Genomic DNA, 52,796 nt, shown 5'->3' on the forward strand with positions numbered 1-52,796 from the left:
GGCGCGGAACCTGGACGACGTCGCTCGACTGGACGACCTCTGGAGCGAGCGCTGGGCCGTCGACGCCGACGCGGATCCGGACGGCCAGTACGTCCTGTTCTTCAGGCCGCCCGCGATCGACGACCGCATCGCGAACCAGTCGGCCGTCTTCTCGTTCCAATCCGATCCGCGGCTGGCGCTCGACGCGTGGCTCGCGGATCGTCCCGACTGCTACCGAAAGATCGTCGTGCCGGGCGATCGCAAGCTCGAGTACCGCGACAAACTGGACCAGATGGGCGTCAACCACCGGACGCTGTTCCCCGATCTCGAGGGGTTGACGACGTGGTTGAAGCAGTACTACCGGCCGGCGCCCGACTGATTACCGACGCAGCGCGGCGACGGCCAGTTCGAGGTACTCCAGAAACGAGGCGGTCGGCGTTCCGGGCATGTAGATCGGGGGCTCGGGCCGCTCGAGCCGAACGCCGGTGATCGGATCTTCGAATTCGGGTGCGTCCATGGACTCGCTTTGGACCGGAGGTATTTACGAATTCGCAGTTATCGTTTGCAGATCCTCAATCAATAATAGACATAGGAAAAACCGCGCACGGAACTGTGAGTCGCGACCGGCGACGCTCGAGGAGTGCAGCGCGGAAGGAAGGTGACGTTCGGGGTAGTGAAGCGGGCTGTCCCGAGTGCGGCGACGGTCAGTCCCGGCCGTGCCGGGTCAGACACTTCGAGAGCCCGATCAACTCGACGGGTTCGGAGTTGTCCGGCGAGTAGACGACCATCTGGCCCTTCTCCATGTAGGGCACCTTGGACTCGAGGTTGCTCGGGATGTTCACGCTCTTGATAGCGTCCTCGTCGCCCAGATTCAGCACGACGGTCGTGTTGATCTGCTTGAAGACCGCGTCGTCGATGTCCTGCGGGTCCTGCGTGATGAGGAAGAGGCCGAGCCGTTCCTTGCGGCCCTGCTTGGCGGCTTCGGTGAACTTCGTGATGACCTTGCCTGCCTGCACCGAGTCCGCGTCGGTCAGGAAGTTGTGGGCCTCGTCCATCCCGAGCACGAGCGGCGTCTCCTTGATCCGGTCGTAGGTCGGATCGTTCGAGAGCTTCTGGTCGATCAGCAGCGAGGAGAGCGCGAGGACGACGGTTTCGGCGGCCCGCGTATCGTTGATGTGGTAGGTCGGGACGACCGAGAGCCCGCCGGGGCGGACGAACTCGTGGACGAGGTCGGTGATCGGCCGCGCGTCCTGGTCGAAGACGTGGTCGAACCCCAGCACCCGGCGGCGAACGGCGTCGAACGTCGCCTCGTGGACGCGCCCGGACTCGTCGAGTTCCTCGCGCAGGGCGGGGTCGTCGAGGAAGGTCGTGAACTCCTCGTAGGTCGCGTCGGCGCCGTACTGCTTGCGGAACCGCGGCAGGAGGACGCTGACCAGCGCCCCGTACTGGTTGTCGTTCAGACCGCTGCCGGCGACCAGCCACGGGTTCTCGTGGACCATCGAAAACGGGATCGTGAACTCGACCTGCTCCGCGCGGTGGTGGCCCGCAGAGTACGAGGCCGACCCCACCTTCGGGACGAACGCCGTCGTGTCGTCGATCCCGCCGTAGGCGACCCCCTCGCGCTCGAGGCGTCGCGCGAACTCGTCGTCCAGATCGGGGTTGTCGTCGTGCATCTGGGCGTACTCGTCCTGCGGGTCGAACTGGACGACCGCGGGCTGGACGGAGCGGCCGTCCTCCATCGGATACGTCCGTTCGTCGGCGAGGTACTGCCGGAGAATGTTCTTCGCGCCGTGGGTCTTCCCCGACCCCGTGCCGCCGGCGATCAGGGTGTGCCGGAAGACGAGCGGATCCCCCGAGTCGTAGTCGTCTTTCAGCCGGTAATCGATGGTGGGCGGCGACGCCGCGGTCTTTACTTTCTCGCCGCCGACCGAGAGGTGGCCGAGGAAGACGCCGTCCTCGGGCATCTTCAGCCCGGTCTTGATCTCCTCGGAGTCGGTCGCCTGCTCGACGACGGTCTGGGGTTTGGGCACGCGGTCGGTCATCCGTCGCTTGAGTTCGCCGTCGTCGTCGTAGAGCACGGCGACCGGCTCGAGTTCGGCGACGAACTTGTAATCGGCCTCCTCGACGCCGTCGGTCCGCATCGCGCGACGGGCGTGGATCTCCGTCGCGTCGTCGGCGTGGTACTGCTGGGCGTACTCGAGTCCCGTGATCCGGCAGAACAGGGTCTCGCCGTCGGGGTAGGGCGCCACGAGGTAGCTCCCGATGCGGATCGAGGAGCGGTTCCCTCGCGTGATGTACGCTCGCAGCGACGTTTCGTCGCCGTCCTCGGCGATGCGCAGTCCCTGGGAGACGCAGATCGCGCCGATGCCGACGTCCTCGCCGCGCGGCTCGACGCTGGTCGGCTCGAACTCGTCGCCGGCGCCGGCGTCGCCGTTCGATTCGGGGCTCGAGGCTGCGGGCGAGGTCGAAGTCGCGTTCGTGGATGCGTCCGTGTGCATTCCATCGGAGTCCGGCGGGGACGCCGATGCGCTCGCGTTCGCACCGGTCGCCTCGTCGGCCGCCTCGGAATCGGCGTCCGAATCGGCGTCGAAATCGCCGAAGTCTCCCAGATCGGTCATATCACTCCCATCCGGCCCATCCCTAAAACGCGTTTCCCTCCCGCTCGGGAGAGTGTCTACCGTTGCGATCGGTTCCGACGGACGGCGAGCCCGCTCAAAACGATGAGTACGGCACCGACACCGGCCGTTCCGACGATCGTAAATCCGGGAATCGACTCGGTTGCGTCGGCCGTCTCGGCTGACCCCGATCCGGCCGACTCGGTTGCGTCATCGCCGTCTGCGCCGTCGCCGGTCGTCGAATTAGTATCGGCCGTCTCCTCGAGGTCGAACTCGTCGGGATCGGGATGATCGAACTCGTCGGGCGCCACTCGCTCGCCGCCGCCGTCGATCTCGATCGTCGTCGGCTCGTCGACGACGGGCGTCGGCCACTCGCTCGTGAGGGAGACGTCGGTCGCGTCGAACGCGATGTCGGTCGTCGCGGCCGGCGCGTCCTCGGCGACTTCGACGGTCACCGTCGCGATCGTCCCGACGCCGCTGACGCCGCCAGCGTCGGGGTCGCGGCGCTGCTCGAGGATGGCCGTCCCGTTCTCGTCGGCGATGGTCTCAGCGGTCTGGACGTCAACGCCGCTGTCGTTGCCGCTGCCGTCACCAGCGAGCCACGGCCCCTGTTCGACGTCGACGACCGAGAGGTAGTCGGGGTGGTACTGTGCGACCAGCCGCACGGCCTCGACGCCGGCGTCGTGGCTGCCGGCGCTCTGGAGGACGACCTCGAGTTCGACCGTCTCGCCGGGGGCGACGGTAACTGTGTCCGGCTCCGACCAGACGATCGCGGTCTGATCGCCGGCGGCGACGGGTCCGATCGCGGTCGTCACACAGAGGGCAATAACGAGCGTCGCGAGGACGACAAGCGAGACGGCGCGCCGCGCTCGAGTTGGGCCGGTCATGGGTAGCTGGCGGGCGAGGCGGTTAGTGGTCGCGGTTTCGGTTGGGGATTCGGGTCCAGATCCGGGTCAGCCTGGGAGTCCGCGTGCTCACTGCGGCGCCGAATCGACTGCATTCGACAGTCCATTCGTTGACGAGCGGCTTAGTCCCTCGGTGCAAAGCGTTCGGACGCGAAAAGGGGTCGGCGACGGATCGGGATCGGAAGCGCTCTGCTCGGCTCGGTCTCGGTCTCGGTCTCGGTGGTTGCTTCCTCGGCGCGGCAGCGATTACGGGATCAGCGAGACGGCGTCGGTCTTCGGGGTAGCATCGACCAGCCCGGCGTCGGGGTCGTACTCGAGGACGTCGACCGCATCGAGGGCGGGCAGGTGGGCGTGGTGGAGTTCGATCTTCGCGGTTTCCGTCTCCGCGGGCGCGATCGAGTCGCGGGCCGCGAGCGCGGTGGCGAGTCGGTCCAGCGACAGCGAGCCGTCGCTCTCGTGGACGAGTCGGGCTACGCGAAGGCGGGTCGGATCGACGACCCGCTGGAGCAGTTCGTCGTCAGCGGGGGTATCGGTCTCATCGCTGTCGGCGTCGGCGTCACCGTCGGCAGTCTCCTCGAGCAGCGATGCGAGCGCCGCCGGGCAAAGCTGCGGTTCGGTGACGAGTTCGACGCCCGTCTCGGCGTCCCACTCGATCAGGCCGCAGTCGGCCAGCCGCGGGAGGTGGTTGTGAAGGAGGCTGAGCCGAACCTCGTGGCGAGCCTGGCCGTTCGGAACGTCGAGGTCCTCTCGCTGGATCAGTTCGGTCGTGAGATCGAACAGCGAGTAGCGGTCGGCACCGCTCTCGCCGTCCGTACCGCTGGTCAGGATTTCCAGCAGGTACACCCGCCGCGGATGGCTGCAGGCCTCGTACTGTTCCGGTGGGACGTCGTAGAGCGGGTCCCGCTCGCTGGTGTCGCCGAGGTGAGCGTCCGAACTCATTACACTATGCAAGCATAGCAAGGGGGATAAGCCCGTTTCCAAAACGATTTGGGTACAGAATGTGATATTACTTCCGTAAGTCGCTCGTAACCGACCCAGGCACGAGAAATACCGCGATAGACGGTTTCTTCAGCATTATCCGACTGTACGATTATCCAAATAGTATCTAATTACGGATAGTTCCGGAAGTCGGCCGATCGATCGTCCGCGGCGCGTAGCAGCGGATTACTCCGACTCGTGGCGCGGGCGAGCGGGGAGCACGGTCGCGGTCGTACGGCGCGTTTCACCGCGCTCGCCAACGAGGACGGTCTTTTTGCGTCTGCGCCCCGTAACAGCGGTATGATCATGGTCCGCGGTCGCGCCGGCGGCACCGAACTCACCGGAACGCTGTACGAACGCGGTGAGCGAGCGCCGTCGTTCCGCGGCGCTCCCGATCAGGACGCCGCGTACGTCTGGGTCTGCGACGAGTTCTACGAGGTCGATACCGGCGGCTCGACCCAGCGCGTCGACGACCGGGAGGTCAACGTCGCCTTCGAGTCCCCGATGCCCCGAGGGTTCGACACCCGCGAGCAGGCCCTCGAGAACGCCAAGGAGCACATCCGAACCCAGTTCGCCCGAATCGGGGTCGACCCGGCCGACGTCGACCTCGAGGTCGAGAAGGCGGAACGGCCGACCGAGTAATCGCTGACTAGCCCGCTACCGATTCGTTTCGTCGCCGGAGACAGAAGCGTTCCTCCCGTCGTTTCAACTGTGCCGCAGCGTCCTGACGAGGCAGAAACCGAGGGTCAATCCGGCGATGATGGCGGTAAAGCCCGGTATCTCGTCGCCAGCGCCGACGGGCTCGTCGGTCGCTCCGTTTTCCGAGCCGCTGTGGGTATCGCTCGAGTTCGAATTCTCGCTCGAGTCTGCGTCGTCGTGGTTCGCATCACCGGTGCTCGCCCCATCATCTGCTGTAGTCTCGAGCGCGTCGGGATCGGGGTCCGGATGGTCGAAGTCCGAGGCCGGAACCGACTCGCCGCCGCCGTCGATTTCGACGGTGACATCCTGCGCGTACAGGGCCAGCGGCCACCCGCGGGCGGGTTCGACGCCGGTTTCGCTGACGTTGATCGTCGTCGTCGCCGGCGGCGCGTCGTCGGCGACGCGAACCGTCATCGTCGCGAGCATCGCGTTCCCGGTCGCGCCGCCGGCGGGCGGATCGCGTCGCTGCTCGAGGACGGCCGTCCCGTCGGCGTGCGCGAGCGTTCGCTCGGCGCGGACGGTGGTCTCCTCGCCCTGCTCGAGCCACGGCCCCCGCTCGAGGTCGGTGATCTCGAGGTAGTCGGGATGGTACCGTGCGACGAAATCGACGGTCCCGACCCCGACGCCGCCGTGGCCGCCGTCGCTCTGGAGTTCGATCTCGACGGAGAACGTCTCGCCCGGATCGGCTTCGACGGTCGACGGCGAGGGTCTGATGACGGCGCTTCGATCACCGGCGCTGACGAGCGCCGGGACGGCGAGCGCGGTCGCCGCGACGAGGAGGAGCGCGAGGGCCACCGCACGACCGGCGACGATAGCTCTCGAGTCGGGATGCGCGGCGGGCAGACCGCCGTCGCTCGAGCTGTCGCGATCTCGCTGGGTTCGTGCTGGGGGACTCATGGTAACCTGGATTCGTGGGTCGAGGGTCGAAATCGGCGCCGTCTCGCGGCGAGGCGATTACTCGTCGGTTGGCGACTTCGATTGTTTGCCCCGACCGTCGGAGTCACTGCTGCGTCCGCGAGCGTAGAGGTACGCGCCGGCACTGCCGCCGGTAACCGCGGCGAGCGGTCCGAAGCCGGGGACGCTATCGCCGTCCGCGTCCTCGGTACCGTCGCTGGAGGACTCGCCGCTATCATCGTCATCACTGCTCGAGTCGTTGTCGCTCTCGTCACCGGACTCGTCCGTCTGCGCCCCCTCGAGCACCGCGGCCGCGTCGACGGGCGCCTTGAACCGGAACCGATCGTAGCCGCTCGAGTTCGGCACCTCGTAGTCGTACGCCCAGTCGTCCTGATCCGGGTCGTAGCCGCCGAACAGCCGCAGCGCGGGGTCGTCGACCCCTTCGACGAGAGCAGTTAGGGACGCCGCGTCGAAGATCACGTCGATAGTGTCTCCCTCGGCGTTCACGGCCGTCGGCTCGAGGTCGTCGCCCGTGCGAATCACGGCCCGATAGTCGGCAGGGTCGGTCCCGACCTCGGCGGCGCCCTCCGGAACGGGGGCGGTGAGCGTGATCTCGTCGCCGTCGCGGGCGACCGAGGCCGCGTCGACGGTCTCGTCGACGCGAATCATGCGGTTCTCCCGCTCGGGTGCGACGGTGTCGCGCTGCTCGAGTTGCTCGAGGACGAACGGCCCCTGGAACTGGCCGGATTCGAGGACGACCTCGGCTTCGGAGAGCACCTCTGAGTTGCCGATCGAGTAGTCGTTGTGCGCGAACGTGTAGGTCGCCTCGGGGTCGATCGGTTCGCCGCCGACGAAGACGTTCTCGACGCCCGCGTCGTCCCCGTGGCCGGTCCACTCGTAGGAGAGGCCCGACACCTGGATCGCCGGCTGCGCGCCGAAGTCCGGCGCCGGGTGGGGTCGGAGCGCCTCCTCGAGGTAGTCGATCACCTGCTGGCCGGTCGCTTCGACGACGAGGATCTCGTTGGGGAACGGGAGGATGTCCATCACGTCCGCGCCGGTGATCTCGCCGGGGCCGTAGGTCGAGTCGCTGCGGATGCCGCCGGCGTTGTTGGCGGCGATGTCGACCTCTATGTCGCCGATCTCGCCCACATTCCGCATCGCGTCGGTCATGAGGTTGCCCCAGTTGGTCTCGATCGCGTAGTTGTTGAACGTCGCGTCGAGTTCGACCTCGCTCTCGAAGGCCGGTTGGCCGAGTCGCTCCTCGAGGTCGGCGAGCCACTCGTCGGCCAGATCGGCGAGGCCCTCGTCGGGTTCGATCTCGTCGGTGTAGCGGACGTTGATCTGGTCGTACTCCTCGACTTCGGGATCGGGATCCGAGTCGGGTAGCAGGAGGTCGGTCCGCCGCCAGTCGACCAGTCCGCCCTCGGCGTCGAGCGTGATCGCGCCGACGTGGTCGAACTCGTCGCCAAACTCGCTGATGACCGTCCCGTCGACGATGTCGGGTTCGTCGAAGACGACGCCGGAGTGGGAGCCGACGATCGCGTCGAGCCCGTCGACCTCCCGGGCGAGGGTCTCGTGGACGCCCGTCGAGACGTGCGAGGCGCAGACGACGACGTCCGCGCCGTCCTCGCGGAGCGACTCGACCGCCTCCTGGGAGGCCTCGACGTAGCCGAGCACCTGCCACTCCGCGGGGTAGTCGGTCAGCGAGTGGAAGTTCTCGGAGACGAGCCCGAAGACGCCGACCGTCAGGCCGCCCGCCTCGAGCGTGGTCCACCGCTCCGTCCCCGGAACGGGGTCGCCCGCGTCGTCGAGCAGGTTCGCGACGACCCACGGGAACTCGCTCTCCTCGAAGCGGGTCGTCGCGACGTCGGCGCCGAAGTCGAACTCGTGGTTGCCGACGCCGTCGACGGCGAGGTCCGTGTGGTTCAGTGCCTCGACCATGTGTTCACCCTCGTACTCGAGACCGAGCATCGACGGCGCGAAGTCGTCGCCGTTGCCGACGAACAGTCCGTTGTCGGCGTCGGCGAGCAGCTCCTCGACGACCGAGTAGTAACGGGCGAGGCTCAGTTCGTCCGCCGAGGCGTCGCGGAAGCGACCGTGAAAGTGTGTGTCGTGGACGAGCGTGACGGTTCCGTCGGTCGTGCTCGCCGCACGCGTTCGGTCCGTGGCGGGGAGCAGCGCGGCCGCCGACGCACCCGCGGCCGCGCCGAGGAAGCGGCGGCGACTCCGGTCGACGTCGTCGTTCGTCCCGTTTCGAGTCCGACTCGCTGACTCTCGAGCCATGGGGAGAGTCCGTCAGAAGAGTAACTAATACGTTTACAATTCAGTAGCATTTGGTAATAGTCGTCACAGTACCGGACCGGATATCGTCGTCCGCGTCAGTAGCCCGCGGCCGCGTCTCCGTCTCCATCCCCGTTCCACCGGTGGTCGTCGTAGGTCCGGTCCTGACTCGTGTCGAAGGCCGTCTCGAAGGACTCGCGGAGCGACCGCTTTTCCGAGCGGCTGATCCGCGCGAGTTCGTCGGCTTTCTCGACGATGGTCGGCGGGCCGTGCGCGACCGCGACGTCCTGCAGCACCTGCATCGTCAGCGCCTCGCGGGTCTCCGGATCCCGCGTGAAGGCGTAGGGCGCCTCGACGCGATAAATCAGGTCGTCCCGGGGGTCGTAGACGACGAAGAAGGTCACCTCGTAGTCCTCGAGCGAGCGGTGGCGCTCGACGCCGAGCGCGTCGCCGTCCGCCGAGAGCGCCTGATCGACGCCGCCGCGCGAGCGGAACCAGTTGGTGTAGGTCAGCGCCGAGGTGTCGCGCTCCCAGCGCTCGCCCTCGACGTCGTCGACGTACTCGCCGCGCTCGAGCAGCCGGGTGAAGAGCGCCGAGTCGTCGGCCCACGGGACGCTCAAGTCGGCGTCGTGTTTCCCCTTCAGCGTCCGCGTGATCACGCGGGTTGCGGGGTTCTTGACGAAGCCGATCAGCGGGACACCGCGGTCGACGAACTCCTCGACCAGCCGGACGTAGTTCTCGAGCACCGTCGTCGGCCGCGGATCCTCGAGCAGGAAGTCGGCGAGGTCGGGGTGTTGGTCGGCCCAGCGGAGCAGGCCGCGCGGGTAGAGGGGGCCGTCGAGGACGAGCAGGTCCTCGACCTCGTCGGCGTGGTCGCGGGCGTGGGTGCTCTCGGCGAGGTAGAGCGCCAGCGCGTGGACGACGCCCTCGGCGAACCGCGGCAGCGGCGGAATCTTCACCGCGCGGGATCGGCTGTAGCCCTCGTCGAACTTCCCCCACGTTTCGTCGACGGTCATCGTCTCGTCATTGGAGTGGACCGTCGCGACGACCGTCCGCGCGCGGTGGAGGTCCAGATCGGAGGGCGTCGCGCTCATGGCCGCCTGCGCGATGTCGATGACGAGCCCGTTCTTGAACGTCGTCGGGTTGATCGTCCCCGCGTCGAGGCCGTGCTCGGTGGGGAACTCCCGGTCCCGCAGCGCGACGTCCTCGCAGTCGACGAGCCGGCGGGCCCGCTCGTCGACCGGTTCGACGATCCGCCGGCCTTCTCGAGAGACGAGCGGATCGAGGAACTCCTCCCAGACCGTCTCGGCGAACGCGCGGCGGTCGTCGGCGTCGGCGCCGTGGTCGATCCGCCCCGCCAGCCGCGCGATGCCGTCGAAGTGGACCGGATCGAGCGTCATGAGAGGTGGCTCCCGCCCCACTGGCAAAAAGCCAGTGGTCGGGACCGTCCGGCCCGTTGACTCCTCGAGATGCTGGTATCGGGAGTCAGTGACCGCGAAACGGGAAGGCAGCTACTCGAGAAAGCGGGAGCGAACGTCGCCGGTCGGCATCATACACTGCTCTTTCTTGCCGAACAGGCGATAGCGGTTGGCGGCGACCAGATCGTACGCCAGATCGCGGATCGGACGCGGCAGGTACCGGAACGGGCCGAGCAGGGCGTACACGCCGCCGAGCAACTGCGCGATGCGGAGGACCGCGGCCGATTTCACGTAGCAGTCGTCGCCTTCGATCAGGACGATCGACTCGAGGTCGTCCGTCGGGAGGTCGTGCTCGGCGAGCAGTTCGGTCGCGACGTCGGACTGCAGCGAGGCGAAGTAGAACTGCTCGTCGGTGTCCCGCGGGACGAGAAACTGGACGAAGCCGTTACAGAGGTTGCAGACGCCGTCGAAGAGGACGATGGGGGCTTCGTCTGGGACGTCGGCGCTCATCGGGTATCGACCGTTGGGAGCGGCGGCAATTCAGGGTTCCGGTCACAACGCGGGTCGTCGTTCACCGCCGAAGGTGAGCGGTTTCGGTCGCCGGCGCAGCGTGAAACGATTCTTTCAGCGTTCAACAAACTTATGCCGGTCTACACGAGAGTCGCCACAGACGACTCTAGTAATGGTCCGCTCCCGTCCTTCCTCCGTTGCGCGATCCACGCTGTCGGCCGTACTGGATCGACTCTCGATCGCGATCCAGCGCCGCGTCGCGATCGACCCGCGTGCGCTCGCCACGTTCCGGATCGCGATCGGCGCGCTGCTCATCCTCGATCTGGCGCTCCGGGCGCGAAACCTCGGGACCTTCTACACGGACGCGGGCGTACTCCCGCTGCGAGCGCTGTTTTCGGATTACTCGCCGGTGTACTCCCTGCACGCGATCTCCGGGGCGGCGTGGGTGCAGGCGACGCTGTTCGCAATCGCGGGCGCGTTCGCCCTCGCGCTCCTGCTCGGCTACCGGACGCGGCTCGCGACGATCGTCTCGTGGCTGCTCCTGCTGTCGCTGCACGCCCGGAATCCGATGGTCCTCAACTCGGGCGATACCCTGCTACGAATGCTGCTGTTCTGGGGGGTATTCCTGCCGCTGGGTCAGCAGTGGTCGATCGACGCGCGGCGACTCGAGCGGGTCCGGGACGGGGAAGACGGAGCCGCCGACCAACCAGAGGACGGCGACGAATCGGGGGTTTCGGTGCCCGGAATCGTGAGCGTGCCGACGATGGCGATTCTGCTGCAGGTCCAGTTGATGTACCTGACCAACGCCGTCCACAAGACGCGAAGCGACAAGTGGATGGGCGGCGACGCGGTCGTCCACATCTTTCAGGCCGACCACCTCACGATTCTGCTCGGCGACGTCCTCGCAACCCAGCATGCGCTGCTGGAACTGTTCACCTACGCCTGGATGGCCGTCATTCTGCTTTCGCCGCTCTTACTCTTGCTCACCGGCGTCTGGCGTGCTGCCTTCGCGTCGGTCGTGATAGGGATGCACCTCGGGATGGCCACGACGCTGCAGATCGGGCTCTTCCCGCTGATCTCCGTCGGCGCCCTCCTACTGTTCTACCCGCCGATCGTCTGGGATACCGCGACCGCGCTCGCGACGCGAATCGGCATCGCGGCACCGCTTCGGCGGGGACTGGACCGTCTGCAGCGGACTGTGCCGCGGATCCCGCTGCCGGATACGCCGGCGGTTCCAGCAGCGACTGACCTGCCGGCGGCGACGCGAACGGCGATCGGAACCGCAGCGAGTCGCGGTCGCGTCCTGTTCTCGACGGTCGTTCCCTGGTTCCTTCTGGTGCTCGTCGTCCTCTCGAACGCCGAGGCGGTCGACTACGCCGAGGTACCGGATCCCGGCGACGAGGTGCTCGAGACGGTCAACGCCGACCAGAGCTGGCGGATGTTCGCGCCGGACCCGACCTCGACGACCAGATGGCTCGTCGCGCCGGCCGACCTCGAGGACGGCTCGCAGGTCGACGCGTTCAGCGGCGGCGAGGTCGACTGGGATCGGCCGCCGAGTGCAGACACGCTCTACGACACCGCCCGCGAGCGCAAGTACGTCTCGAACATGCGCTACGCCGACAACGAGAACCACCGCTCGTACTTCGCGAACTACCTCTGCGAGCGGTGGAACCGCAGCCACGAGACCGATCTCGAGAACGTGACGGTCTACGGGTTGACCGACAACGCAGGCCCGTACGACGACGAGCCGGATATTGCCGAGTACAAGAAAATCGAGTACGACTGTTCCGGGCCGTTCATCCAGAACGAGTGATCGGAGACGTTCCGTTTTCGGTTCGCCGACAACGACAGCTAGTTACGCCGGGCGGGAGACCCGTCGCACATGGACGCTGCACTGATCGTCCTCGACGGCTGGGGACTCGGTGATGACGACGAGTCGACCAGGAACGCGGTCGCTGCGGCCGACACGCCGACGTTCGACCGGCTGGCCGAGTCCGGCGCGTACGGCTCTCTGGAGGTCGCAGGCCGGCGCGTCGGCCTGCCGGACGGCCAGATGGGCAACAGCGAGGTCGGCCACCTCAATATCGGCGCCGGCCGGGTGGTCTACCAGGAGTACACCCGCATCTCGGACTCGATCGCCGACGGCTCCTTCCGGGAGAACGACGCGATCAACACGGCGTTCGACAACGCCCTCGCAAACGACGGCAAGATCCACTTCGTCGGACTGGTCAGCGACGGCGGGGTCCACTCCGATCACGAGCACCTCCACGCGCTGATCGAACTGGCCGGCGACCGCGACGTCGAGGCGGTTACCCACGCTATTACGGACGGCCGCGACACTTCACCGACGGGCGGTCGCGAGTACCTCTCGACGCTCGAGGACGTCGTCGACGAGCACGGGACGGGCCACGTCGCGACGGTCTCGGGCCGCTACTACGCGATGGACCGCGACCAGAACTGGGAGCGGACGAAGCGGGCCTACGACGCGATCGTCGAGCGGGAGGCAGAGCACTCGGCGGAATCGGCCGTTGCCGCCGTCGAACAGTCCTACGAGCGGGACGTGACCGACGAGTTCGTGGAGCCGACGCTCGTTGAGGATGGTCCAGCCCTCGAGGACGGTGACTCGGTCGTCTGGTTCAACTTCCGCTCCGACCGCGCTCGGCAACTCACGCGGATGCTCGCGGATATCCGCCCCGAGGACTGGGCCGACGAGTTCGATACCAGTCCGCCGGACGCGGAAGTCGTGATGATGACCCAGTACGACAAGACGTTCGACCTCCCCGTGGCGTACCCGCCGAACCAGCCCGAGCAGGTGCTGGGCGAGGTGCTGGCCGACGCGGACAAGACGCAACTGCGGATCGCCGAATCCGAGAAGTACGCCCACGTCACGTACTTCCTGAACGGCGGCCGCGAGGTCGAGTTCGACGGCGAAATCCGCCAAATTGTCGAAAGTCCGGACGTGCCGACCTACGACCAGCAGCCCGAGATGAGCGCACCCGAGGTCACGGATACCGCGATCGACGTCATCGAATCCGACGATCCGGACGTGCTCGTGCTCAACTACGCCAACCCCGACATGGTCGGTCACACCGGCGACTACGAGGCCGCCATCGAGGCCGTCGAAGCCGTCGACGAACAACTGGGACGACTCGTCGAAACGCTCGAGGCGTACGGTTCTCACGTTCTCATCACGGCCGATCACGGCAACGCTGACGATATGGGGACCGAAGAGGATCCCCACACGGCGCACACGTACAACGACGTGCCGCTCGTCTATCTGGCCCCCGACGGTTCCGACGGCGGCCGAACGATCCGCAAAGGCGGCACGCTCGCCGACATCGCTCCCACGCTGCTCGGACTCATCGGCGTCGACCAGCCGCCGGAGATGACCGGCGAACCGCTGCTCGAGTGACGGCGGACCGAGATCGATAGAGCTACCGGTTTCTCGGGAGCGAAACGTACGGAACATATCAACCTTCAAGCGGCCGATCGGCGGATGTCGGAGTGATTCACGACAGATGAGTCACTCCGCAACCGGTTCCGAGACCGACGCCGACGGCTCGGTCGTCGAGGAGTACGTCCTCGGCGTTCGCATCGTCGAAACCGACGGCCCCGACGAACGGTACCAGTTCGAAGCGCCCGAACACGCCGAGATCGCGTTCGATTCCCTCGAGGACGCCCGCCGGTACGCCGACGTCTACTTCGTCGTCAACGGCTTCGTCGAGGAGGGAACCGGCGACCGCGGCGTGCCGCCGGAAGTCATTCAGGGCGGCAGGGACACGCTCGCGGTCTACCTGCTCACCCGGCCCTGGGCCGACGTCAACTGGGTGGCCTCCTTTTTCGGCACGACGCCGAGCGAGATCGACCGCTACTGCTCGCGGATCCGGGAGCGGGCCGACCAACTCCGCGACGAGGCGAAGGCGCAGGAACTCGAGTAGCGCGGTAGCGCGGTCGACGCTCCTCAAGCGGTTCCCCTTCTCGAGCGCAGTCCGCTCTCGACGTCGTTCTGCAGCCTGCGTCAGCCGCTCGAGAGCGGCGACCGTCACCGATCGGACCGGTTCAACGTAGGTAGAGTTCGAAGCCAGCATTGACGGGTCGTAGCCGTTGATCCACCCTCCCCGTTACAGGGTGCAGTTTCCACCGGTTGTATATCCGTAAATAGCTATCCGTATGGCCATAAACTATTTATTCTACTATTTCTTTCTCGCGATACTATCTACCAGTACAGACATATATTATAAACCGTCTTTTGTTAATTCAGGAATTCTCCACCTGCATGGTCGACTTTACGAGGCGGAAGCTGATGGCATCGTCAGTCGCGGCGGCGATCGGCACCGGCGTCGTCGGCACGGCGACGGCGACGGACGGACCCGACGAACACGACACGCCGCTCGCACCCTACGTCAAGGGAGACATCAAGCGGCTCTCGACGACCGCGTTCGGCGCGGAGGTCACCGGCCCGTTCGTCTTCGACACGGGCGAACTCGTCTACAGCCTCCAGCACCCGGCCGACGACAACCCCGAGCCGTTCAATCAGGGCGGCGTCGGCGTCATCGACGACTTCCAGTTCACGTTTAACGGACGCAGCGACGAGTTCGACGAACTCCCGGCGCCCCGAACCGAAGCGGAGGAGCGTCGCGTGCAGTCGGCCGTCGGCGAGTACCGACTGCTCGTCCAGACCGGCGACGAGATCAACGGCGGCGAGGAGCGGTTCGGCCACCCGCAGACCCCGGACGGCCGCGATCTCGCCGAGATCACCGAGCCGTCCTTCGAAGGCTTCGGCGATCAGGCCGACATGAACTTCTTCGTCCCGAGCGACGACGGGGAGATCGAGGGCTACCTCTTTACCAACAACGAGACGCGACCGGGTGCGATCTCCCGGACGCCGCTCTACCGCGACGAGAGCGGCTCCCTGCAGGCCGACCTCGAGAACGCGATGGAGCTCGAGAACACCGAGGCGTTCCGCGAGATCGGCGGGACGCGAGTCAACTGTTACGGCGACCTGAGCCCGTGGGGGACGCCGCTGTCGGCCGAGGAGGAGTACGGCCACCCCCGCGTCGGCGGGCTCGCGACGGTCGGCGACATCGTCGAACAGGGCAGCGGCGTCGGGCTCCGCGGGAGCAGCGAGTTCTGGAACCGCCCGAACATCCTCGACCTCGAGGGATCGCTCGAGGAGATCTTCGGCGAGGACAGCTGGTACCCGATGGGCCTGCACAACAACCGGAATCTCGAGAAGCTGGCCTACCACATCGGCGTCGACCCCGCCGATCAGGCCGGCTTCGACGAGGAGGGCGTCGCGATCGAGAACACCCCCGACCCGATCGACGACGAGCAGTTCCCGAACCGCTACCGCTACGGGAAGATCGTCGAGATCACGGAGCCGACCGCCGACGTGCCGACGCCGGTCAAACACCACGTCTTCGGGCGGGCCGCCTGGGAGTGTCCCGAAGTCATGCCCGACGAGCGGACCGTCTATCTGGCCTCCGACGGCGGCGCCAAGGGCGTCTACAAGTTCGTCGCCGAGAAGCCGATTCCGGAGTACGACGACCGGATGGACGTCCGCGGCACGCTGTACGCGATCAAGGCGACCGAAGTCGAGGAGGGGCCGGTCGCGAAGACCGATCTCGAGGTCGAATGGCTCGAGCTCGGCACCGCCAGCAACGCCGAGGTCGAGTCCTGGATCGCCGAGTACGACGACGTCACGCAGGTCGACTACCTCGAGACCCACGCCGAGACCGACTGGGAGGAAGACCTCGAGACGGCGCTGCGCGAGGCCGACGAGGCGGTCGCGATCGACGGCAACCAGGACTACATCACCGACGAGGAGATCGTCGAGTGGGCCACCCAGTACGAAGAGAACGGCCCCGACGGCGTCGACGAAGAACTGCGCCGCGTCCCCTTCCTCGAGACCCGCGCGGCCGCCAAGGAGATCGGCGCCACCATCGAGTTCAACAAGGCCGAAGGGATCGACGCCCACGACGAGGCCGAGCCCGGCGACTACGTCTACTTCGGCATCTCCTCGCTGGGCGGCAACATGACCGACCGAGAGGGCGACCTCCAGTACGACACGGTCGCCACCGGCGTCGTCTACCGCGCCGAACTCGAGCGCGACTACAACGTGTCGACCCTCGAGCCGGTCGTCGTCGGCCCGAACGAGGGCGATTCGCAGGAGCTGCTGAACGCCTCGCTCATCAACGTCGACAACCTGATGGTGCTCGATGACCGCCGCGTGATCCTCTGTGAAGACAAGGGCAACTTCGGCCGGTCGTACAACAACGACACGCTGTGGGTGTACGAGCCCCCGGCGCGGGTCCAAGTCGACTCGCTCGCGGTGAGCCACGACGCGACCGGCGAGGTCGAACTGACCCTCGAGTCGATTCCGGACGGGATCGCCGGCGGCCGGGTCACCGTCACCGTCGAACACAGCGACGTGGCCCGGATCACGGAGGCCAGCTACCACGACGCGCTCGAGCTGACCGCCGAGCCGACCGTCGAGAACGGCGGCTCGACCGTCGAGTTCCGCTTCGCCGACCTCGAGAACGAGATCGAGAGCGACGCCGTCGACGTCACGCTGGCGACCCTCGAACTCGAGGCCGCCGGGACGGGGACGACCGACATCACGGTCGACGTCCACGCGCTGGACGACGACGAGGGGATGCCCGTCGAACCGCAGTCCCGCCCCGGCGTCGTCGTCACCGGCCCGCCGTCGATCGGCGGCGGCGATTCGGATCTCGGCACGCCGACCGACCCCGACGGCGACGGCAAGTTCGAGGACCTCAACGGCAACGGTCGCTTCGACTACGACGACATCGTCGTCCTGTTCGAGCACCTCGAGGACGACGCCGTCCAGCTGAACGACGCGGCCTACGACTTCAACGAGAACGGTCGCATCGACTACGACGACGTCGTCGAACTGTACGAGGAACTGTGAGCGCCCGTCCACCGCACACCGGCTACACATGAGTACACGCTCTCAGCGGTCCGTGACACTCGCTACGCTCGCGATCGTCGCCGCACTCACTGCTGCGGCCGCAGTCCCGTTCACCGCGGGCGCCGTGACCGGTGCCGAATCAGGTGCCGACGCCGCACCCACGCCGACCGTCACCGCGAGCGCGGCGAGCGAGCCGACGCTCGTCGTCGACGATGCGACGGTCGATCCCGACGGAACCGCGGCCCAACGAATCGCGCTGACCGACGCCCCTGACGGGCTCGCCGGGTTCGAGATCACGCTCGAACTCGAGTCCGACGTCGCAACCGTCGCGGGCGCCTCGTACCCCAGCCACTACGGGATGACGACCGATCCGATCGTGAGCGCGGACGGCCGGACGGTCACCGTCGAGGCGGTCGATCTCAACGACGAGATCGCGGCCGGCGCGTCCGACGTGACGCTGGCGACGCTCGAACTCGAGGGCGTCGCCGACGGCGCGACGGAGCTGCGCGTTACGGATATGCAGGTCGACGCCGACGGCGGCGATCCCGTCGATCCGTCGCTCGAGGCGGGGACGGTGACCGTCGGCGATTCAGATTCGGCGGCCGACTCGGGCGAGTCGAACGCTCAGTCCGCGGGGACGGAACCGGCGTCGAGCGGCAACGCAGACGTCGACGATGATTCCAGCGACGACGGCGGTTCGAGTCCCGCCTCCATCGCGGAATCGGTGCCCGGCTTCACGGGCGGCCTCGCGATCGCAGCGGTCGCCGTGCTCGCGGCCGCACTGATCGCGCGTCGAACCTGAGACGGGTCTCGTTCCCAGTCCCGTCCTCCCAGCGATTTTTAGGTCGTATATCGACTCGAGGACCCGGTACGCCCGGATTTCGACCGGTAATCGGACACTTCGGCGCCGAACGTGATCGGCAGGTATGTTTACACTACTGGAGCGAAACGGACGGTGATATGGGAGACGATACCGACGATCACGAGTTCGCTACCGACAGCGTCCACGCCGGTCAGGAGCCGGATCCGACGACCGGCGCTCGAGCGCCGCCGTTGTACCAGACGACCTCCTACGAGTTCGAGGACACCGAGCACGCCGCCGCGCTGTTCGGCCTCGAGGAGACGGGGAACATCTACTCGCGGATCATGAATCCGACGAACGCGATGTTAGAGGAACGCATCGCGACGCTCGAGGGCGGCGTCGGGGCGCTCGCGACGTCCTCGGGGATGGCCGCCTTCGATCTGGCGACGTTCATCCTCGCGGACGTCGGTGACAACATCGTCTCCTCATCGTCGCTGTACGGCGGGACCTACACCTACCTCACCCACACCGTTGCGAAACGCGGTGTCGAGACGAAATTCGTCGACACCCTCGACTACGAGGCCTACGAGGAGGCCATCGACGACGACACCGCCTTCGTCCACCTCGAGACGATCGGCAACCCCGCGCTGGTGACGCCCGACATCGAGCGGATCGCGGACATCGCCCACGACCACGACGTGCCGCTGTTCGTCGACAACACCTTCGCGACACCGTACCTGTGCCAGCCGCTCGAGCACGGCGCGGACCTGGTCTGGAACTCGACGACGAAGTGGCTCCACGGCGCCGGCTCGACGGTCGGCGGTATCTTGGTCGACGGCGGTTCGTTCCCCTGGCCGGAGGGCGACTACCCCGAGATCACGGAACCGAATCCGGCCTACCACGGCGTCAACTTCTACGAGACGTTCGGCGACATGGCGTTCTCGGTCGTCGCCCGTACCCGCGGCCTGCGCGACCTGGGCAACCAGCAGTCGCCGTTCGACGCCTGGGTCACCCTGCAGAAACTCGAGTCGCTGCCGCTGCGGATGGAGAAACACTGCGAGAACGCGATGGCCGTCGCGGAGTACCTCGAGGACCACCCCGACGTCGAGTGGGTAAACTATCCCGGACTGGAGAGCCACGAGACGCACGAGAACGCACAGAAATACCTCGAGGGCGGCTACGGCGGGATGATTACCTTCGGCCTCGAGGGAGGGTACGACGCCGCCGAAACCGTCTGCAACGAGGTCGACCTCGCGAGCCTGCTGGCGAACGTCGGCGACGCGAAGACGCTGATCATCCACCCCGCGAGCACGACGCACCAGCAACTCACCGAGGAGGAGAAACTGGCCAGCGGCGTCACCGACGACCTCGTGCGCCTCTCGGTCGGTATCGAGGACGTCGACGACGTGATCGCCGACCTCGACCAGGCGATTTCGCAGACGTAGGTGCGGTCGATCGTGTGCCGTTCGCAGCGCACTACGGGCGGCCCCCGTCGTTAAGACGCGGGCCGTTGTGACCCCCCGTATGGCTACGGGCTTGCTGACGCCGGCGGCGGCGGATCGAATCGTCACCACGTGTCGGACGGCTATCGGGGACAGCCTCCGCTCGGTGACCTACTTCACCCGAGACGACTACGAGCAGGTGTACCTCCGCGAGGACTTAGAACGGGACGCGGACCTCTCGACGTTTATCGGCCACGAGTGGCGGGGGTTCAAGACCGCGCAGACGGCCTACGAGGGGTCGGAACTCGGCGATTATAACTACACGATCCGGGTGTTCGATAACGGCTTTTTGGTTCGGGTGACCAGCGACAGGAACGGCGTGTTCGTCACGACGGACGGGCTCACGATGAAGGACTTCGAAGAAGTCGCGACGGCGGTCAACACCTTCCTCGACGACCGCGACGGCTGAAGTGACCAGTGTCGGCTTGCGGGCACCCGTGACGGCGGAACGCGGTCGGCAGTAGACCGAGCCAGCTCAGGTCGGCTCTTCGGTGTCGCTCGAGGGGATCGATACCGACTCCGAATCGGTCTCGGCGTCGGCGCCGGTCTGGGACCGGTCGTCGCGAGCGCGGTCGCGTTCAGGCCGCTCCTCGGCACCGCGATCCGCGTCGCCGATCGGCAGGCCGGAACCGACTTCGCCGTCGACCCCGAGGAGACGAGCGAACCGGCGTCGTTCCGCGGCGTGTCTATCGAGAGTCATGCCGACTGAAAACGTCGATATCCGTTGTAGTAATGGACCCCATTTCCGGGGGTAATCGACGGCTTCCGCGTGAAACGATCGAAAACGATCAGCCGAATTTCGAGAGCCACGCCTCGAGACCCGATTTCGCGGCTGCATCGTGTCCACAACGTAACGCCCTTTTCCGCGACGCCCGTTGAGGACGATAATGACCGACCTGCCAGATCCCGTCGCCCGCGAACTCGAGTCCCACGACGCCTTCGAACAGGATGCGGACGCGGCGGACGCCTACCGCCTCACGACGACGGTCTTCGACGCAACCGTCACCGCCGACTCCGCCGAGGGCAAACGCGACGGCGAGTTCACCGTTACAGTCACCCTTCCCACGCTGGACGCCGCCGTCGCCGACGAGAGCGTCGCGGACGTCGTCGAAGACGGCTGGTTCGAAACGCTCGAGCGCCGCCTTCAGGACGTGTTCGGCGTCGCCCACACGAGCACGCACGACGAGCCTGTGGTCGAGCGCGAGTCCGACGACGTTATCATCACGCTCGAGTACCTCGCCTGGGACGCCGGCGAGGGCGTCGAGGACGCCAAGGCGCTCATCGAGTTCGTCGAAGGCACCTTCGCGCAGGGGATCATCCCCGGCTACGAGTACCGCGGCCCGGCGGCGACGCTGCTCGAGAACGCGCAGGACCGCGGCCAGCAGGCGGCGGAAGGAGGGGCAGACGGCGGACCAGGCGGCAGCGGCGGCGGCATGCCGATGTAACGTAAACGAAGCGATTAGGAACCGAATTCCTTGGCCGAGAGTACGACGCGAGCACTGCGAGTGTCGTACGATCCGGGGAAGGGCAGGTCCCGACCCCGGCTACTGGCCGCGAGCGACTGTCGGGAGCGAGCGGGCCGACGACTGACCCGAAGCGAACGTCGTGAGCGACGGGAAGGAGGAGTGCTTTTGATCGAAATTTTACCGAAGGACGCGGCGGCGTGCGGCAGCACCGCTGCCGTCGCCGCTGCAGACTGCAGCGTAAAATTTCGTCTCTAGTCCATCGCGATGTACGTTTTCGTCTCCGTCACCCCGTCGAGGCTCTGCATGTCCGAGGAGACGGTCTCGAGAATGTTGTAGACTTCCTCGGCGTCGACTTCGGCGATGATGTCGTAGTTGCCGGCGACGATGTGGGCGGCCGAGACGCGCTCGAAGTCGCGGATCCGGGAGAGCAACCCTTCGGACTTCCCGGCGGCGGTCTTCACCATGATGTACGCGTGAACCATCGTGATGGTGTGGTACTCTATCGCATGACTAAAGCCTTTGCCCGCCGTTCGGGTCGCGTCGGGTGCGCTGGCGGATGGCTGTCCCCCCGAGCCGTACGGTCGTCACCGGCGCTTGGGAGTCGGGCTACATCGTACCGCTCGAGCCCGGGCCGAAGCGTGTGGTGTGAGACACCGGGGCAAACTTATTGACGCGGGCGCGCGTACCTCGGTGCATGCGGTTCGTGATCATCGGCGCCGGACGGGTCGGACTGCGCACGGCGCGGGTCTTGCGCGAGGAAGGCCACGACGTGACGCTCATCGAACGCGACGAGCCGAAGGTCCGGCGCGCTCGCAACGAGGACTTCCGCGTCGTCGAGGGCGACGGCTCCCGCGAGGACGTCCTCGAGGAGGCCGGCGTCACGGATGCCGACGCCGTGGGCGCGCTGACCGGCGACCTGAACGTCAACTTCACCGCCTGCATGATCGCCAACCACTACGGCTGCCGGACGATCATGCGGATCGACGAGGCCTACCGCGAGGGTATCTACCGCAAGTACGCCGAGGCGGTCGACGAGGTGATCTACCCCGAACGGCTCGGTGCGATCGGCGCAAAAAACGCCCTGCTGGGCGGGACGATCCGCGCGATTGCGGACATCGCGCCGCACCTACAGGTGGTCGAACTGATGATCACCGACGACGCGCCGGTCAACGGCTACACGATCAGCGAACTCGAGCTGCCCGCCGACGCGCGCGTGCTCGCCTTCGGCAAGCGCGACGGCGAACTCGCGCTGCCGGACGAGGACGAATCGCTCGAGGCGGGCGATCGGCTGGTCGTCCTGGCCGATTTCGACGTGTTGAGTGAGGTCCGACAGCTGTTGGTCGGGGAGTCCGAGCGCGAGGCGATCGCGAACGCGAACGAAGGAGCCGATTCGGTCTCCGGCTCCGGAGGGTCGAACTGATGGTTACTGCATTCGTCATGATCAAAGCGAACACGGGCGAGGCGGATCGACTGCGAGACGACATTCTGGCGATCGAAGGGGTCGAGTCCACTCATATCGTCGCCGGCGACGTCGACCTCATCGCGAAGGCGCAGGTCGAGACGCCGGCTGCGGTCAAGGAGATCGCGGCGACCCAGATTCAGGGTATCGAAGGCGTCGAGGACACGCAGACGTACATCGCGATGGACTAAGGACGAACGTTTCCGGTGCGGTCTGCGCCGGCGGGGGCAGCGTCATTGCCCACCCGTCGCATCCCGCGAGAACGTTTCGATTAAAACACTCCGCCCTCCCTTCCCTCCCTCCAGTCGTACACATCGGTCGTCGGCTCACCCACAGTGGTTCGAGAGAGCGAGGAATCCACATCATCACGAAAGCCGCTTCGTGCGATCGCTCGAGGACCGGCGGACCCGCGCTGTACGAAAGAGACTCTAACCATCAGTATCCGTTCCGTCTCCTGGGACTGACGGAAAGATATTACTCAGTTTCGAAGTAATATTTCAGTATCGTGCTGGAACCGCCGCAACGACCGACTCACTACCGATGACTCAACCGATCGTCGTCACCGATTCACCGTTTATCGACGCGGAAACGTTTCGCAACCAGCTCTCGTCGCTCGAGTACGAACTCGTCTCGGTACCGTCGGGAGACGAACGGGCGGTAGCCGACGCCGGGACGGCTGCAGCCGCTATCGTCGTCGACGTGAACACGCCCGTTTCGGCCGAGACGATCGCCGCGCTTGAAGAGGCGTCGGTGATCGCTCGTGCCGGAACGGGGGTGGACAACATCGCGGTCGACGCCGCCGCGGATGCCGGTATCACGGTCGTCAACGCGCCAGAATACTCGACGGACGAGGTGGCGACCCACGCGCTTTCGCTGCTGTTGGCCTGTCGGCGCCAGCTCGGCCGGTACGACCGCGAAGTGGCGGACGGCGAGTGGAACTGGCTGCCCGAGCGGCCGTATCCGCGGGTCCGCGGCTCGACGCTCGGCGTCGTCTCGTTCGGTACGATCGCCCGCCGACTCGTCGACCTCGCGGCCGGCTTCGACCTCGAGGTGCTCGCGTACGATCCGTACGTAGACCCGGCCGTCGCCGACGAGTACGGCGTCGAACTGGTCTCGTTCGACGAACTGCTCGCGCGATCGGACGCGGTGACGATCCACGCGCCGCTGACCGACGAAACCCGCGGGCTGTTCGACGCCGATGCGTTCGCAGCCCTGCCGGATCACGCGGTCGTCGTCAATGTCGGTCGCGGGGGTATCGTCGACGAAGCCGCCCTCGCGACGGCCCTCGAGAACGGCGAGATAGCCGGCGCGGGACTGGACGTGATGGCCGAGGAGCCCCCGTCGCCGTCGGACTCGCCGCTGCTGGATCGCGACGACGTTCTGCTCACGCCACACGCCGCCTGGTACTCCGCCGACTCACACGCGGAACTCAACGAGACGGTCGCAGCCGACGTTCGCCGCGTGTTACAGGGACAGCCACCGGAGAATCCAGTTCGACCGGCGTCGTACTGACAGACACAGTTTCAGACCGGCGTCGGTCGCCTCGGCTCGTCTCACTCGTCTCCGCCGCAGTCGCAACTGTATTCCTACTCTCCGTTTCGCTCCTCGAGTTCCTGTTCGAGGACGGTCTCGACTCGCTCGAGCACCGCGTCCGGGTCCTGCGTCGCATCAACGCGGACGAACCGGTCGCGCTCGCGCTCAATTAGTCGCTCGTAGTTCGCCTGGACGTCGGCGAGGTAGTCGGCGTGTTCGAACTTGTTCGTCGCGCCCGCCCGCTCGGCCGCGGTTTCGGGGTCCAGATCGAGGTAGATCGTCAGGTCGGGCGTGATCGAAAACGGCTCGTGGACGTCGACGACGTACTCGAGGGGGTCCTCGAGGCCGTAGTCGCGCTCGCTGTTTGCCAGCGTCGCACCCTGGTAGGCAAAGCGGGAGTCGGAGTACCGATCGGAGATTACGAGGTCGCCGCGCTCGAGAGCGGGGTCGATCACCCGCGTGAGGTGCGCTGCGTGATCGGCGGTGTAGAGGAATAGCTCCGCGAGCGAGTCGGCGTCGTCGTCTTCGATCGAGCGGTAGACGGCCTCGCCGTACCAGGAGTCGTCCGTCGGTTCGCGGGTGAATACGGCATCGGGGTAGCGTTCCTGGAGGGCCGCCCAGACCGTCGTCTTGCCGCTACCGTCCAGTCCCTCGAGCGTCACGAGCATAGTTACGGGTCGGTGGGGGTGGTCTAAGAGAGTAGCGATGGCTCCACGCGGGGCGTTTCTCCCGCTCGCGACGTCGCACGACCGGCCGGTTATTTGTCGTCTGCGACCGAACGAATCACTATGAAGGTCCTCGTCGCCGGCGGTACCGGCTTCATCGGCACGAATCTCTGTACGGAACTCGCGGAACGCGGCCACGAAGTGACGGCGCTGTCTCGCAACCCCGATCGGAACGGCTTGCCCGACGACGTCGACCTCGCAATGGGCGACGTCAGCGCCTTCGACTCGATCGAGAGCGCCGTCGCCGGCCACGATGCCGTCGTTAACCTCGTCGCGCTCTCTCCGCTATTCAAGCCGAGCGACGAGAACGCCCACGAGCGCGTTCACCTCGGCGGTACCGAAAACCTCGTTCGGGCTGCCGAGGAACACGGCGTCGACCGATTCCTCCAGTTGAGCGCGCTCGGAGCCGATCCCGACGGCCCGACCGACTACATTCGCGCGAAGGGGAAGGCCGAGGACGTCGTCACCGACTCGAGCCTCGAGTGGACGATCGTCCGTCCGTCGATCGTCTTCGGTGACGGCGGGGAGTTCGTCGATTTCACGAAGCAGCTGACGACGCCGTACGTGACCGGGCTGCCGGGTGGCGGCGAGACGCGATTCCAGCCGATCTGGGTCGGCGATCTCGTCTCGATGCTGGCCGATGCCATCGAAGAGGACGATCACGTCGGCGAAATCTACGAACTCGGTGGCCCGCAGGTCGTGACGCTCGCGGACGCGACGGAACTGGTCTACGAGGCAGAGGGGAAGGACGTGACCATCGTTCCGGTGCCGATGGCGCTGACGAAACTCGGCCTCGCGGCGGTCGATGCGGTTCCGTTCGTCCCCTTCGGCACGGATCAGGCCCGCTCGCTCGAATTTGACAACACCGTGACCGACAACGACGTGACCGCGTTCGGCGTGACCGTCGACGACTTGCGGACCTTCGGTTCGTATCTCGGGCTTCCTCACGCCGACTAGCCGACGGCGGCTGGTCTCGATCCGTCGTACTGGCCCGTTAATCAGATATTACTCGAGTCTCCGAAATCGACACGACCTGTTGAGAAGTATAAAGACGTTGGCCACTATCGGCCAGAAGTATTTTCTGTGCGCGAGAATCGGGCTGAAAATCGTCGCTGGCGACTTGTTTCGATCGATATTAGATTGTGCGAGAAATTCACATCATAGAAAGACTTATGCCCTTCATCACTCTGTTACCAATTCAACGGAGCCCCCTGACAAACAATGAAGCTGGCGATGATCGGATTCGGACAGGCTGGTGGCAAGATCGTCGATCGATTCCTCGATTACGACGATCGAACGAACAGCGGGATCGTCCGCGCGGCGATCGCTGTCAACTCTGCGAAAGCAGACCTCATCGGTCTTGACAATATTCCACAGGAGAACCGTGTACTCATCGGGCAGGCCCGCGTGAAGGGCCACGGGGTGGGTGCAGACAACGAACTCGGCGCGGAAATCGCCGAAGAGGACATCGACGAGGTCCAGAACGCGATCGACTCGATCCCGACCCACGAGGTCGACGCGTTCCTCGTCGTCGCCGGGATGGGCGGCGGCACGGGCTCGGGCGGCGCGCCCGTCCTCGCGAAACACCTCAAGCGAATCTACACGATCCCGGTCTACGGACTGGGTATTCTTCCGGGCACGGACGAGGGCGGCATCTATACGCTCAACGCAGCCCGCTCCTTCCAGACGTTCGTTCGGGAAGTTGACAACCTGATGGTCTTCGACAACGACTCCTGGCGACAGACCGGCGAGTCCGTCGAAGGCGGCTACGAACAGATCAACGAGGAGATCGTCCGCCGGTTCGGCATCCTCTTCGGCGCCGGCGAGGTCGGCGACGGCGAGGAGGTCGCAGAGAGCGTCGTCGACTCCTCCGAGATCATCAACACGCTCTCGGGTGGTGGCGTCTCAACTGTCGGCTTCGCCAGCGAAGAGGTCGACATGAACACGGGCGGCGGCCTCCTCTCCCGGTTCACCGGCGACGACGGCGGCGACGACGACCTCGACGCGGCGAACACGACCAACCGCATCACGAGCCTCGTCCGCAAGGCCGCGCTCGGTCGCCTCACGCTCCCCTGCGAGATCGAAGGCACCGAACGCGCGCTGCTGGTGCTGTCCGGTCCCTCGGAGTACTTGAACCGGAAAGGCATCGAGCGCGGGCGGAAGTGGCTCGAAGAGGAAACGGGCAGCATGGAAGTCCGCGGCGGCGACTACCCGCGCGACGAACCGGAAGTGGCCGCTGCAATCCTGCTCTCGGGAGTCACCAACGTCCCGCGAATCAAGCGCCTGCAGCAGGTCGCGATCGAGGCCCAAGACAACATCGACGACATCCAACAGGAAAGCGAGGAGAACCTCGAGGAACTCGTCGAAGACGACGAAGACGAACTCGAGCCGCTGTTCTGAGCGGCCGAGGTTCGATCGATTCGGACGGGAAACGGTGCAGTGCGGTGCAACGCGGTACAACGCGGTGCAGTGCGGTTCGATTGCCGACGACCGGAGGAGACGGCGATCGTGTCGGGGGGCACGCAGACGGTGCAATAACGGGATAGCGCGCGACGAGCCCCGGACGGGAACGGCCGACGGGCACTGCGCCCACGCGTTCGGTCCGACTCGTCCCGGAGTTCGACGTTCTTTTAGGCGGGTACGATCAATTCTCGGCGACCATGCGCGTCGTCGTCCCGTTCGCCGTGGAGTCACCAAAAACGCGACTCAGCCCCGTGCTCGCCGACCGCGAGCGCCGGTCGTTCGCGCGGGCGATGCTCGCGGACGTCCTCCGCGCGATCGTCGCGGCGGGCTACGAGCCGACCGTGCTCGCGACGGCGCCGATCGATCTCGAGGCGGACTTCGACCTCACGGTTTCCGATGAAGTCCGCGAAGCCACGACGATCGAGGTCGACGACCGATCGCTTACCGAAGCGGTCAACGCCCGACTGCCGGCCGGGGAGGCCGGGAAAGACGACGGGACGACCGACGACGCCGTCGGCGTCGTCATGGCCGACCTCGCGCTGACGACGGCCGACGCCCTCGAGCGCTTGTTTTCCGGCGACGCGGACGTCGCGATCGCTCCCGGGCGGGGCGGCGGGACGAACGCGCTCGCAGTTCGTCACCCCGAGTTTCGGGTGGACTATCACGGCGCGTCGTACCTCGATCACCGCGAGATCGCCGCGGATAGCGGACTAACTGTCGAGACGGTGGACTCTTTCCGACTGGCGACCGACATCGACGAACCGGACGATCTGGTCGAGGTGCTCATCCACGGCACGGAGCACGCGCCGACTAGACTCCGATCGTTCGGCTTCGAACTCGAGGAGCGGGACGGACGCGTCACCGTCGCTCGCAGCGCCGACTGAATACGGCCGGCGGACGGAATGAAATTAGTCGGCTGCCGTGTCGCCGTCGGGGCGCGCCCAGCGTCGGAGACGATCCGCGTACGTTCGCAGGCTGAGTCCCGCGATGAACGACAGGAAACTCGGCACCAGAATCCAGAGGAGGTCGGGGTGTTCCGACCCGGTGTGTAGTACAGCGTCGAGCATACACGTTCGCTAAGGGCCACCGGTACCATAAAGGGCGGCGATCCGATCGCCCGGAATCACGGGGAACGGCCTCGGCGGGACGGAAAGGGCTTATGTGCGACGCGCCGACACACGGAGGTAATGATTCCCGGGGCGAGCGAGTACGGCGTCGGTATATCGATCGACGACGCCGCCATCGACGAGTTGCTCGAGGTGACGCCGGCCGACGTCGAGTCGCCGTCGGCGTTGACCTTCGCGCGCAACGTCTTCGTGCCGCTGACGACGGCGTGTCGCTACACCTGTACCTACTGTACGTACTTCGACCCGCCGGGACAGGCCTCCCTGCTCTCGCTCGAGGAGGTTCGCGAGATCTGTCGCGAGGGCGCCGCCGCGGGCTGTACGGAGGCGCTGTTTACCTTCGGCGACGACCCCGACGACCGCTACACCGAGATTCACGACCAACTCGCGGAGTGGGGCCACGACTCGATTCACACCTACCTCCGCGAGGCCTGCCAGGTCGCCCTCGACGAGGGACTCCTCCCCCACGCCAATCCGGGCGACCAGACCCGCGAGCAGATGGCGGCCGTCGCGGACGTCAACGCCAGCATGGGCGTGATGCTCGAGACGACGGCCGAGGTCCGGGCTCACGGCGGCCCGCGAAGTAAGCAGCCGGGCCAGCGCCTGCGGACGATGCAGAACGCGGGCGAACTCGACGTCGCGTTCACGACCGGCATCCTCGTCGGCGTCGGCGAGGACTGGCGCGACCGAGCGGAGAGCCTGCTCGCGATCCGCAAGATGCACGAGCGCTACGACCACATTCAGGAGGTGATCGTCCAGCCGGTCGTCGAGAACGAGCGCTGGTCCGAGGGCTCGCCCGACCTCGAGACGATGCGCCGGGTGACGGCGATGGCTCGGGCCGCCCTCCCCGAAGAAGTCTCGGTGCAGGTGCCGCCGAACCTCGCGCCCGCGCGGGACCTGATCGACTGCGGCGTCGACGATCTGGGCGGCGTCTCTCCGGTCACGGACGACCACATCAATCCCGACTACAAGTGGCCCGCGCTGCGCGAACTCGAGGAGATCGCCGCGAGCGCCGAACTGCCGCTGGGCGAGCGGTTGCCGGTCTACGAGCGGTTCCTGCCGGCCGACCTGCGGACGGACGGGTTCGACGGCGTGTCGGCCGACGGCACCGCGGGTGCCGCGGGCGAGCGCGATCCCGACGCCGACCGCGAGTGGCTCTCCCCGACGATCCGCGAGGCGCTGTCGGCCGACGACGACGCCGGCCGGCGGTACCGGGCGGTGCTTCGCTCGAGCGCCTGAGTCGTCCGCTGGCCATCGGTCATCGCGGCCGACCCATCGTGTCAACTACCGAGAGGTATAAGTCCGCGTAGGTTCCGGTATCCGGTACGCCACATGTCAGTCCCCGACGCCGCGGCGACCGCGGAGAGCGTCGTCGACGAAATCCTCTCCGCCGTCGTCGCCGACGAAACCGTTCTGAAAGAGATCACCGCGGGCTTGCTCGCCCGCGGCCACGTCCTCCTCGAGGACGTCCCCGGCACGGGCAAGACCCTCACCGCCCGCTCGTTCGCGACCGCGCTCGGCCTCGAGTTCTCCCGAATTCAGTTCACGCCGGATCTGATGCCCTCCGACGTCACCGGTTCGTACGTCTTCGAGGAGGAGACCGGCGAGTTTCACTTCACGGAAGGCCCGGTGTTCGCGAACGTCGTCCTCGCCGACGAGATCAACCGCGCGCCGCCGAAAACCCAGTCCGCGCTGCTCGAGGCGATGGCCGAAGACCAGGTGACCGTCGACGGCGAGACCCACGAGCTACCGGATCCGTTCATCGTCATCGCGACGCAGAATCCGGTCGAACAGGAGGGGACCTTCGAACTCCCGGAGGCCCAGCGCGACCGCTTCATGATCAAGACCTCGCTGGGCTACCCCGATCCGGAGGGGACGCGCGAGTTGATCGACCGGCGGGCCGACCGCGACCGTCCCGATCCGACCGTCGATCCCGTCATCGACCTCGAGCGCGTGCGCGACCTCCAGGAAGTTCCGGAGACGGTCACCGTCGACGATCCCGTTCGCGATTACATCGGTCAGGTCTGTCGTGCCACCCGGCGGGACGGCCGCGTCGACGTCGGCGTCTCGCCGCGGGGCGTCCAGCGGCTATTCGAAGCGAGTCGAGCCCGCGCCGTCCTCGAGGGCCGCGAGTACGTCGTCCCGGACGACGTCAAGCACATCGCGCCGGCCGCGATCGCCCACCGGCTCGTGTTGACGCCGGAGGCGAGCGTCGAGGGTGCCTCCCGGCGTGCCGTCGTCGAATCGGTGCTGGATCAGGTCGAGGTGCCGGCGATGGACCCCGACTCAGCGGAACAGTAGCCAGGAGCCGGCCAGTACCGCGCTGAAAGCAGCGAGGACGGCGGCCGTCGCCGGAACCGACAGCGTCGGTGCGAACAGCGTCGTGACGGCGAGGCCGACCACAGCGACGATCGCACCGACGCCCGCAACCAGCGCACTCCAGCCGACGCGGACGTACTGCGGGTGGGGCGACGCTGCTGGACTGGTCCCGATATCTCGAGCCAGCACGCGGCCGTATCGGCCGATATCGTAGACGAACAGCCCCGTGGCGAGGACGACGATCGAAACAACGCCCGTTCTGAGCGCCGCGATACCCGCTCCCGTCTCGACGGTCGTCCCGATGACGACGGCACTCGCCCCGAGCGCGCCGGCGATGATGATCGACCCGCGGCCGGGGCCGAGACGGATCTCGCTCGCCGCCCGCCACTGTGCGTACGCCGCACCGACTACTCCGCCTGCGAGGAGCACGCCGGCCGTTGCCCCGCTCGCCACGGAAATAACGTCGGCTGACACGTTGACTGCACCCGCGAGCGCCAGGGGAGCGACGACGCCGAGTGTCGAGCCGGCAACGATCGGGACGACGACGCTCTCCCGCGTGCGCTCCGCCGCGGCGACCCACGCGTACCGAACCACAGCGCCGACGACGCTGGCGATGATGCCGAGAGCCGTCACGAGCGCACACGCGCCACTGACGATCGGACCATCGACGAGCGCCGCGACTACCGGCTCGAGCGGCGGAACGTACCACGAGAGGACGGTGGCGCCTGCGAGCGCGAGCGACGCGACGACGATCGCGACGGCGATCCACCCGAGCAGCCCCCGCCGGGCGCGGTCGTACGCGTCGCGGGATTCCGGCGTCGAAAACCCGGCCGGAGGCAGCATCACGATCCCAGCACCCGCGACAATCCCGGCGACGACCAGCGCGAGTATCGTTTCTCGGAGGCCGTTGACGGAGAACCACAGCGCCGTCTCGAGGATCGTCGCTCGACCGAGTTGCGAGACGGTGTCGGCGGCCAGCGCAACGGCTCCGCTGACGGCCCCGGCGATGACCGCGGCGGCGGCCGCCCGCTTGCTCGGCAGCGGCTCGAGTCCGCCGGTGACGAGGAGACCCGCGGCGAGTGCGACGACCGCGCCGAGGAGCACCAGCGCACCGGCGCCCGGGCCGCCAGCGGTTCCGAGGGCGCCGGCTGTGCCGAGCGCGGTGATCGGAAGGAGCGCCGCCGTCGCACCCACGCGCCAGTTCGAACCGGCGAACCCCGGTATCGCCGCCGCGAGGACGAGTCCGACGGCGGCGCCGGCAGCGACGCGGAGATCGAACGTCGCGAGCGCGAGCAGTCCGATCGCGGCGGCGATGGCGATCGCCCAGGCGGTCGTCGACGGCAGTCGCGGAGTCCGTGCGGGTCTCGGCTCCGCATCTATCGTAACGTCGGCGTCGCTCATCGCCGTCCCACCTCCCCGATGGCGTTGCGAAGCACCAGCCCGAGCGGCCGCTCGAGCGGCCAGTCGACGACCCGGGCGCCCTGTGCGCGGGCTCGAGCCAGCCGGCGCTTGCGATCGAGCGCCTCGAGACGGGTTGCGGTATCGTCGGCGTCGCCGTCCGCGCTCGCCGTCACGTCCGGCGAGACGACGCGGACGGCATAGCCCCGCGTTCGGAGCCCCGCGACGAGGTCGACCGGTTCGTCGTCGACGAACGAGGAGAACAGGTACACCTGCGCTTCGCCCGGCAGCGTCGTCGCGAGTTCGGCCGCGAGATCGTCCCCCGACGAGCGCTGGAAGTACTGGGGACCGTGTTCCAGGTCCCACACCTCGTCGAGCACGCGCGAAACCTCCTCGCGCGTCGCCGGATCCGTGCCCGGCTCGACGGCCTCGATGCGCTCCTCGGAAATCCCGACGACGCCGGTTGGATGTCCCTCGTCGACGAGCGCGTCGAACGTCCGCTCGGCAGCGTCCGCCGAGAGATCGACCGCGGGAATCTCGGCGGTCGTGGCCGCCCGGAGCTGACTCCGGCGCGCGTCGACGACGCAGACGACCCGCGTCGCCCGCTCGGCGCGGTACTCGACCGTCGAGAGCTCCCGCGTGGCGGCGTAGCGGCGCCAGTCGATCGCACCGACCGGGTCGCCCGGCTCGTAGTCGCGCACGGAGTAGAACTCGACCCCGCTGCCGCCCTCGTCGGTCGGCACCTCGCCCGCGTAGTCGTTGGTCGCGCTCCCGAGCGGGGCGTCGTCGACGGTCGGCGAACACCGGACGGTCTCGTCCCCCGCGACCGAGACGGTCCGGGTCTCGGTCACCGTCCCGGTCGCGTTCCGCGTCCGGACCGTCGCGTCGCCGAACGCGTGCTCGCCGCGCCGAACCACGACCTCGTACTCGAGCGTCGCGGCCTCGAGGGGCTCGAGGGTGACACACGCCCGCGGAGAGCCGGAGACGACGGACAGCCCCTCGGGGACGGCGTCGACGACCCGCAGATCGGTGATGGTCTCGCTCCCGTCGTTTTGGATCGCCGTCCGGACCGTCACGGTGTCGCCGGGGTCGGCTCGCAGGGTGCGGTTCCCGGTGTCGGCGCCGTCGTCGTCGCCGATTTCCTCGAGACCGGCGCGGCCGCCGTCAGCGGCAGCGACCGCGTCGTCGCCCTCGACCGCGAGCTCGCGCTGGAGCCGAACCATCGTCGGCTGGTGAGTCCCGAAGACGGCCGCAGCGGCGTACCACAGCGGCACCGTCGCCGCGACGATGAGCACCTGGCTCCCGACGACGAGGCCGATGCCCGCGATCGCCAGCGCCGCGGTGACTGCCCACTCGCCGCGATCGATTCGTTCGATAGTGCTCTCTGATGCGGTCATCGATCCGGGGCCACCTCCGTCGTCTCCGATTCGGTCGTCGTCGACGTCGGGGCACGTTCGCGGCGCACCTCGAGCGGCCGCGAGTCGTCGGCGATCGACTCGATCGCCGTCAGCGTCCGCCGGACGCGCCGATCGAACGCCCCGCCGGGATCGACTGCGGCCCGAAGCCGCTCCTCGACCGGCTGGCGGACGCCGTCGGCGAGGAACGCGGCCGCGATATCGTCGTCGGTCCACGTCCCCGATCGAACGGCCGCACGGGCCGCGCTCTGCTCGAGGCCGCGTTTCGCCCGCAGCGTTCGAACGGCACCGTCGGCGAGGCGCTCCCGAACTGTCCCGGTTGAGGTCCCGTCCTGACAGCGGTACCACTCGTCCGTCCCGTCCTCGAGGAGCCACGTCGTCTCGAGGGCGACGGGGCGTTCCGTTCGCGAGTGCCCCTGCTCCGGCGGCCGGTCGATATCCGCGTCCGAAAGCAGCGGCGATTCGCCCGCACTCGGGCCGGTGACCGTCGCCGCCCACCAGAGGGCGCCGAACGCGATGACGACGCCGATCGCCGGCAGGAGAACGGCGAGCGGGTAGAGCACGTTGGCTAGCAGTCCGTACGGAACGAAGCCGCCCAGCACGACCGAGGCGAACGCCAGCACGGTGCCGCCGGCGATCACCGCGACGGCGAGTCGGTCGCGATCGACCGCGGTGAGACGGCCGACCGCGCTGCGCCACAGACTCGTCGAGGATCGGCGGCTCATCGCGACGTCACCTCCTCGTCGGCGTCGTCAGCATCGTCGCCGTCAGCGTCGGCTACCGAAATCAGCTTTCTCGCCGACTCGCGGGCCTCGAGCACCCGTTCCGGGGACGGCTCTCGACGGCCGTACTCGACGTCGCGGACGATCGCGACGAGTCGGGCAACCAGGGTCGCCGGGAACCCGGACCGAAGCGCTCGTCTGGCGGCCTGCCCCGGCGTTAACGTCTCGCGGCGAGTCACCTCGAGACGATCGAGGAAGGCGTGCCACGCCGCACGGATCTCGGAGCGCGGGCCGCGCGGACCGAGCGGTTCGTCGGCCAGCGGCGGCGCGCCGCCGTCGTCGGAATCGGCGTCGTCCCCGTCACTATCTCCATCGTCGTCCCCGCCGAGCAAGTTTCGCAGCGACGAGCGACCGAGACTCGAGCCGCGGTTTCGGGACGATCCGAACAGCGACCCGATCGACAGCGAGCCGAAGGCGTGGCCGAACGACGAGAGTGACGAGCCGAGCGAGGGCGAGAGTGAGGGGAACCGTAGTCCACCGCCGAACGACGGACTCGGCAGCGAAAACCGTAGTCGCGGCATCGAGGGCAGCCGCGGCCCCTGTACGGTGAACAGGCCTGCTACCTTCGAGCCAAGCCGGAACGTGCCGTCGATCGCGCCGGCCAGTGCGGCGGCGACGCCCGACAGCACGTCTCCGAGGCCGACGACGAACCCGGACAGCCCGGCCCCCTTCCCGTCAGTCCGAGCGGCGACTCGGAGGTACGTCACGAGCGCGCCGATACCGAAGCCGGGCCCGAACACGACGATGGCCGCGAGTCGAAGGTAGAGGTCGCCGACGGTCGCCGTCGTCGTCTCCTCGCCGACCGACGCGGTGACGGTCGCCTCGTCGGCGATCGGGAGCCAGAGCCGCGTCCGTCCGTCGTCGCCTGTCATTGCCGTCCCGCCGCTCTCGAGCGTGACCGTCGCGTTCGGAATCGGCGTACCGTCGGCCGAGACCTGTACGGGTGCCGGCGAGCCGGGGAACAGTAACGGCGAGACGAACTCGACCTGCGGCTCGGCGACCTCGACGGTACGGTCGCCGGTCACCGGTTGGCGCTCGACGCGAAGGTCGGTCGGGCCGGCCTCGTCGGGAAGCGTGACGGTGGCGTAGCCGTCCTCGTCGGTCGTCGCGACCGATACACCGTCGACGAACACGGTCGCATCGGGGACCTCCGTCGAACCGACGGTGGCCGACACCTCGAATTCAGCGGTCGGTGCAGCGCCGTCGTGGGTCTCTATCGTCGCGTTCGTTTGGACGTCGACGGTCCGCGAGGCGTTATCGTCGGGGACGGAGACGGTCATCTCCTCGGCGTACGGAACGGTGGCATCGACGGATCCCCAATCTGTTTTTCCGACCGATTCGCCGTTGACTTCGACCTCCCGATCGCTGAACGTGCCGGTATCGGCGAGTTCGATCGTCACCTCGTTGCCGGGCTCGAGTTCGCCGCGGATCTCGATATCCGGCTCGAGGGCGCTGGGGGAGTCGACGGGGGTATCGTCGTCGACATCGGGCTCCTCGACCGAGAACGGGTCGTCGTCCGTGATCGAGTCCCACTCGCCGGCCGAAGACGTTCCGTTACTGCCGCCGCCGACCGATCCCGGTGGCTCGAGGCGCGGATCGGCCGCCGGGAGTGCGCTGGCGACCGCGAGCAGGCAGACGATGCAGCCGAGGACGACCAGTAGCTGGCGGGTCCCGCTCGCGCTCACGCCGATCCCTCCAGTTCCTGGTCGGCGGCGATCGTCTGCAGTCGCTCGAGTCGCCGTTCGACCGGCGGGTGCGTGCCGGTTCCCGCGGGAGCGGTCGCCGTCGCCGGCGTCGCTCCCTCGAGCCACGCCGTGACGGTCTCGCGGCGCTCGGTCGCCGACGTCGTGCTCGCTTCGTCCTCGAGGTCGGAGGCCGACCCGACCGCTCGGCCGGTGACGAGGTCGGTCGGGACGATACACAGCGCGCGCGTTTTCGCCGTGCGGAGGTCCGTGGCTGGCGGTTCGGTCGCCTCGGCGAGGGTCACCAGCGCGGTCGCGAGCGCGAGGGGCTTGCCCGTGATCCGCGCGGCGGCGTCGTCGGCGGCGAACTCCCGGGCGTGTGAGAGCGTCCGCGTGGCCCAGTCGGCGATCGTCGGGAAGACCCACAGCAGCGGCGCGACGAAGACGTAGGTCAGCGCGACCAGCGGAAGGAACCACTGCACCGCGACCCGGCCGCGGGTCGATAGCTGGCGCGGGTCGAACAGCGCCCGGCGAGCCAGCCGTGCCCAGTGGTACGCCTGGTCGGCGATTTCGACGAACAGCGTCGTGATCGTCATCAGCGTCACGTCCCGGTTGGCGATGTGGGCGATTTCGTGGGCGAGCACTGCCTCGAGTTCGTCCGCGTCGAGCGCGTCGACCAGCCCGGTCGTGACGACGATCGTCGCGTCGGTGAGCCGACCGACCGTGTAACAACTCGGCTCGTCGTCGGCGATGACGCGGACGCTCGGTTCGGGGACGTCGGCGGTCATCGCCAATCGGCGGACGGTACGGGCGACTTCGTGCTCCCCGTCGCCGGCGCGGGTGCCCGAGAGCACGCGACGGTAGCCGTAGTATACCTGCGCGAGGAGAAAGCCCGCGATCAACAGGCCGGCCGTCGGCCACGAGACCGGCAGTCGGAGGAAATCGAGCGGGGCAGTTCCGTGTTGGAGGAACACGACGGTTCCGGCGACTACTCCGGGCAGTAAGACCCCGTAGGCCCACAGCAGGACCAGGACGAACAGGGCGTTGATCGCGACGAGGGCGGCGAGGACGCCGCCAATTCGCAGACGGAGGCTCATGCGGGGAGGGCGTTATGGATACATCACGAGCACGACAGTAAAAGTCTTCCTGAAAAACAAATAGCTGCGACAGGTGCGCCGATTCGTCGCAGACGGAGACCGACTGACACATCGAGCGGGCGACCGTGAGTACCGAGGACGCACAACGAGAGCACGCGACACACAAGGCGAGCAGTGGGATCCGTCGGGCTTTTGGCCTCGCGTTCCCCAGATTGGACAACGACGAATGGCCCGGTACCACATCGAAACGTACGGTTGCACGTCCAATCGCGGCGAGAGCCGCGAGATCGAGCGACGGCTCCGCGATGCCGGCCACTACCGGGTCGACGGCCCCGAGGAGGCCGACGTCGCCATCCTCAACACCTGTACCGTCGTCGAGAAGACCGAGCGGAACATGCTCCGCCGCGCCGAGGAACTGGCCGACGAGACCGCGGATCTGTTCATCACCGGCTGCATGGCCCTCGCACAGGGCGAGGAGTTCCGCGCGGCCGACATCGACGGGCAGGTACTTCACTGGGACGAGGTCCCCCAGGCCGTCACGAACGGCGAGTGTCCGACGACGACGCCCGACGCCGAACCCATTCTGGACGGCGTCGTCGGCATCCTCCCGATCGCGCGGGGCTGCATGTCCAACTGTTCGTACTGCATCACGAAGGAGGCGACCGGCAAGATCGACTCGCCGCCGGTCGAGGAGAACGTCGAGAAGGCCCGCGCGCTGATCCACGCCGGCGCGAAGGAAATCCGGATCACGGGCCAGGACACCGGCGTCTACGGCTGGGACAAGGGCGAGCGCAAGCTCCACGAACTGCTCGAGCGCATCTGCGAGATCGAGGGCGACTTCCGCGTCCGCGTGGGGATGGCCAACCCGAAGGGCGTCCACGGCATCCGCGAGGAGTTAGCCGAGGTCTTCGCCGAACACGACGAACTCTACGACTTCCTGCACGCGCCCGTCCAGTCGGGCAGCGACGACGTGCTCGGCGACATGCGCCGCCAGCACCAGGTCGAGGAGTACGTCGAGGTCGTCGAAACGTTCGACGACCACCTCGATTACTGGACGCTCTCGACGGACTTCATCGTCGGTTTCCCGACCGAGACCGACCACGACCACGAGCAATCGATGGCCCTCCTGCGCGAGACCCGCCCGGAGAAGATCAACGTCACCCGCTTCTCGAAGCGCCCCGGCACCGACGCCGCCGACATGAAGGGGCTCGGTGGAACGGTCAAGAAGGAACGCTCCAAGGAGATGAGCGAACTCAAGCGCGAGATCGTCGCCGACGCCTACGAAGACATGGTCGGCGAACGTCGCGAGGACTGCCTCGTCGTCGAGGAGGGAACCGCCGACTCCGTGAAGTGTCGCGACTCCGCCTACCGCCAGATCATCGTTCAAAACGCGAGCGACCACGGCTTAGAGCCCGGCGACTTCGTCGACCTCGAGGTGACGGCCCACGAGACGATGTACGCGTTCGGCGAGCCGGTGTAGGCAAACGAAACGTCAAGCGAGGTTCTGGTTTCTCCCTGTTCTCCGTTCGTCCGGGTCAGACGTCGAAACCAGAGCTACTGCTGAACAGGCTGAGGCAGCAGTAATGAACCGCCGCGAGGACGGCGGTTCCCCGTCATAGCTTCATCTTGTGACCAGAGGCACTTAAAGAACGATCCGGATTAGAGCCGGTTACCGAGATGGCAGTAGCTCGAACGTAGATTCCTCGAGAACGACCGTCCTCTCGTCATAGCTCTACCTTGTGGCTAGAGACACTTAAAGCGGAGATGGGATCGGAGCAGATTTAGCGACCGATCCGTCGCTATCCCAGATAAGTGCACCCCGAGAACGGCGAGTCTCCGTCGTATCTTCACCTTATGACCAGAACCACTTAAAGAAACTCGAGCGTGGCTGCGGATCGAGTACGCTCGAACCCGAACGGGCGGATAGCTGCGACCCCCAGTCTCGCAACGACCCTGATTGGCCGCCGCTGGCGTGTGCACGTCGATAAACCGGCGGCAAACTGTTCGTTCCGAAAGGCATAATCGGCCGCTGGCCTGAGTACGGCCAATGAGTCACCAGCTTCCGGACGTGCAGGCGACGTCGCCCGACGTCACCGTCGGCCTGAGTCAAGTCGGCGTCACCGGCGTCGAAAAGCTCGTCAAGATCGCCCGCGAGGACAAGCGCCCGATCGTCCTCACCGCCGAGTTCGAGGTCTTCGTCGACCTCCCCGCCTGGCGCAAGGGCGCGGACATGAGCCGCAACATGGAGGTTATCGACGAAATCCTCGAGGACGCGACCCGCGAGGAAGCCTACCGCGTCGAGGAGGTCTGCGGCGACGCCGCCGAGCGGCTCCTCGAGAAACACGACTACACCTCGCGCGCGGAGGTCTCGATGGAGGCCGAGTTCATGCGCCGCGAGCAGACGCCCGCCAGCGACCGCGAGACCCAGCACACGGTCGATATCATCGCCGCCGCGACGGCGACCGAGGAGGGCACGCGCGAGGAGATCGGCGCCGAAGTGACGGGCATGACCGTCTGTCCCTGCTCGCAGGGGATGTCCGCCGCGCGCGCGAAGCAGACGCTCGAGGATCTGGGCGTCGACGAGGAGACGATCACGGAGTTCCTCGACGAAGTCCCGCAGCCGGGCCACTCCCAGCGCGGGCACGCGACGCTGACCGTCGAGGCGAACGGCGATCCGGACATCGACCTCAACGACATCATCGACGTCGCTCGCGACTCGATGAGCGCACGGATTTACAACCTCGCGAAGCGCCCCGACGAGGATCACATGACCTACGCGGCCCACGCGGACGCGAAGTTCGTCGAGGACTGCGTGCGCTCGATGGCCGAGGGCGTCGTCGACGAGTTCGACCACCTCGCGGACGACGCGGTCATCACGATGAAACAGTCCAACGACGAGTCGATCCACCAGCACAACGCCCACGCCGAGCGCGTCGTCGAGATGGAGACGCTGCGGAAAGAAGTCAACGGCGAAGGAAGTTAGCGTAGCTATTAAAAGGTCAGCGGCTCCGCTTCTTCCCACCGCGGGACGAACTCGTCGTGGACGCTCGCCGCGAACTCCGGATCCTTCAGATCGATCATCCCGAACGCCTCGCCCGACGAGAGCGGGTTCGGCACCTGAATACAGACCTCGACGTCGTCGATGAGGTTGAACGTCCCCGTTACGTCCTCGTTCGTCCGAACGTCGAAGTCGTCGCGAGCCTGGAGCGTCTCCCGGTACCGCCGGCCGACCCGTTCGGAGAGCGCCGGCACCATCTGTCGCGTCATCAGGACGTCGACCGACACCCCGCGGTCGAGCGCGTCCTCGAGTTGCGCGGTGACGTCCTCGCTTAGCGCCTGAACGTCCCGCCGCGGCGCCGGGTTCGCGACGACCATCACGATGTGGTCGTCCGCGGCCGCCAGTCGCTCGAGCAGGAGGTCCGTCGTTTCCTCGGGACCGACTGCGGCGGTCCAGAACTGGTCCTCGACCGGATCCGCGGCGTCGAGTTCGTCCGAAAGGTCGTCGACGATCGACTCGTACTGTTCGGCCTTCTCCTCGAGTTCGCGCTTCTTGTCGTCGAGGAGGCGATCGAGCGCGGTCGAGGGCTCGACGGCGACGTACTTCTTCGGCCGGCTCGCGGTCTGGCTCCGGACGAGGTTGTACTGTTCGATGCTGTTGAGGACGTCGTAGATCCGTCCCATCGGAACGTCGCTCGCCCGTGACAACTCCTTAGCGGTTGTCGGGCCCGTATTCAACAGCGCACGATACGCTCGCGCTTCGTACTCGGAGAGCCCGAGGTCCCGGAGACTGGCCATACCCGAAGCGATTCGCCGCCGAAATATAAACGCTATGGTGGTTTGAACTGGAAACGTTCGGACCGATTACGCGCGCAACTCAGTCGAGAACGGTTTGTACGCGCTCGCTCAACTGCTCTGGAGTTTCGGCGGGTTCGGAGACGTGGTCGCCGCGTTCGACGCGGGCCGTGCCCGCCTCGAGCGTCGCGTCCGACGCGTCGGGCACGACGACCTTCTCGTGGTCCGCCAGCCGGAGCGCCGCACGGTGGAGGTCCGAACCCGGCTCGGCCGCGACGCGGATGGCGAGCGGTCCCTCGAGCAGTCGCGAAGCTGCCGTCGCGTACCGCGCGATTTGGACGCCGAAGCGGTCACTTGCGCCGGCGAAGGCCTCGAGCGTCTCGCGGGCGTACTCGCGGTAGCGGTCGGCGTCCGCGTCGGTTTCGTCGGTTCCTTCCGTAAGTTCCGCGAGGTCGATCAGCGCGTCCGCGAACGCGACGTTGGCGTCCAGCGGTCGGAGCGGCCGGTCGAGCAGCCCAACCCCCTCTGCGGGACCGTCGACGAACGAATCCTCGTCGTGGAGGTGCTCGATCGTCGCGTCTGCGACCCGCTGGGCGTCCGCGAGGAACTCCGTGTCGAGCACGCTCGCGGCGGTCGTCAGCGCCTCGAGGGCGCGGGCCTGATTCGTCAGCAGCGGCGTCGGCGCGTCGGTCCCGTCCGCGGTGTGCTGATGCGCGACGACGCCGTCTGCCGCGAGCAGGTCCTCGCGCAGCGTGGCGAGCGCGCGCTCGGCGTAGCGACGGGCGCGTTCGTCGTCGGTGTAAGCGTAGTAGGTGAGCAGCCCGTCGATCGCGAGTGCGTTCGGCCCGGCGAAGACGCCGTCGTCGACCGGCGGTTCGTCCGCGGACGCTCGGTCGGTCGCGTCGAGGCTGTAGGCGTCGTCCTCGCCGGGGGCCTGGCTGTTGGCGAAGCCGTCGACGTCGCCGTTCCACAGCGTCGTCGTCAGGAAGTCGATCGTGCGCTCGGCGGGCTCGCGGTACTCGTTCTTGCCCGTCAGCAGGTAGGCGTTCGCGAACGCGCGCACGAGGCCGCCGTTGGAGTCCAATAGTTTCTCGCGCTGGACGCCGCCCCAGTCCCGATCGGTGGCGAAGCGGTAGAAGCCGCCGTCGTACTCGTCCAGCAGGTTTGCGCTGACCGCATCGAACGAGCGCAGCGCCATTTCGCGGTCGCGCTTGAGTGCGAACTCGAGAGCGTCGGGCAGCGGAAACTTCGGACTCTGGCCCCAGCCGCCGGCGACCTCGTCGTAGGTCTCGGTGAGCTGGCCGAGCATCGCGGCCTCGATGTCGTCGGTGAGCTCGCCGGCCGGCGGGTTGTCCTCCCGGAGCGGCCGGGGGACGCGCGCGGCGCCGCTGCCCTTGGTTTGCCACATCGTCCGGACGCTGTCGAGCACCTGGCGCATCCCGTCGGCGCCGAGGTAGCCCGCGCCCGTCAGGACGTTGCCGTCGGGTGCGAGGAAGACGGTCGAGGGGAAGCCGCCCATGTTGTACCGATCGCGCACGCGCGGGTAGCGATCGACGTCGACCCGGACGGGGACGAAGCTGTCGTTGATGTTCGCCGCGATCCGGGGCTCGGCGTAGGTTTCCGCGTCCATCTCGTGGCAGTGGTCGCACCACGTCGCGGTGAGCGAGAGCAAGACGGGGGTATCGGCCGCCGCGGCCTCGTCGAAGGCGTCCTGACCCCACTCGCGCCACTCGACGCGGGTTGCGTCGTCGTCCATACCGGGTGGTAGTGTGTCGCGGGCGTAAGGCCTTCGCTCGCGGCACGGCGGCGGTTCGAGCACCTGCTCGAGGGGCGCCGGTGGGCGACGGCCCGAATTCGTCTCCCGAAATTGAGAGTAAAGGGTTTTCACGCTTCGCCGGCTATATCGAGGCATGCTCCGGTGGATTCTGGCGTTGTTGCTCATCCCGTTCCTCGACGCCGTGTTGCTCGGGATTATCGTCACGCAGTTCAATGCGCTCACCTGGCCGCTGATGGTCCTGCTCGTCGTCCTGACGGGGCTGGTGGGCATGCTTCTGGTTCGCGCCGAAGGCCGGCGCACGATCGGGAAAATGCAACGCTCGCTGGCACAGGGGAAGCCGCCGACGAACGAACTACTCGACGGCGGGCTCCTGATCGCCGCCGGAGCGTTCCTGCTGACCCCCGGACTTGTGACGGACCTCCTCGGGTTTCTGCTCGCGGTGCCGCTAACTCGGGTTCCGATCCGCGCCCTGCTCAAGCGCTACGTGATCGTCCCCTACGCGGACAAGAAGACGGGCGGGTTCGCGAGCGGCGGCGTCTGGACCTTCGGGTTCCCGGACGACGGACGGGGCCAGGGGCCGGGAACTCCCGGCCAGGGCTCGCCCGGAAACGGACCCGGATCTGGACCCAGTACCGGCGGCTCGAGCGGCGCTGACGGCACCTACGACCTCGGAAGCGATTCCTACACCGTCAACACGGACGACCCCTCGAGCGGGGACGGCACCCGAATCGATATCGGGAGCGACGAGGGCGAGGAATCGGACGACGGCGACGGGTTCTCTCGGTAGCAGTTCCCATAGCAGGTCCGGAAAGAAACGCTTAAACATATGACCCGGCAACAAACGAGTGCAGACGCGGGCCGATAGCTCAATTAGGTTGAGCGCCACTCTGATAAGGTGGAGGTTCTCGGTTCAAATCCGAGTCGGCCCATATTCTTGCGGCGAACAAACCCGTGAGCCGCAGATATGGATCCGCGATGATTTGAACGAGAGGAGTCGCAGCCCGGGAAGCGAACGTAGTGAGCGACCCGGACCGCTTCGCGTTGTTCAAATCCGAGTCGACCCTGCTTCTCCAGCGAATTACGTCACACGCAGTAGCTTTCGGTGACGGTCTGCGTGGTCCCACGCTGATTCACGGCGCTCTGCATATCGTTTCCACTGGGACGAACTCGAGCGAGACGGGACACTGGCACCGATCGCGAGCAGTCAGAACTCGCGCAGGTCCTCGAGCACCGCTTCGGCGCTGCCGTCCGCGATAACCTCTCGAGCGCGCTCGAGGCCGTCCTCGAGGCTGTCGACGTCTTCGCGGGCGTACATGCGAAGCGCAGCGTTGAGGGCGATGGCGTCGGCGAAGTCGTCCTCGCGTTCGCCGGCCAGCACGTCCTCGGTGATGGTCGCCGAATCGGTGGCTACGTCGTCGACCTCGAGGTCCTCGTTTTCCATCTCCATGCCGTACTCGGCGGTCTCGATTTCGTAGTCCTCGAGGTCCTCGCCCGCGTTCCACTCAGCGACTTTCGTGTAGCCGGGCCGGATGTCGTCGTAGCCCTCCATCCCCTGGAAGAAGATGGCTCGCGAGTAGTCGAGTTGTTCGCTTTCCCGGATGAGGTCGGTCAGCTTCTTCGCGAACGCGAGGTGGTAGAACGACCCCAGGTGGACGTCGGCGTTCGCGGGGTTGGCGACGGTCTCGATCGTGTTGATGAACGTGCGCACGCCCATCTGATCGCGCCGGTCGTGCAGGGCGTGGACGGCGGGATTGAACGCGGGCTGGTAGTAGAAGCCGAAGCCGGTCTCATCAACCATGTCGGCGCTCGCTTCGGGTTCGAGCTCGGTCCGAACGCCGAGTTCCTCGAGGACGTGCTTGTACGCCGTTTCCTTCTGCGTGGGGACCCGGTCGCCCGAGTGGACGACGATCGGCGTTCCCGCGGCGGCGGCGACGATGCCCGCACCGACGCCGAGCAGGGCGGAGGTGTGCTTCCCGTCGTAGTTCGCACCGCAGTCGACCGGATCGGCGTCGGGTTCGGCGGTGACTACCGACTCCTCGCGCATGACGTCGGTGTAGGCCGCCAGCTCCTCGGCGTTGTTGCGCTTCCAGCGGTTCGCCAGCCAGAACGCGCCCAGCGTCGTCTCGTCCGGTTCGCCGGCGAAGATCCGCTGCAGTGCCTCCCGGGCCTGCTCGCGGGTCATGTCTTCGGCGGACTTCGGACCGGAGCCGACCACCTCGGTCATCAGCCGCTTGAGCGGCCACTCGCCGAACTCCTGCGTCGTTTGAGCCATGTACGCCGGTTCGGACGCGCGTTGCAAAAGGGTCCCGTTTCCGGCGACGTATCGGGCGTTCGACACGCCTACTGGATGAAACTGTAGAGAAGAGTACAGCCCGACAGCGACCGGTCAGTTCCGCGCCCAGTCCATGCCTTCCTCGAACGTGTTCGCCGTGTTCGTCTCGAGACCCGCCACGTCGCCGACCTGGCTCTCCAGCGCCATGTGCTTGATCCCGTCGGAGACCATCACCCACTTGGTGATGTCGTACTCGAGGCCGATGACCGCCGCTTCCTGAGCCTTCTCGAAGACGTCGGCGTTCAGCGCGGAATCCATCTTCAGCCACGAGAGATGGGCGTGAACGTTCGGTCGCGCGGCCAAGGTTTCGAATCGTTCGTTGACCTTCTCGTACTCGGATCGTTCGGAAGGCATCCCTTCGGGGAACTCGGCGATGAGCACGCCGTCTTCGACGTAGAGACTCCAATCGGATTGCGAACCGTCTCGATCGCGGTCGGATTTCGACATGAATAGCTCGTTTCGGTGGTGCACTCTTAACGGGCCTGGCCAACAGTGAACGCTGTTCCGGTAGAACCGGTCGTTGGGGTGCGCTATAGCCGCTCGGTGATCACCGCCGCGATCTGCACCCGCTCATTGATCTGCAACGCGGTCAGTACCTGTCCGATCGGTATCTTTTCGGGATCGCGGTGACATCGTCCTGCGATGACGGACGGCGGGCTTCCACTCGAGACGCTCGACCTATTCTTGCTCGGCATATTCGCGGTCGTCTCGCTGGGGCTGCTCGTCCCCGTCCACTACTCGCCGAGCGCCAGACTCGAGCGCCTCGAGCGAGATTACGGCCTCGACCGGTGGTCGGTCTGGATATGCTGCGTCGTTATCGTTTTCGCGATGACCGCCGTCGTCGCTGGCGGTCAGCCGTCGGAGGGTGTCAATCGGTTCCGCACCCGCCGTATCGCCGGTGCTGCGGCACCAGTCCTCACGACGGGCGTCTTGATGGTCGGACGGGCGATCGCTTCGATCCGCACTGCGAGGCGACTGGGTGACCTCGAGCGGACCCGTATCGGCGAACTACTACCCACAACCGCCAGTGGGACCGCCGATAACCGTGAACACGAGCAATCCGAAGCCGACGGTCGATCGCAGCTGGTTGCCCTCGAGGGAACGGCAGTTTCGACCGACGGTACCGTCGAAGCGCCGTTTACCGGAACCGAGGCACTGGTTTTCGAGAGCACGGTCTTCGAGCCCAAGGACGATTACGGCGACCCGGCCGCCGATGCTGTAGACGAGGACGACTGGCGGGCGGCGGGACTATTCGCTGAGCACGTCCCGTTCGCGATCGACGACGGTACGGGTCGCGTTCGCGTCGAACCGGCGGATGCGACGTTCGAACTCCGTCGGGTGGAGACCATCGAGGTCGCCGGCGACGAGCAAGCGCCGGAGCGGATCGAATCGCTCTTTCTAGAGACGCAAGCGCTGAACGGCACGACCCGCTCCCGCCGCTACGAGGAAGACGCCCTCGTTCCGGGTGCGCAGGTGGCGGTCGTCGGTCACCTCGAGGACGGCGTCGTCTCCAGTAGCGCGGGCAGTTCGAGCCGCTGGCGGTCGGCTCCGTTTCTCGTGGGCACACCGTCGCTGCCGGCGCTCGAGGACGAGTACCGATATCGAGTTGGGGGTGGCGTGCTCGGTCTTTGTATGAGTGCCGTAGGTCTCCTGATGCTGCTCTACGGCTTCAAAATCCTGTAATCTCGATCAACAGCAGGGATCGGTTCGCTCCGCCGCAGGAGGACCGGACCCATCGTCCCCGAAGAACCGCTGAAGGTTTTCGGGAACGCGGTAGGGTTCTCGAGGTGCCGAGCGCGCCCGATCGCGCGGCGACAGCGCGGCCCGCAGCAGCGCCTCGAGGAGCAGGTCCGGCGGCGCCTGCGCGTGCTGCTCGCCGCGATAGGTCCAGGTTCGGCAGTTGATTCCGGCCTCGGCGGAACAAAGGTCACCACAGGTTTCGCACGAACTCTCGTCGAACGCCGGTTGGACGTCGCGTCCGTCGATCCGAACGGTCGGGGAACTTTCCAGCCGGGTTCGGCGCGCAGCGACTTCGCTCGTCACGTGGACGTTTCTGACGACGACTTCGACGTCGAGGACGTCGAAGATCGGCTCGAGTCGCTCGAGGGCCTCGTGCAGCGACGCTTCGGTGCCGCGACAGCGATCGCACCGGTCTCGATCGAGGAACAGGAAGTCGACCAGCAGCGTTCGCCGCGGATACGAGTCGGCCGGGCGGTCTTCGACGGTAACTGTCGGACGAGCGTCGGTGTCGGTATCGGTGTTTGTCGGCATCTCGATTCACGCTACGCGCCTCGAGGCCATATATTAGACAGTACCGTGACAGAAAGGTGGTTTCAGCGGTGAAACCTACCAATAGCCGTATCTCCGCGTCGCGCGTATCGTCGACTCATGACCGATTCGGACTGGCAAGCGATCTGGCACTCGCTCCACAGCCTGCTCGGTGCGAAATGGACGAGCCACGTGCTCCGACTGCTGACTGACGGAGACCACGGATTCAACGACATGAAAGCCGAACTCGACGGAATTACTGCGACGATGCTTTCGCGTCGGCTCAGCGAACTCGAGTGTCACGGATTGGTCGACCGATCCGTCGAAGCGACCACTCCGCCGACGACGCAGTACCGGCTGACTGACCGCGGGGTAGCGGTCGCTGAGCGCCTGCGGGCGCTCGAGGACGTCGTTCAGGTAGCGACGTGCGAAAAGGGCGAGAATGATTGTAACGACACGACGGATTGTCAGATCACCGATGACGAGCTGTGTGTGACGGGGATTTCGGCGAGCGAGTGAACGGCCCAGCGCTACTGAGTGATAGCTGCGTCCGATGACCGATTACTCGAGCGCCTCGGCGACGGCCTCGATCGGCGTCGGCGGCTTCTCGTCGGCGCCGGGTCGCCCCTCGAGTTGGGTGCGACAGGAGGCGCCGGGCGCGACGACCCGGTCGCCGTCGCTCTCGTCGACCTGCTCGTAGAGGATGTCGGCGATCGCGTCGCTCATCGAGGCGTGTTCGGCCTCGTACCCGAACGAGCCGGCCATCCCGCAGCAGCCGGAGTCGAGCGGGTCGACGGCGTAGCCCGCGCGGCGGAGGACGCCGACCGCGTGGTGGTCCTTCGCCGTCGACTTCTGGTGGCAGTGGCCGTGGTAGGTCAGCGTCTCCGCGGGCGCGTCGAACTCGATTTCCTCGTCCAGCCGGAAGCTGTCGAGGTACTCGCAGACTCCGTGGGTTCCGCTCGCGAGGGTTTCGGCGGCCTCGTCGTCGAGCAGGTCGAGGTAGTCGGACTGGAACATGACCGCGTCCGAGGGCTCGATGACGACGACGTCCCAGCCGTCGGCGACCCGCGGCGCGAGCGCCTCGACGTTCTCGACGGCGGTCTCGCGGGCCTGCTCGAGGAAGCCCTTCGAGAACGCCGGACGGCCGGTATCGCACAGGTCCGGATCGTCGGGAACGGCGACGTGGACGCCGGCGGCCTCGAGCACTCGGACCGCCGCCTTGCCGGCCTCGGGGTAGCTGTAGTTGGTGTACGTGTCGGGGTAGAGGATCGCCTTGCGGTCGGCTTCCCCTTCGGAAACCCGAGACCCACCGCGGTGCTCGAACCAATCACGGAACGTCGTCGACCGGAACTCGGGCAGCGGGCGATCCGAATCGATCCCGATAGTCGCCTCGAGGAGTTTGCGCGCGCCCGGAACCTTCGAGGCGACGTTCGAGAGCGGCGCGAATCGACTCCCCAGTTTCGAGAGCGTCGCGACGTTGGCGAAGAGCCGATCCCGGAGCGTCGCGCCGTTGCGCCGGTGGTACTCGTGGGTGACTTCGGCCTTGAGCTTCGCCATATCGACCTCGCTCGGGCAGTCGATCGAACACCCTTTGCAGCCGATACAGAGCCCCATCACTTCCTCGACGAACTCGTCGCTGAAGGCTTCCTCGGGCTCTAAGTTGCCGCTCATCGCCTGCCGGAGCGCGTTTGCGCGGCCGCGCGTGGCGGTGATCTCCTCCCGGCTCGCCCGGTAGGTCGGGCACATCACGCCCCCCGTCGTGGACTGCTGGCCGCGACAGCCCCCGCAGCCGTGACAGAGCTCGACCATGCCCTGCATGCCGTTGTCGTTGTCCCACTCGAGTTCGGGCTCGAAGCCGGCCTCGAACTCGTAGTCGGGGTCGAACCGCAGGTGCTCGCGCAGGTCGGTCGGATTCTCCTCGCGGAAGACGACCTGGCCGGGATTCAGGATCCAGTCGGGGTCGAAGGCCGTCTTGAGGTCCTGGAAGGTTTGCCAGAGTTCCTCGCGGTAGAGCTTGCGATTCCACTGGGTTCGGGCGCGGCCGTCGCCGTGCTCGCCCGAGACGCTGCCGCCCAGTTCGACCACGAGGTCGGTCACATCGTCCGCGATTCCGTGCAGTTGCTCGAGGCCCACGTCGGTCTTCGTGTTCACGAGCGGCCGGACGTGGAGCACGCCGGGGCCGGCGTGAGCGTAGAAGCTGGCGTAGGTGTCGTGGTTCTCGAGGATCGCCTCGAATCCCTCGACGAACTCCGGCAGTTTGGCGGGCGGCACGGCGGTGTCCTCGATGAAGCTGATGTGCTTCTCGTCGGTCGTCCGCGAGAGCAGAATCGGGAGGCCGGACTTGCGGAGCTTCCAGAGCTTCGCGCGCTCTTCCTCGTCGTAGGCCTCGAGGGCGTCGATCGCGAGCGTTGCGGCGTCGGTCCGCGGTGCGTCGTCGGCCGGCTCGCCCTCAGCACTGGCGTCCGGACAGCGGTCCGCGAGCAGCCCGGCGACCTGCTCGCGACCGTGATCGACGTCCTCGGCGTAGAACTCCACGAGCAGGACGGCGTTGGTGCCGTCGGGCAGAATCTCGGTGACTGGGCCGAACTCCGCGGTTCCCCGCGCGAGGTCGATCAGCACGTCGTCCAATACCTCGACCGCCGCGGGATCGTGCTCGAGGATCGGCTCGACGTCTTCCATCGCCTCGTGGAGGTCCCGGTAACAGAGCAGTGAGACGGCCTTCGTCTCGGGCACCGGTTCGAGGGAGACGGTGACCTCGGTGACGATGGCCAGCGTGCCCTCGCTGCCGGCCAGCAGGCGCGCGAGGTTGACGGTGCCGGGCTCGCCAGTCTCCTCTCCTCCTGGAAGCTCCTCGCCTCGAGCCTCCGCGACGAGTCGATCGAGGTTGTACCCTGACACGTTCCGCTTGAGATCGGGATACGTTTCCTCGATCAGCTCGGCCTCCTCCTCGAGGATTCGGTTCACCTCGGCGTAGATCCGCCCCTCGAGGTCGCCGTCGGGATCGGCGCGGTCCTCGATTTCCTCGAGCGTGACCTCGCCGAACTCGGTGACGGTGCCGTCGGCGAGGACGACCTCCGCGGACTCGATGTAGGCGTCGGTCTTGCCGTACTTCAAGGAGTGCGAACCCGTCGAGTTGTTCCCGATGGCGCCGCCGATGGCGCTTTTGTCTCCCCACGCGGGATCGGGCGCGAACTTGAGGTCGTGGGGGGAAAGCGCCTCGTTTAACGTCCCGAGGATCGTCCCGGGCTGGACCGTCGCCGTCCGCCCGTCGGGGTCGATCTCGAGAATCTCGTTCATGTGGCGGGTGAAATCGAGCACGACGGCCCGGTTGACCGTCTGGCCCGCGAGGCTCGTTCCGCCGCCCCGCGGGAGCACCGGAATCCGTCGCTCGGCGCAGTATTCGAGGATGCCGGCGACGTCGCCCGTCGACTCGGGGAAGGCGACGGCGATCGGCGTCACTTCGTAGGCGCTCGCGTCGGTCGCGTACAGTTGGCGCGAGTAGGAGTCGGCCCGTACCTCGCAGTCGACGAGCCGTTCCAGGTCGTCGACCAGCGCCGGGCGATCGACGTCGTCGCTCCGGTAATCGTAGTTCGCTCGCCGATCGGCGGCGGGATCGACGCTCGGCTCCAGCGACATACCCGCCCCTTGGGTGCGGAGCGTAAAAGCATCGGCCCTCTCGGGCTCGAGCAACGGGCGAGGGCAGGGGTAGCGGCGACCGACGGGGGAATCGGTCGCCGGTGAACGCCGGTAGGCAACGCCTGCACGAGGATGCCCCCGACAGATACCATGTGTGACTTCGGGGTGCCGTCCGCTGGTGCGGACGGTGATAGCCGTTACCATGCAGCAGAACACAAGCGGTGTGCCTAACAGGTTGGGTGAGGCGGGGATCGCCGCCGTACGGACCGGCCGAGTAGTGTCGAACGATCGGTCCGACTGACCACAATCCCTATGCTGCCAGTTGGAGACGACGACGTATGCTCGATTTCGTCGACCTCGAGGCCGACCTCGACGAGGAGGAGCGGCTGATCCGGGATACCGCCAGGGAGTTCGTCACGGAGCAGATCAAGCCGGACATCGGCGATCACTTCGAAGCCGGAACCTTTCCGACCGAACTCATCCCCGAGATGGGCGAGCTCGGTTTCTACGCGCCCAACCTCGAGGGGTACGGCTCGCCGAACGTCTCCGAGACGGCCTACGGGCTCTTGATGCAGGAACTCGAGGCGGGCGACTCGGGGCTGCGCTCGATGGCCTCCGTCCAGGGGGCGCTCGTGATGTACCCGATCCACGCCTACGGCAGCGAGGCCCAGAAGGAGCGGTGGCTCCCCGCGCTCGGCGAGGGCGAAGCCGTCGGCTGCTTCGGCCTGACCGAACCCGAACACGGCTCGAACCCCGCCGGCATGGAAACGAACGCTGAGCGCGACGGCTCGGGCTACGTCCTCAACGGCTCGAAGACCTGGATCACGAACGCGCCGATCGCCGATCTGGCCGTCGTCTGGGCGCGGGACCGCTCGAGCGACGACGAACCAGTCCGCGGGTTCCTCGTCGAAACCGATCGCGACGGCGTTACCACGAACGAGATCGACGAGAAGCTCTCGATGCGAGCCTCGATTACGGGCGAGATCGGCCTCCGCGACGTCTTCGTTCCCGAGGAAAACGTCCTGCCGGGCGTTTCGGGGATGAAGGGGCCGCTGTCCTGTCTCACGCAGGCCCGGTACGGCATCGCCTGGGGCGCCGTCGGCGCCGCCCGCGACTGCTTCGAGCAAGCCCGGGAGTACGCCCTCGAGCGCGAGCAGTTCGGCGGGCCGATCGGCCGATTCCAGTTACAGCAGGAAAAGCTCGCGGAGATGGCGACCCAGATCACGCTCGCGCAGTTGCTCGCCTACCGGCTCGCCGACCTCAAGGAGCGGGGCGACCTGCGACCCCAGCACGTCTCGATGGCCAAGCGCAACAACGTCCGCACGGCTCGCGAGCAGTCGAAGGTCGCCCGCGAGATGCTCGGCGGCAACGGCATTACGACCGATTACTCGCCGATGCGCCACATGGCGAACATGGAGACGGTCTACACCTACGAGGGGACCCACGATATCCACACGCTGATCCTCGGGGAGGAACTGACGGGGATTCAGGCGTTCGAGTGACGCTGCCACTCTGGCGGCGCTGACGCCGTCGTCCGGCCCCGTCTCGCCGATTTAGATACTCGTGATCCGCTCGTGGCGGTCGTCGATCGCCTGCGCGTCCTCGGGGAGCAAGGCGACCACGAGGAAGTCGGTGTGCTCCTCGAAGTACTCGACCAGCGCGGCGATGCGCTCCGAGTCGATCGCCTCGAGCGAGTCGAGCAGCATGAACGGGACTTCCTCGTAGACCTCGTGGACGAGGTAGCCCGCGAGCGCGAAGATCAGCCCCGTCACTTCGCGTTCGCTCTCGCTCAAGTGGTTGATCGTGTCCTCGTAGGTGCTGCCCTCCTCGGTGCTGCGGACGATGTGGAGGTCGAAGGCCGTCTGTTCGACCTTCCGCCGGCCCTCGCGGACCGTCTGGCCGACGCGTTCGATCCAGATCCGGTCGATGTTCTCGTACTCGAGAATCTCGAGGACGGTGTCCATGTGCTCGTTAAACGACTCGACGGCCTCGCGCTCGATCCGGTCGATCCGGGT

General features: G+C 66.8%; 47 protein-coding genes, 1 tRNA gene and 1 pseudogene (1 of these 49 running past the window's edge). 25 read left to right on the forward strand and 24 right to left on the reverse strand.

Going from position 1 to position 52,796, the window contains the following annotated elements; genetic code table 11:
• Positions 1 to 358, forward strand: partial view of an FRG domain-containing protein gene (locus tag ATJ93_RS21480; protein ID WP_120246721.1) — the 3' end only. It extends 545 nt beyond the left edge of the window; the window shows 358 of its 903 coding nt (coding positions 546-903); its start codon lies beyond the left edge, outside the window; its stop codon occupies positions 356 to 358.
• Here the strand turns inward: ATJ93_RS21480 and ATJ93_RS23845 are convergent, their stop codons facing one another.
• From ATJ93_RS23845 to ATJ93_RS21495, 4 genes are all read right to left on the reverse strand, one after another.
• Positions 359 to 496: a hypothetical protein gene (locus ATJ93_RS23845; protein ID WP_170155628.1), complete on the reverse strand. Its 138-nt coding sequence runs from the start codon at positions 494 to 496 to the stop codon at positions 359 to 361.
• Positions 497 to 683: 187 nt separating this feature from the next.
• Entirely contained in the window at positions 684 to 2,597 is a 1,914-nt protein-coding gene (locus ATJ93_RS21485) for an ATP-binding protein (RefSeq protein ID WP_120246722.1), read from the reverse strand.
• A gap of 56 nt (positions 2,598 to 2,653) precedes the next feature.
• Entirely contained in the window at positions 2,654 to 3,481 is an 828-nt protein-coding gene (locus ATJ93_RS21490) for a cohesin domain-containing protein (protein ID WP_120246723.1), read from the reverse strand.
• A gap of 264 nt (positions 3,482 to 3,745) precedes the next feature.
• Positions 3,746 to 4,438, reverse strand: a complete 693-nt coding sequence (locus ATJ93_RS21495) for a DUF7344 domain-containing protein (protein ID WP_120246724.1) — start codon at positions 4,436 to 4,438, stop codon at positions 3,746 to 3,748.
• A gap of 339 nt (positions 4,439 to 4,777) precedes the next feature.
• Here ATJ93_RS21495 and ATJ93_RS21500 point away from each other — a divergent pair, with 339 nt between their 5' ends.
• Positions 4,778 to 5,119 (forward strand): DUF7113 family protein, encoded by a 342-nt coding sequence (locus tag ATJ93_RS21500; protein WP_120246725.1) that lies wholly within the window; start codon positions 4,778 to 4,780, stop codon positions 5,117 to 5,119.
• Between the two features lie 63 nt (positions 5,120 to 5,182).
• Here the strand turns inward: ATJ93_RS21500 and ATJ93_RS21505 are convergent, their stop codons facing one another.
• The 4 genes from ATJ93_RS21505 to ATJ93_RS21520 form a co-directional block, all read right to left on the reverse strand.
• Entirely contained in the window at positions 5,183 to 6,073 is an 891-nt protein-coding gene (locus ATJ93_RS21505; RefSeq protein ID WP_120246726.1) for a cohesin domain-containing protein, read from the reverse strand.
• Positions 6,074 to 6,130: 57 nt separating this feature from the next.
• Positions 6,131 to 8,353, reverse strand: coding sequence for a bifunctional metallophosphatase/5'-nucleotidase (locus ATJ93_RS21510; protein ID WP_120246727.1), 2,223 nt, complete (start codon positions 8,351 to 8,353; stop codon positions 6,131 to 6,133).
• A 95-nt stretch (positions 8,354 to 8,448) separates the two neighbouring features.
• Complete coding sequence (locus tag ATJ93_RS21515) at positions 8,449 to 9,750, reverse strand: DNA double-strand break repair nuclease NurA (protein ID WP_120246728.1); 1,302 nt, start codon at positions 9,748 to 9,750, stop codon at positions 8,449 to 8,451.
• A 111-nt stretch (positions 9,751 to 9,861) separates the two neighbouring features.
• Positions 9,862 to 10,278, reverse strand: coding sequence for a thiol-disulfide oxidoreductase DCC family protein (locus tag ATJ93_RS21520; protein WP_120246729.1), 417 nt, complete (start codon positions 10,276 to 10,278; stop codon positions 9,862 to 9,864).
• A 172-nt stretch (positions 10,279 to 10,450) separates the two neighbouring features.
• Here ATJ93_RS21520 and ATJ93_RS21525 point away from each other — a divergent pair, with 172 nt between their 5' ends.
• The 7 genes from ATJ93_RS21525 (at position 10,451) to ATJ93_RS21555 (ending at position 19,922) form a co-directional block, all read left to right on the forward strand.
• Positions 10,451 to 12,091: an HTTM domain-containing protein gene (locus ATJ93_RS21525; protein WP_120246730.1), complete on the forward strand. Its 1,641-nt coding sequence runs from the start codon at positions 10,451 to 10,453 to the stop codon at positions 12,089 to 12,091.
• 69 nt (positions 12,092 to 12,160) lie between these two features.
• Positions 12,161 to 13,690, forward strand: coding sequence for a 2,3-bisphosphoglycerate-independent phosphoglycerate mutase (gene gpmI, locus ATJ93_RS21530; protein WP_120246731.1), 1,530 nt, complete (start codon positions 12,161 to 12,163; stop codon positions 13,688 to 13,690).
• A 106-nt stretch (positions 13,691 to 13,796) separates the two neighbouring features.
• Positions 13,797 to 14,216 (forward strand): hypothetical protein, encoded by a 420-nt coding sequence (locus ATJ93_RS21535; protein WP_120246732.1) that lies wholly within the window; start codon positions 13,797 to 13,799, stop codon positions 14,214 to 14,216.
• Between the two features lie 338 nt (positions 14,217 to 14,554).
• A complete protein-coding gene (locus ATJ93_RS21540; protein ID WP_120246733.1) occupies positions 14,555 to 17,209 on the forward strand; it encodes an alkaline phosphatase PhoX in 2,655 nt (884 codons plus the stop codon).
• Between the two features lie 52 nt (positions 17,210 to 17,261).
• Positions 17,262 to 18,011 carry a hypothetical protein gene (locus tag ATJ93_RS21545; RefSeq protein ID WP_245977781.1) on the forward strand — a complete coding sequence of 250 codons (750 nt, stop codon included), beginning with the start codon at positions 17,262 to 17,264 and terminating at the stop codon, positions 18,009 to 18,011.
• 158 nt (positions 18,012 to 18,169) lie between these two features.
• On the forward strand, positions 18,170 to 19,456 hold the full coding sequence (locus ATJ93_RS21550) for an O-acetylhomoserine aminocarboxypropyltransferase/cysteine synthase family protein (protein WP_120246735.1): 1,287 nt from the start codon (positions 18,170 to 18,172) through the stop codon (positions 19,454 to 19,456).
• 79 nt (positions 19,457 to 19,535) lie between these two features.
• Positions 19,536 to 19,922, forward strand: a complete 387-nt coding sequence (locus ATJ93_RS21555; RefSeq protein ID WP_120246736.1) for a DUF7522 family protein — start codon at positions 19,536 to 19,538, stop codon at positions 19,920 to 19,922.
• 66 nt (positions 19,923 to 19,988) lie between these two features.
• Here ATJ93_RS21555 and ATJ93_RS21560 read toward each other — a convergent pair whose 3' ends face one another.
• Positions 19,989 to 20,213: a hypothetical protein gene (locus ATJ93_RS21560; protein WP_120246737.1), complete on the reverse strand. Its 225-nt coding sequence runs from the start codon at positions 20,211 to 20,213 to the stop codon at positions 19,989 to 19,991.
• Positions 20,214 to 20,400: 187 nt separating this feature from the next.
• Here ATJ93_RS21560 and ATJ93_RS21565 point away from each other — a divergent pair, with 187 nt between their 5' ends.
• Entirely contained in the window at positions 20,401 to 20,958 is a 558-nt protein-coding gene (locus ATJ93_RS21565; protein WP_120246738.1) for a DUF5813 family protein, read from the forward strand.
• Between the two features lie 272 nt (positions 20,959 to 21,230).
• Here ATJ93_RS21565 and ATJ93_RS21570 read toward each other — a convergent pair whose 3' ends face one another.
• A complete protein-coding gene (locus ATJ93_RS21570; RefSeq protein ID WP_120246739.1) occupies positions 21,231 to 21,461 on the reverse strand; it encodes an Lrp/AsnC ligand binding domain-containing protein in 231 nt (76 codons plus the stop codon).
• Positions 21,462 to 21,673: 212 nt separating this feature from the next.
• Between ATJ93_RS21570 and ATJ93_RS21575 the strand changes: the two genes are divergently transcribed.
• The 3 genes from ATJ93_RS21575 to ATJ93_RS21585 all read left to right on the forward strand — a co-directional run bounded on the left by ATJ93_RS21575 (position 21,674) and on the right by ATJ93_RS21585 (position 23,950).
• Complete coding sequence (locus ATJ93_RS21575; RefSeq protein ID WP_120246740.1) at positions 21,674 to 22,399, forward strand: potassium channel family protein; 726 nt, start codon at positions 21,674 to 21,676, stop codon at positions 22,397 to 22,399.
• On the forward strand, positions 22,399 to 22,629 hold the full coding sequence (locus ATJ93_RS21580; protein ID WP_120246741.1) for an Lrp/AsnC family transcriptional regulator: 231 nt from the start codon (positions 22,399 to 22,401) through the stop codon (positions 22,627 to 22,629). The genes ATJ93_RS21575 and ATJ93_RS21580 overlap by 1 nt, the downstream gene beginning before the upstream one ends.
• A gap of 349 nt (positions 22,630 to 22,978) precedes the next feature.
• Complete coding sequence (locus tag ATJ93_RS21585) at positions 22,979 to 23,950, forward strand: C-terminal binding protein (protein WP_120246742.1); 972 nt, start codon at positions 22,979 to 22,981, stop codon at positions 23,948 to 23,950.
• Positions 23,951 to 24,024: 74 nt separating this feature from the next.
• Here the strand turns inward: ATJ93_RS21585 and tmk are convergent, their stop codons facing one another.
• Positions 24,025 to 24,639, reverse strand: coding sequence for a dTMP kinase (gene tmk, locus ATJ93_RS21590; protein WP_120246743.1), 615 nt, complete (start codon positions 24,637 to 24,639; stop codon positions 24,025 to 24,027).
• A 120-nt stretch (positions 24,640 to 24,759) separates the two neighbouring features.
• Here tmk and ATJ93_RS21595 point away from each other — a divergent pair, with 120 nt between their 5' ends.
• The 3 genes from ATJ93_RS21595 to cofC all read left to right on the forward strand — a co-directional run bounded on the left by ATJ93_RS21595 (position 24,760) and on the right by cofC (position 28,043).
• Positions 24,760 to 25,653 (forward strand): complex I NDUFA9 subunit family protein, encoded by an 894-nt coding sequence (locus tag ATJ93_RS21595; RefSeq protein WP_120246744.1) that lies wholly within the window; start codon positions 24,760 to 24,762, stop codon positions 25,651 to 25,653.
• Positions 25,654 to 25,917: 264 nt separating this feature from the next.
• Positions 25,918 to 27,096: a tubulin/FtsZ family protein gene (locus tag ATJ93_RS21600; RefSeq protein ID WP_120246745.1), complete on the forward strand. Its 1,179-nt coding sequence runs from the start codon at positions 25,918 to 25,920 to the stop codon at positions 27,094 to 27,096.
• A 260-nt stretch (positions 27,097 to 27,356) separates the two neighbouring features.
• On the forward strand, positions 27,357 to 28,043 hold the full coding sequence (gene cofC, locus ATJ93_RS21605; protein ID WP_120246746.1) for a 2-phospho-L-lactate guanylyltransferase: 687 nt from the start codon (positions 27,357 to 27,359) through the stop codon (positions 28,041 to 28,043).
• 24 nt (positions 28,044 to 28,067) lie between these two features.
• On the opposite strand, the gene ATJ93_RS23850 is transcribed toward cofC, so the two are convergent.
• Positions 28,068 to 28,226: a hypothetical protein gene (locus ATJ93_RS23850; RefSeq protein WP_170155629.1), complete on the reverse strand. Its 159-nt coding sequence runs from the start codon at positions 28,224 to 28,226 to the stop codon at positions 28,068 to 28,070.
• A gap of 120 nt (positions 28,227 to 28,346) precedes the next feature.
• On the opposite strand from ATJ93_RS23850, the gene cofG reads away from it, so the two are divergent.
• Together cofG and ATJ93_RS21615 are read left to right on the forward strand one after the other, a co-directional pair.
• Entirely contained in the window at positions 28,347 to 29,522 is a 1,176-nt protein-coding gene (cofG, locus tag ATJ93_RS21610) for a 7,8-didemethyl-8-hydroxy-5-deazariboflavin synthase subunit CofG (RefSeq protein ID WP_120246747.1), read from the forward strand.
• 93 nt (positions 29,523 to 29,615) lie between these two features.
• On the forward strand, positions 29,616 to 30,584 hold the full coding sequence (locus ATJ93_RS21615) for an AAA family ATPase (RefSeq protein WP_120246748.1): 969 nt from the start codon (positions 29,616 to 29,618) through the stop codon (positions 30,582 to 30,584).
• Here the strand turns inward: ATJ93_RS21615 and ATJ93_RS21620 are convergent.
• Genes ATJ93_RS21620 through ATJ93_RS21640 form a run of 5 tightly spaced genes read right to left on the reverse strand, consistent with a single transcriptional unit; the run spans position 30,570 to position 36,976 of the window.
• A complete protein-coding gene (locus tag ATJ93_RS21620) occupies positions 30,570 to 32,003 on the reverse strand; it encodes a hypothetical protein (RefSeq protein ID WP_120246749.1) in 1,434 nt (477 codons plus the stop codon). The genes ATJ93_RS21615 and ATJ93_RS21620 overlap by 15 nt on opposite strands.
• Entirely contained in the window at positions 32,000 to 33,397 is a 1,398-nt protein-coding gene (locus ATJ93_RS21625; protein ID WP_120246750.1) for a DUF58 domain-containing protein, read from the reverse strand. The genes ATJ93_RS21620 and ATJ93_RS21625 overlap by 4 nt, the downstream gene beginning before the upstream one ends.
• Positions 33,394 to 34,140 carry a DUF7269 family protein gene (locus ATJ93_RS21630; protein WP_245977783.1) on the reverse strand — a complete coding sequence of 249 codons (747 nt, stop codon included), beginning with the start codon at positions 34,138 to 34,140 and terminating at the stop codon, positions 33,394 to 33,396. The genes ATJ93_RS21625 and ATJ93_RS21630 overlap by 4 nt, the downstream gene beginning before the upstream one ends.
• Positions 34,137 to 35,882, reverse strand: a complete 1,746-nt coding sequence (locus ATJ93_RS21635; protein WP_120246751.1) for a DUF4129 domain-containing protein — start codon at positions 35,880 to 35,882, stop codon at positions 34,137 to 34,139. Before ATJ93_RS21635 ends, ATJ93_RS21630 begins: the two co-directional genes overlap by 4 nt.
• Complete coding sequence (locus ATJ93_RS21640; RefSeq protein WP_120246752.1) at positions 35,879 to 36,976, reverse strand: M48 family metalloprotease; 1,098 nt, start codon at positions 36,974 to 36,976, stop codon at positions 35,879 to 35,881. The genes ATJ93_RS21635 and ATJ93_RS21640 overlap by 4 nt, the downstream gene beginning before the upstream one ends.
• A gap of 226 nt (positions 36,977 to 37,202) precedes the next feature.
• Here ATJ93_RS21640 and ATJ93_RS21645 point away from each other — a divergent pair, with 226 nt between their 5' ends.
• Together ATJ93_RS21645 and mptA are read left to right on the forward strand one after the other, a co-directional pair.
• Positions 37,203 to 38,456, forward strand: coding sequence for a tRNA (N(6)-L-threonylcarbamoyladenosine(37)-C(2))-methylthiotransferase (locus ATJ93_RS21645; protein WP_120246753.1), 1,254 nt, complete (start codon positions 37,203 to 37,205; stop codon positions 38,454 to 38,456).
• Positions 38,457 to 39,023: 567 nt separating this feature from the next.
• Positions 39,024 to 39,959 (forward strand): GTP cyclohydrolase MptA, encoded by a 936-nt coding sequence (gene mptA / locus ATJ93_RS21650; protein ID WP_120246754.1) that lies wholly within the window; start codon positions 39,024 to 39,026, stop codon positions 39,957 to 39,959.
• An 8-nt stretch (positions 39,960 to 39,967) separates the two neighbouring features.
• Here the strand turns inward: mptA and ATJ93_RS21655 are convergent, their stop codons facing one another.
• Entirely contained in the window at positions 39,968 to 40,771 is an 804-nt protein-coding gene (locus tag ATJ93_RS21655; protein ID WP_120246755.1) for a TrmB family transcriptional regulator, read from the reverse strand.
• 79 nt (positions 40,772 to 40,850) lie between these two features.
• Positions 40,851 to 42,524 (reverse strand): DUF255 domain-containing protein, encoded by a 1,674-nt coding sequence (locus ATJ93_RS21660; protein ID WP_120246756.1) that lies wholly within the window; start codon positions 42,522 to 42,524, stop codon positions 40,851 to 40,853.
• 154 nt (positions 42,525 to 42,678) lie between these two features.
• On the opposite strand from ATJ93_RS21660, the gene ATJ93_RS21665 reads away from it, so the two are divergent.
• Together ATJ93_RS21665 and ATJ93_RS21670 are read left to right on the forward strand one after the other, a co-directional pair.
• Positions 42,679 to 43,332, forward strand: a complete 654-nt coding sequence (locus tag ATJ93_RS21665; protein ID WP_120246757.1) for an FxsA family protein — start codon at positions 42,679 to 42,681, stop codon at positions 43,330 to 43,332.
• Between the two features lie 68 nt (positions 43,333 to 43,400).
• Positions 43,401 to 43,474: transfer RNA gene (locus ATJ93_RS21670), tRNA-Ile, on the forward strand.
• Positions 43,475 to 43,749: 275 nt separating this feature from the next.
• Here ATJ93_RS21670 and ATJ93_RS21675 read toward each other — a convergent pair.
• Both ATJ93_RS21675 and ATJ93_RS21680 read right to left on the reverse strand, forming a co-directional pair.
• A complete protein-coding gene (locus ATJ93_RS21675) occupies positions 43,750 to 44,817 on the reverse strand; it encodes an anthranilate phosphoribosyltransferase (protein ID WP_120246758.1) in 1,068 nt (355 codons plus the stop codon).
• Positions 44,818 to 44,931: 114 nt separating this feature from the next.
• Complete coding sequence (locus tag ATJ93_RS21680; RefSeq protein WP_120246759.1) at positions 44,932 to 45,324, reverse strand: hypothetical protein; 393 nt, start codon at positions 45,322 to 45,324, stop codon at positions 44,932 to 44,934.
• A gap of 195 nt (positions 45,325 to 45,519) precedes the next feature.
• On the opposite strand from ATJ93_RS21680, the gene ATJ93_RS21685 reads away from it, so the two are divergent.
• Positions 45,520 to 46,560 (forward strand): GIDE domain-containing protein, encoded by a 1,041-nt coding sequence (locus ATJ93_RS21685; RefSeq protein ID WP_120246760.1) that lies wholly within the window; start codon positions 45,520 to 45,522, stop codon positions 46,558 to 46,560.
• A gap of 6 nt (positions 46,561 to 46,566) precedes the next feature.
• Here ATJ93_RS21685 and ATJ93_RS21690 read toward each other — a convergent pair whose 3' ends face one another.
• Entirely contained in the window at positions 46,567 to 47,148 is a 582-nt protein-coding gene (locus tag ATJ93_RS21690; RefSeq protein ID WP_120246761.1) for a DUF2703 domain-containing protein, read from the reverse strand.
• 117 nt (positions 47,149 to 47,265) lie between these two features.
• Here ATJ93_RS21690 and ATJ93_RS21695 point away from each other — a divergent pair, with 117 nt between their 5' ends.
• Positions 47,266 to 47,664 (forward strand): winged helix-turn-helix transcriptional regulator, encoded by a 399-nt coding sequence (locus ATJ93_RS21695; RefSeq protein WP_120246762.1) that lies wholly within the window; start codon positions 47,266 to 47,268, stop codon positions 47,662 to 47,664.
• 42 nt (positions 47,665 to 47,706) lie between these two features.
• Here ATJ93_RS21695 and ATJ93_RS21700 read toward each other — a convergent pair whose 3' ends face one another.
• Positions 47,707 to 50,781 (reverse strand): FAD-binding and (Fe-S)-binding domain-containing protein, encoded by a 3,075-nt coding sequence (locus tag ATJ93_RS21700; RefSeq protein WP_120246763.1) that lies wholly within the window; start codon positions 50,779 to 50,781, stop codon positions 47,707 to 47,709.
• Positions 50,782 to 51,119: 338 nt separating this feature from the next.
• On the opposite strand from ATJ93_RS21700, the gene ATJ93_RS21705 reads away from it, so the two are divergent.
• Positions 51,120 to 52,283, forward strand: a complete 1,164-nt coding sequence (locus ATJ93_RS21705; RefSeq protein ID WP_120246764.1) for an acyl-CoA dehydrogenase family protein — start codon at positions 51,120 to 51,122, stop codon at positions 52,281 to 52,283.
• Between the two features lie 51 nt (positions 52,284 to 52,334).
• Here ATJ93_RS21705 and ATJ93_RS21710 read toward each other — a convergent pair.
• Positions 52,335 to 52,796: pseudogene (locus ATJ93_RS21710) on the reverse strand (archaea-specific SMC-related protein); the annotation flags it as partial.

Source organism: Halopiger aswanensis (assembly GCF_003610195.1).
GTDB classification, from domain to species: domain Archaea; phylum Halobacteriota; class Halobacteria; order Halobacteriales; family Natrialbaceae; genus Halopiger; species Halopiger aswanensis.

Bases quoted from the DNA above. Each gene is read 5' to 3' on its own strand.
- ATJ93_RS23845 (WP_170155628.1), bottom strand. From the start codon at position 496: ATGGACGCACCCGAATTCGAAGATCCGATCACCGGCGTTCGGCTCGAG.
- ATJ93_RS21485 (WP_120246722.1), bottom strand. From the start codon at position 2,597: ATGACCGATCTGGGAGACTTCGGCGATTTCGACGCCGATTCGGACGCC.
- ATJ93_RS21490 (WP_120246723.1), bottom strand. From the start codon at position 3,481: ATGACCGGCCCAACTCGAGCGCGGCGCGCCGTCTCGCTTGTCGTCCTC.
- ATJ93_RS21495 (WP_120246724.1), bottom strand. From the start codon at position 4,438: ATGAGTTCGGACGCTCACCTCGGCGACACCAGCGAGCGGGACCCGCTC.
- ATJ93_RS21500 (WP_120246725.1), top strand. From the start codon at position 4,778: ATGATCATGGTCCGCGGTCGCGCCGGCGGCACCGAACTCACCGGAACG.
- ATJ93_RS21505 (WP_120246726.1), bottom strand. From the start codon at position 6,073: ATGAGTCCCCCAGCACGAACCCAGCGAGATCGCGACAGCTCGAGCGAC.
- ATJ93_RS21510 (WP_120246727.1), bottom strand. From the start codon at position 8,353: ATGGCTCGAGAGTCAGCGAGTCGGACTCGAAACGGGACGAACGACGAC.
- ATJ93_RS21515 (WP_120246728.1), bottom strand. From the start codon at position 9,750: ATGACGCTCGATCCGGTCCACTTCGACGGCATCGCGCGGCTGGCGGGG.
- ATJ93_RS21520 (WP_120246729.1), bottom strand. From the start codon at position 10,278: ATGAGCGCCGACGTCCCAGACGAAGCCCCCATCGTCCTCTTCGACGGC.
- ATJ93_RS21525 (WP_120246730.1), top strand. From the start codon at position 10,451: ATGGTCCGCTCCCGTCCTTCCTCCGTTGCGCGATCCACGCTGTCGGCC.
- gpmI (WP_120246731.1), top strand. From the start codon at position 12,161: ATGGACGCTGCACTGATCGTCCTCGACGGCTGGGGACTCGGTGATGAC.
- ATJ93_RS21535 (WP_120246732.1), top strand. From the start codon at position 13,797: ATGAGTCACTCCGCAACCGGTTCCGAGACCGACGCCGACGGCTCGGTC.
- ATJ93_RS21540 (WP_120246733.1), top strand. From the start codon at position 14,555: ATGGTCGACTTTACGAGGCGGAAGCTGATGGCATCGTCAGTCGCGGCG.
- ATJ93_RS21550 (WP_120246735.1), top strand. From the start codon at position 18,170: ATGGGAGACGATACCGACGATCACGAGTTCGCTACCGACAGCGTCCAC.
- ATJ93_RS21555 (WP_120246736.1), top strand. From the start codon at position 19,536: ATGGCTACGGGCTTGCTGACGCCGGCGGCGGCGGATCGAATCGTCACC.
- ATJ93_RS21560 (WP_120246737.1), bottom strand. From the start codon at position 20,213: ATGACTCTCGATAGACACGCCGCGGAACGACGCCGGTTCGCTCGTCTC.
- ATJ93_RS21565 (WP_120246738.1), top strand. From the start codon at position 20,401: ATGACCGACCTGCCAGATCCCGTCGCCCGCGAACTCGAGTCCCACGAC.
- ATJ93_RS21570 (WP_120246739.1), bottom strand. From the start codon at position 21,461: ATGGTTCACGCGTACATCATGGTGAAGACCGCCGCCGGGAAGTCCGAA.
- ATJ93_RS21575 (WP_120246740.1), top strand. From the start codon at position 21,674: ATGCGGTTCGTGATCATCGGCGCCGGACGGGTCGGACTGCGCACGGCG.
- ATJ93_RS21580 (WP_120246741.1), top strand. From the start codon at position 22,399: ATGGTTACTGCATTCGTCATGATCAAAGCGAACACGGGCGAGGCGGAT.
- ATJ93_RS21585 (WP_120246742.1), top strand. From the start codon at position 22,979: ATGACTCAACCGATCGTCGTCACCGATTCACCGTTTATCGACGCGGAA.
- tmk (WP_120246743.1), bottom strand. From the start codon at position 24,639: ATGCTCGTGACGCTCGAGGGACTGGACGGTAGCGGCAAGACGACGGTC.
- ATJ93_RS21595 (WP_120246744.1), top strand. From the start codon at position 24,760: ATGAAGGTCCTCGTCGCCGGCGGTACCGGCTTCATCGGCACGAATCTC.
- ATJ93_RS21600 (WP_120246745.1), top strand. From the start codon at position 25,918: ATGAAGCTGGCGATGATCGGATTCGGACAGGCTGGTGGCAAGATCGTC.
- cofC (WP_120246746.1), top strand. From the start codon at position 27,357: ATGCGCGTCGTCGTCCCGTTCGCCGTGGAGTCACCAAAAACGCGACTC.
- ATJ93_RS23850 (WP_170155629.1), bottom strand. From the start codon at position 28,226: ATGCTCGACGCTGTACTACACACCGGGTCGGAACACCCCGACCTCCTC.
- cofG (WP_120246747.1), top strand. From the start codon at position 28,347: ATGATTCCCGGGGCGAGCGAGTACGGCGTCGGTATATCGATCGACGAC.
- ATJ93_RS21615 (WP_120246748.1), top strand. From the start codon at position 29,616: ATGTCAGTCCCCGACGCCGCGGCGACCGCGGAGAGCGTCGTCGACGAA.
- ATJ93_RS21620 (WP_120246749.1), bottom strand. From the start codon at position 32,003: ATGAGCGACGCCGACGTTACGATAGATGCGGAGCCGAGACCCGCACGG.
- ATJ93_RS21625 (WP_120246750.1), bottom strand. From the start codon at position 33,397: ATGACCGCATCAGAGAGCACTATCGAACGAATCGATCGCGGCGAGTGG.
- ATJ93_RS21630 (WP_245977783.1), bottom strand. From the start codon at position 34,140: ATGAGCCGCCGATCCTCGACGAGTCTGTGGCGCAGCGCGGTCGGCCGT.
- ATJ93_RS21640 (WP_120246752.1), bottom strand. From the start codon at position 36,976: ATGAGCCTCCGTCTGCGAATTGGCGGCGTCCTCGCCGCCCTCGTCGCG.
- ATJ93_RS21645 (WP_120246753.1), top strand. From the start codon at position 37,203: ATGGCCCGGTACCACATCGAAACGTACGGTTGCACGTCCAATCGCGGC.
- mptA (WP_120246754.1), top strand. From the start codon at position 39,024: ATGAGTCACCAGCTTCCGGACGTGCAGGCGACGTCGCCCGACGTCACC.
- ATJ93_RS21655 (WP_120246755.1), bottom strand. From the start codon at position 40,771: ATGGCCAGTCTCCGGGACCTCGGGCTCTCCGAGTACGAAGCGCGAGCG.
- ATJ93_RS21660 (WP_120246756.1), bottom strand. From the start codon at position 42,524: ATGGACGACGACGCAACCCGCGTCGAGTGGCGCGAGTGGGGTCAGGAC.
- ATJ93_RS21665 (WP_120246757.1), top strand. From the start codon at position 42,679: ATGCTCCGGTGGATTCTGGCGTTGTTGCTCATCCCGTTCCTCGACGCC.
- ATJ93_RS21675 (WP_120246758.1), bottom strand. From the start codon at position 44,817: ATGGCTCAAACGACGCAGGAGTTCGGCGAGTGGCCGCTCAAGCGGCTG.
- ATJ93_RS21680 (WP_120246759.1), bottom strand. From the start codon at position 45,324: ATGTCGAAATCCGACCGCGATCGAGACGGTTCGCAATCCGATTGGAGT.
- ATJ93_RS21685 (WP_120246760.1), top strand. From the start codon at position 45,520: ATGACGGACGGCGGGCTTCCACTCGAGACGCTCGACCTATTCTTGCTC.
- ATJ93_RS21690 (WP_120246761.1), bottom strand. From the start codon at position 47,148: ATGCCGACAAACACCGATACCGACACCGACGCTCGTCCGACAGTTACC.
- ATJ93_RS21695 (WP_120246762.1), top strand. From the start codon at position 47,266: ATGACCGATTCGGACTGGCAAGCGATCTGGCACTCGCTCCACAGCCTG.
- ATJ93_RS21700 (WP_120246763.1), bottom strand. From the start codon at position 50,781: ATGTCGCTGGAGCCGAGCGTCGATCCCGCCGCCGATCGGCGAGCGAAC.
- ATJ93_RS21705 (WP_120246764.1), top strand. From the start codon at position 51,120: ATGCTCGATTTCGTCGACCTCGAGGCCGACCTCGACGAGGAGGAGCGG.